This is a genomic window from Paenibacillus tyrphae (genome assembly GCF_000722545.1).
Classification (GTDB): Bacteria; Bacillota; Bacilli; order Paenibacillales; family NBRC-103111; genus Paenibacillus_G; species Paenibacillus_G tyrfis.
The window spans coordinates 1-57,671 of the sequence record NZ_JNVM01000008.1 but is presented as its reverse complement, the minus strand read 5'-3'; the positions used below and the strand labels follow the sequence as shown (position 1 = coordinate 57,671).

Sequence of the window (57,671 nt, the reverse complement as noted above, 5' to 3'; positions counted from 1 at the left end):
AAAAACAGGAGTCATACTGCTCAGCTTCACCTTAATCGCGATGTTGGCCGCTTGCAGCAGCGGTGCCGTTAAGCAAGGTAACAAGGGAGGCAGCTCTGCAAATCAGACGAAGACCGGACAGCAGGACGGTTCATCGACGGAGGGCAAGACATCGACCGAGAGCAAGACGCTGTCGGAGGATAAAACCTCCACCGCCGATAAAACGGCCGTCGGAGATAAAGGGACGAACGATGAGAAATCGCCAGCAGGAGGCACGGCAGCTACTGGCGCATCGCCCGGAGGTGGAGCGTCGTCTGGGGTTGTAGCGTCTTCGGATGCAAAAGCGCCGACGGAAAGCAAAGGAACGGCGGAGAGCAGGGCTTCCGCAGACAGCAAGTCTTCTCCGAGAGCAGCGGAGTCACAAGGTACTGCGGTTTCTCCGGGAGCGGCGCCGTCATCAGACAGAAACGCGGCGTCGGAACGCAAGCCATCGTCCGAATCCGGGCCGGTGAGGGGGAGCAAAGCTCCGGCGGAAGCGACGCCATCCGGAACAGATAAGTTGCCGGCAGGTTCCGCGCCTGCGACGTCGTCGTAAACAGGGGAATCTTGAACGAATAAAGGGCATGGACGCGGGGGCGCCGTTGGCTTTCCCGCGTTTGGCATGGAGGCAAGCATGAAATTACCCGCATTCTCCAAGAAAGACACGGTACTGGCTATGCTGTTCCTTGCGCCGAGCGTGGGCGGGTTTGCGCTTTTTTATGCGATCCCGTTTGCGATGGGGCTTGTTTATTCCTTTATGGACGGCACGATGGACGGAAATTTCGCGGGCCTCGCCAATTATCGGGAGCTGCTGGCCAGCGGTTCGTTTCGGAAGGCCGCGTGGAACACCGCTCTCTTTACATCCGTCAGCGTACCGTTGATGGTCGCTATTTCTTTAGGGCTGGCGCTGCTTTTGAACGAAAATGTGTTTTTTCGCCAATGGCTGCGAACCGCCTATATTTTACCGCTTGTCGTGCCGGTCGCCTCGATTGTGTTGATTTGGCAAATTGGTTTCGACTGGAACGGCGCGGTCAACGGGTGGCTGCACCGCTTCGGGATTCAGCGGATCGACTGGATGAAATCGGAATGGGCCATCGTCGTCATCACGGCGATTTATATATGGAAGAACATCGGGTACAACATGATTTTGTTTTTGGCGGGGGTTCAAGCGATTCCTGAGAGCTATTACGAAATTGCCCGTCTCGAAGGGGCGGGGCCGTTCACGAAGCTGCGGATTACCCTTGTCTATTTAATACCGACGATGTTTTTCGTCGTCCTGATGTCGATTATGAATTCGTTCAAAGTGTTCAGGGAATCGTACTTGTTGGCCGGAGGCTATCCGCACGACAGTATTTATATGCTTCAGCATTACATGAACAATATGTTTCTTTCGCTCGATATTCAGAAGCTGACGGCCGCCGCAAGCCTCATGGTCGGCTGCATTATGATCATCGCGCTTGGGTTGTTCAGGATGGAACGCGGTTTACGGAGGTTTATGGAATGAGGTTGGGGGAGAAGAAAGCGGCGTTGCTGCAAAAATGGCTGATGACTTTCGTGCTGCTCGTCTTTGCTCTGGTTATGCTGTTCCCGATCGGGATCACCTTTACGAATTCGCTCATGACGGAGCGCGAGATCGGCATAAACTACGATCTGCTCGGAAAGATGCTGAGCGCAGATTCTGGGAGACAACACGAATTTGTCAATTTAAAGCTCATCCCCGACTGGATATCGCTAGAGCAATTTGACAAAGTGCTGATCCAGTCTCCGAAGTTTTTGTTCCTGTTCTGGAACTCCGTGCTCATGGTCGTGCCGATCGTATTCGGACAAACGGCCGTGGCCGCCTTGGCGGCCTATGCTTTCGCCATGCTTCGGTTTCCCGGCAGGGACTCGTTGTTTCTTATTTATATTATGGCGATGCTGATGCCGTTTCAGGTGACGCTGGTACCTAACTATATTATGGCCGATAAGCTCGGCATCTTGAACAACGTCGCCGCCATTATTTTGCCGGGCGTGTTCGCGACCTACGGCGTATTTCTGCTGCGGCAGTTCATGCTGCACATTCCCGCTCCGCTGCTCGAAGCGGCCCGGCTGGACGGGGCGGGAGCCGGAACGATTTTCCTTACGATCGTTCTGCCGTTGGTGAAGCCGGGATTGGCGGCGCTGACGGTCTTGCTGTTCGTAGATTACTGGAATATGGTCGAGCAGCCGCTTATTTTTTTGGAGGACCCGCTCTGGCATCCGCTATCCGTTTATTTGGCAAGCATTCAGGAGGGAGCGCGGGGCGTAGGCTTTGCCGCTTCTTTGCTCTACATGAGCCCGGTTGTTCTGCTGTTTTTGTATGCGGAGTCTTATTTTATCAGAGGAATCCAGTCGTCCGGCATTAAAGGATAGGAGAGATGCATACGGTGGAGCCGCAAGGGATGGAGCTGGCGGAGGCTCGGAAAAAACGAAAAATGGTGGTGGTGTCGGGGGCATTCTTCGCTCTGCTGCTCGTACTCACGTTATTTAGCAATACTCTGCAGGCAATTACGCTGCCCAAGGTACGGACGGAAACGCCGGTTAAGGGAAAGCTGGTTCATAGCATCGAAGCGAACGGTATGCTTAAGCCGGTGGAGGAAGTTGAACTAAAGAACGAGACCGGCTGGAAGGTGAAGGCCATTCATGTGAAAGCGGGGGATGCCGTCGTCAAGGACCAACTGCTGATTACGTATGACAGCAAACCGGCGGATCGGCAAATTGCGGATGAGCAAACCGCCTTGAAGCAGCAAAAGCTGCAGCTGGAAGGGTTGTTCGAGAGCTTCGTCGAAGCGAACCGGACCGGGGATTCCACGGCGATTAACAAGGCCAAGCGGGATATTGAATCGAGGCAGCTCGACATCGATGTCCGCGAACGCAAGATTCAAGCACTGCAAGAAGACTTGGCAGGCCAGCGTCAGATTGTGGCTCCGTTTGACGGAATCGTTACGAGCGTCCGCGCGACCGAAGGGCTTCCTTCCCTGCCGGGACAGCCGGTGATCCGCGTGTCCAACGCGAGCCTGGGTTACGGAATGTCCGTGCCGGTGGCGGCCGACCTCGCATCGCTTCTGTCCGTCGGGGAAAAGATCGAGGTGGAGGTGAAAGACCAGACGGTCCAAGTGATGGAAGGCCGGATCGACGAAATCGTCGATACACAAATGGAACTGGCAGGCGGCTTGGGGGAGAAGCAGGACGCCCCTCCGGTATCGAAAACGGTACGTATTACCGTTCTGGGCGAAGGCTTGAAAGGCGGGGAGCGGGCGGCCGTCCGGCTGCAAAAATCGGTGTCGGCGGACGAGCAGCTTTTGATTTCGAATGAGGCCGTCCACAAGGATCAAGAAGGGAAATTCGTTTATGTGATCGAAGAGCGAAAAGGCCCGCTAGGCAACGGCTTTTATGTGCGCAAGAGCTATATTCGGGCCGCCGATGCGAACGCAAACCAGACCGCCGTCCGGGAAGGCATTTTCCCAATCGATCAAATCATTGTCGAAAGCGGCGAGCCTTTGCAGGCGGGGAACCGGGTACGGCTGTAATAACCATTGGAAACAAGCACTGCGGTAGTTGCTGCCGGGTGCTTGTTTTTTTGTGATGAAACTTACATTCCGTTCCTAAAACTAACATTTTACTGGGGAGCGGCCGATAAAAGGTAGAGTTCGTTTTTTGGGGCAGCTTATCGATAACGCCGTATAGAGGAGGAGAGGGCATGGAAACTTCCGAGCGCTTCAAATTCAACAGCAGGCTGCCGTTCGATCCCGGACTTTTGAAGCAAGAGTATTTCATCGATATCGACGACCAGACGCTCTTATGCTTAAGTCAATATCAGGAATGCTGGAATACGGGCGAGTACGTATATCGTATTCTGACTACCGAAGAAATTCGGGAAATGCTGGACTTTTTACAGGACTTGGCGTGCCATCGGAGCATCTGTCCGCTGCTTACGGACGATCAGTCCAATTACATCGGCTTGTATACCGACGGCCCGCTGCGGGATAAAGTATGCTACTTGGATCACGAGGAGACCGATTTGTCGCCGGGATTCCGCCATATGGAACGGTTCGTCGCGAAAAGCTTGCAAACTCCCGGAGCGGAGTGGGATCGGCTTGAGCGGGATTACCCTGTCGTATCCGACCGGGACGAGCAGCATGAGCACAGCGTGCTTGATCTAAAGGTCGTTCAAGAGATCGATCAACTCCTCTTGCAAGAAGAGCTTGACGAGGATGACATGCAGCAGCTTATTTTTTCCAAATTGACGATCATGCCTTATGCGGAATCGGAACAGATTTGCCGCTATCTGACTTCGGATGACATGTTTATCCAGGAAAAAGCCGTTATCCTGCTAAGAAAAAGAAACTACACGGCGGCGGCCCGTTCTTTGTTCGAGGTTGCCAAAAACGGGATGCATAACGGAAGGATGGCAGCGATCTTCGCATTGAAGCAATTCCGTACGGAGGAAAGCAAACGGCTGCTGAAAGAATTGGAAGCGCTGCTGCCGAAACCTTATTTTACATAGGAGTGAGAGAAGTGGAACACGCGCATACCGAAGGAGAACACCGTTTTCCTTCGCCTGAGCAGGATTTTGAAATTTATAAAACGGCCCGAAGCGACGGGGATTTCCAGCATGCTTTATACCATCTGGCCTGTGCCTTGTCGACCAATCCGGCTAACGCCGAATGGCTCGATTCCCTTAATGAGTGGATTGATGCGGGAGAGGACCTGCTGCCTTTTGTACCGGTAGAGGAAAACAATTATTTCGCCGTCATGGCGGTAAGGGCTTACATTTACGCCAGAATGAACAAGTTTAACGAAGCTTTCGGCCTCTTGGGGCAGGTGATCAGTGTAAAGCCCGAGGTCCCTTATCTGGTGTGGGTAAGCGAATGGGAATCGCGAATCGCCGTTGTTGATCATATCGAAGCAGATACGATCATTGGTTTCGCCAGCGTAGTGATGAGATCTCTTGATCTGCTGGAAGGAAACGCACGGCACAAGGCGCTTGCCGCTTTAGTGTCCGTGCTCCGAAAGATGTGCGAGGCGCATCCTAAAGCTTATATGTTGTTCTGGCTGCTGTCCTCGATGTACCGGAGACAGGAGGATGTACTGGCCGCATTTGCAGCAGCCAAAACGGCCTACAAGCTGAATAAATGCTGGAATACGGCTATTGGGATGGCGCTTTGCTTCAAAGCCCAGGGCAACATCCGCAAAGCGGCCGGCTTTTACAAGAAAGCAGGCAGGCTCGACCCCGGGAAAGAGGCGGGCTATCTGGATCTGGGCGATCTGTATCTGGAAAACGGCTTATACAAAAAAGCTCTGAAAGCTTACAACAAGGCCGCGGATATCCGGCCCGATCACGAATGGGCGATCCCGTCCATCCTTTATTGCGAATATATGATTAAAAAAGACCCTGAGCGTTTGGGGAAAATCGAAGCTTACTATAAAACAAACGCTTCGAACGGCAGAGCGAGAGAGCTGTTTAAACCGTTATTGCCGGGCTCCGAGCTTCCTTTTGTCGATTACATCCCGGAGCCGCAGGAAGCCTCCATCAACGTGCTGCGTCAAGTGGCGGAACAAAACCCGGATCTGGAAAGCGGCGGGACGATCAGCCTGACGATTAACCATCTGGAGGCGCCGAGCGCGATCCGTGCGATGGAGCTCTACTTGAACAAATTCGGCAAAAGCGCTAATCCCCCCAAGCTGAATTTGACCATCGACAACGTTCCGAAGCCGGACCCAAGGCAGCCGATTGCCGAGAATGGCGCCATGCTATGGAGTTATGAAGGGCCCATCGCACAGCCGGCTATGCCCAAACCGTCGGGCCAAGCGGTCGATGCCGTACGCCGATTGGCGATGACTTCGTACCAAATTGAGGATTGGTACCGTATCGCCGGCGAAATGGCGCAAAGTCTCACCCCTGCGCACCTGCCGGACTTATTCGCCGTTCTGACTCATCCGCCGGAGCCGCCCGAATTGGTATCAAGCTGGCGCTGGCTTCAGCGTATTCAATACGCGGCGGTATTCCTTATGGCACGCCTTAGTCCGTCCAAGCCTTCCGAACCCTTGCTGTCTCTATGCTACGGTCAGTCGGACTGGCCGGTCAATGCGGCGGTGGCTGTATTGGCTTATGAAGCGCAAGGCGATCCCGAGCTGGAAAAAGCGGTATCCGAACTGTTTCTCCAGCTTATGGAGCGGATTCCGAAAGAAGGGTACTGCTTCTTTACTTATGCGCTGATTTGCAGCTGGCTGCGGCTTTCGTCCATTGATGTTAATCTTAGGGAACAGCTGGAGCAATGGAAGAACGATCTGGAACAGCGGGAATAGGCTGATTGCCCATGCACGACCGATTCGGGAGGATCGGTCTTTTTTTCATCCGGAAAAACGAACCGAAATCCTCGGTTATTTGTCTTATTGGCGGTAACGACGCGATAGGGGGTGAGCAAGAGTTGACCGACCGGGAATTATTCGATACGTACCGCAGGGACGTGTACTATTTGTGCCACTATATGCTGCACAACGCCGCCGATGCGGAGGACATCTGCCAGGAGGTATTCCTGAAGGCGTTCCAGACGGATCGGCAAGGTGTCGAACGGATCAAGCCATGGCTGCTGCGGATCGCCGTGAATATGTGCAAAAGCCATCTGGACCGCAGAAAGCGGGGCGTGCTGAAGGAGCTGAAGCATTTTCTGCTTGAGCGCAGACGCGATACGGAAGCGGCGGACGAAGCGCTGGAACGGAAGGAAAACGAGCTGGAGACGGAGCGGTGGCTCCGGGCATTGCCGGTTAAGAATCGGACGGTAATGACATTGCGGTATATTCACGAGCTAAGCTTGCAGGAAATTGCAGAGACGCTGGATATCCCGCCGGGCACGGTAAAATCTAGATTGAACCGAGGGCTGCGGCAGATGAGAAGAGATCTGGGAAAGAGCAATCCAAATTTGAAAGGAGCGGAATGTCTTGAATAAGCTGACGGAAGAGCAATTGCTGGAGCTGGCGCGCAAGGAACGTCCCAAGCTTCCGGATTTTGAAGCGATGTGGGAAAAAATTCAAACGAATACGAATCTGCAAAATGCTTCCGCAGCGCCGAGAAGCAGAAGCTTGGCCCGCAGCCGAAAACGTCTCATTCCGTTAGCCATTGCGGTATCCTCGGTCATCGTGGCCGCACCGGTCGTTGCGGGCGTATCGATGGGTTGGCCCGTGTTGTTTGACCGGCTGGGCTTTACGACGGCAATGGAATCCGGCTTGGGCAATCCGCTGGACATCACGGTAACGTCGGCAGGTGCGTCTTTGGCTCTCCATGGCGTTGTTACGGACGACCAGCGGCTGGATGTTATGTTTACTTTCGACGTTCCGTCATTACCGGACTATGACGCCGTCGAGTTCGAGCACCAGAAGTTAACGAATCCCCAAGGCGAAGCTATGCCTTTGAATGCCTTGATCCGCAAGGATACCTTGCCGAACCGAATGATCGGGCTGCTGGAAACGGACAATGGACTGGGAAATAAGCGGGAACAGCTCAAGCTGTCGCTGAAAAATCTTGTTTTTTATAAATACAAAGATACGGAGCTTGAGGCAAGTCCGATGTCGTTAAAGGATGGCGAGCATGTGGACAGCCGCACCCGTTTCGGAACGCTGCAGATCGTTTCGGCTGCAAAGGAAAACGACGTACTGACGCTGCGTTATGAAATTCCGATTAACGGACCGGAGGATGGAAAGCTGAATCCGAGGCTGTTCCTTAAAGTGGGGGAGAAACGGGTAGATTCGAGTTATTCCGCTATATTGCCGACGGAGAAATCGGGGATTCAACTCCGGCAGGATATCTTCCGTTTGTCGGATTCCGAGCTGAAGAGCGCCAAACTGTATTTCACCTACTTGGACACGATACAAACGATCGCGGGGACGTGGGATACGTCGTTTGAAGCAGATGGCAGGAAGGCGAGCCAGGTGATGTTCCGCAAGCCGCTTGATCCGGCGGCGGTTGCTAACGATTCGATTATGGATTTGAAGGAGCTTGTCGTGACGCCGTTGGAAGTCCGTCTGATGTACGACGATAAGCTGAAAACCAAATCCCCTGATCTGGAATCGGTATTTTACGATACCAATCAGCTCGTGCTAAATGGTAAAACAATTGACGGCGGGAGCTTGTCCACGGAAAAAAGCGGCTGGTATCTCCGCTTCCAGCTGCCGGAATGGTCCAAGGATTGGTCCCAGGCGACGATGAAGCTGCTGCTGTCCGATGCCCGTATCACGAGACGTTCTAAGGCGTGGCATCCGCTGGAGACTCCGTCCGACACGAAGCGGACGATCGACACGAAGCTGGACCAGTTTCCGGTCACGTTTACGTATTACAAGGAGGGCGAGGATCTGGTCGTCGAATCGTATTCGACCGATCCGGACTTTATGGACGTTTCGCAAACGTCCGTGAAGCGGGATGGAGACATCGTTTATCCTAAGATGAATCCTACACCCCCCGGCGGTAACGGAACGAGCAAGAAAGTGGACCGGTACCCCGGACTGCTGTCCAAACCCGGTAAACTGGAGCTGAATCCGGGCTTCTATGTGTTCAAGGACGGCAGCCGCAAGGTGGAATTGACGATTAATTAAAATGAAATGCGGGGAATTGTCCCGCCAGATCAGGCTTTTGTAACGGCTGCTTCGAAATCATCGGGGCAGCCATTGCCGTACTCATGCTGAAGCAGACCCATATGAATAATGTCGTGCCATGCGCCTTCTCTGAACAAGCTTTGCCGGGAGATTCCTTCCCTTCGGAAGCCTAGTTTTTCATAAAGCTTGATCGCTCTCTCGTTGAAGGAAAATACTCTTAACGAGACCCGGTATAGGTTCAGCTCCAGGAATGCATAGTCAAGCAGCAGCTTCAAGGCCTCGGTTCCGTAGCCTTTCCCCCAGTAAGCTTTGTTGCCGATATCGATGATGCATTCGGCATTCCGGTTTTTGGTATCGAGCTGGATTAATGATGTAATCCCGAACGGTGTTTCCGAAGTTTTGTCGACCAGAATGTAGCTTTTGGAGGAGGGGGAGCCCAAGATGACTTGATGCACGAACTGCCGCGTCTCTTCGAGATCGTAAATATCGAGCCAAGGACTGGTGGAACGCATAACCTCCAGATCGTTTCTCCACGCATGATACAGCTCCGCATCGTTCGCCGTAGCTTTTCTAAAGACAATTCTGTCGGATTCGAACAACATGGCAAGCACTCCTTTAGGGCAGGATGGATAGTAAAATCTAAATCCGGTCAATCGGGCAGAGCATTTCTTTCAACGAGAAGAGGAAGACGGTCAATTGATCCTCGACAAGGGTTGTTTCCGCTCCAAGTTGGAACGTATCCAGCATCAAGCCGTCCATAAACGAAACAAAATATAAGGCGACCGCTTCCGGAGATAGTCGTGGCCGGAATTCTCCCCGCTCCGTCCCTTTGATGACGACCGACTCGATAGCCTCCTTAATTCGCAAGTAACGCTGCGCGATGTACGGGAAGCTTTCTTTATTCCGTCTGTATCCGGAGGACAGAAAAAACTCCGCCTTGGCCAGCAGCAGCGTTTGCCCGACTGTCTTCAGGCTGTGCGGTTGACGGTTGACCCAGTCGGTTAGCTGAGGCCAGAGCGGTGAGGAATCGGCCATTTCGAAGAAGAGGATATCCTGCCGATCGTCAAACTGCAGCACTTCGATAAACGCATGCTCGATATTGTCGAAGTAGGAATACAGCGCGCCTCTGGATATTCCGGCTTCGTTCATAATCGATTGCATCGTTGCTTGCGTATAGCCCTCCTGGATAAACACGCGCCTTGCCGCTTGCAGCAGCTCATGCTTTTTGTCCTTCTTGTATTGTTCGCTTACTTTGGGAGACAACAGGATCAGCTCCTCCTGATAATAAAAAAGACATCAGTGTCGTTTTTGTCCGCAAGGCTATTATAAACGACACGCCTGTCGTTTTTCAAGTTGTTAGTGGGCAAAAGTGGAAGTTTTTTATTTACATACATACAGTATGTATGTTAAGATGTGGGTATCTTAACTATCTTAATCCCAAAGGAGATCGATCACGATGAAAACAAACAGCTTCTACCCGGTTATTTTGACGGAGCAGGTTGCGGTGAGCGCGGCTTTTTACAAAACTCATTTCGGCTTTGAAGCGGTATACGAAGCCGACTGGTACGTGAGCTTGAAAATGTCCCAGGGCAGCGTTTCCTACGAATTGGCGATTTTGGACGCTTCGCATCATACGATACCAGTAGCCTACCGCAGACCGGTGCAGGGCTTAATTCTTAATTTTGAAGTGGACGATGTCGATGCGGAATACCGGAAGCTCATTATCGAGGAGAAGCTGCCCTTGGAGCTTGAGCTTCGGGACGAAGAGTTCGGACAGCGGCATTTCATAACGTGCGATCCTAACGGCGTCTTAATTGACGTGATCAAAATAATCCCTCCTTCGGAAGCGGAAAGCGCGCAATATGCCGAGAACGTGTGGGCGGATGGCGAAGAAGGCGGGAAAGCATGAGAATTAAGGGTGTTGGCGAACCGGGGGGCAGCCGGACAGAAAGGGAGTATATTATCTTGTGAAAAAAAATAAAGAAGAAACCGATGAAACGATTCGCAAGCTGATCGCAATTGCCAGAAGGTATTTTACGGAAAAAGGGTACGCGGACTCGGCCTTGGAAGAGATCGTAAGCGAGGCCAAGCTGACGCGGGGGGCGCTTTATCACCATTTTGGAAATAAAAAGGGACTGTTTCATGTCGTGCTGGAATCCGTGCAGAAGGAAGTTGCGGAGCAGGTCGAAGCGGAGGCGTCCCAAAGCGACGATGTGTGGGAGCAGCTGCTGTTCGGGTGCCGCGCCTTCGTTAAGGCTGCGGTTGAACCCCGAAGCCGGCGGATTCTGCTGATCGATGGCCCTGCCGTGTTAGGCTGGGACGTCTGGCGCAAAATGGATCAGCAGCATTCGATGCGGCTGCTAAGCGAGCAGCTTCAAATCATGAAGCGGCAGGGGTGCTTCCGGCCCGCATCGATCGAAGCTATGACGCATTTTTTGTCTGGCGCACTGAACGAATCGGCGCTGTGGATTGCACAGATGCCGGATCAGCGGCAAGCGCTGGAGGAGTCAATGACGGTCATTGCCTTATTGGTGGAAGGGCTCAAAAAATAAGCAAATAGACCGTTCCGGCAAAGGAAACGGTCTATTTTTTGTGACGAACAGGCTGTCTCAGTTCTTTTTCGCTTTGTTCTCTGCGGTTCTTGTAAGCAGCATGTCCACAAAGAGGTCGATCTGTTCCGTGATGGCAATCGGATCGTACCGGTAAAACGTATCATAGTCATTCATGAACAACGTATTGTTCTTAACCGCATTCAGACCTTGCCACACCGACGAAGCCTGCAGCTGCTTCAAAGCTTCGCCTTTTTTCTCCGGGTCGTAGGTCGTCAGAAACATGTAGTCGGCCGCATATTTAGGCAGCACCTCCATCGACAGCTGCACGGAGCCGATATTGCCTTTAATTTCCGAACGGGCCAAGTCCGGCATCTTCAGCCCCAGTGCGTTATATACCGTTTGGCCGCCCCGTCCGGCATTGTCCCCAAATATCCATAGGGTGCCTTTATCGGTCAACTCGTAAAGCCCGACGATGGCGTTTGGATCGATGACCCCTTTCAATTTCTCGCGGCCTTGCGCCGCCTTTTGATCGAATGCCTTGATAAATTGCTCTGCTTTTTGCGGTTCGCCGACAATATCGCCGAACAGTTTCACCGTTTCGTAAATGTTGGATGTCGTGCCGTAAGGGATATGTAGGGTAGGAGCGATTTTGGACAACTCTTCATAGTTTTTGTCATACATAACGACGATCAGGTCAGGAGCAAGCTCCAGCGTTTTCTCCACATTCACCGGTGTGCCTACGTCGACGGCTCCTGTGAGAAGCTTCTTCAGAAACGGATTGTCGAAGGTGGTAGGTTCGACGCCGACCACATTGGCGCCTACGGATAGCAACTCGCCGCCGTAAAAATCCGTGATGATCCGTTTAGGTTTTGCCGGGATGTTGATATTGCCTTTGACCGTGGAAAAGCTGCGGGTTGCGGCAGCGGGAGCTTCCTTGGACGGCTCCTTGGCAGCCTGCTTGGCCGGGGCGGGATCGCCGGCGGTCGTTGCCGTACCGCTGCAAGCGGAGAGCAGCGTAACGAGAAACAAATAAATGAGGCCTGCGGCCCAAAGCGGTTTGTTCTTAAACATTATTTCCCTCCGTAGATTCTATAAAGTGAAAATGAGAATCATTATCGGTAAAGATCATATCAAAAATGATTCTCAATCGTCAATAGAAATCGGAGAGTCTGTCTGTCTCGTTGAACGGACCGACGTCCTGTAGAATGGCAGTAAAAAGGCAGCCCGCTTCCCCGGGGAGACGGACTGCAATAAGGTACCGGCCTTCAATTTCAATTCATCGTCATGCCGCCCGTGACATTAAGCGCGGAACGGATCGTCGCTGATGCCGGCCTGAAGAACGATTTTGGCATATTCCTGCGCACTGAACAACGAATGATCCTTATAATTGCCGCATTCCAAGGCTGAGACGGCAGGCACCGTTTCCGTTGCGACGACCTTCTTCAGCACGTTCGTCAAAGCGGCGGCAATGTCCGCCGGCTTATGCTCATCCCAGATGATCATATAAAATCCGGTTCGGCAGCCCATCGGAGAGATGTCGATGACGCCTGTCAATTCGTCGCGCAAATAGGTGGCAAGCAAATACTCCAGCGTATGTACGGCGGCCGTAGGCAGAGCTTCTTGATTCGGCTGCAGGAAGCGCAGGTCATATTTCTGAATGGTGCTTCCTTTTCCGTTCTTATCCGTGCCGGCCAGACGGACGTACGGCGCTTTGACGAGCGTATGATCCAATTCGAAGCTTTCGACTTTAGCCATGGGTATTCTTCCTTTCGCTGCATTTGTTATTCAAAGTATCACAATCGGAATTATAAGTAAATAGGCCGGCTACAAAATTAAATACGGTGTCAGCCCAAGCGAGCCTGCGATCCGTTTCTTCGATGTGGTATGAAATAACCGCCAAATGGTAATATAAAACGGGGAAAGCAGTCATTGCGGTCTGACAAGCTTTGACTGTTGTGAGCGATATTATACGTACGGAGGGGATAGAACATGTTAGCTTCCATTCAACAAGCGGACGGCGGGTATACGGCCCGTTTCGAGCGTCATCTGAAGCATTCCGTCGATCAAGTATGGTCGGTTCTTACTGAGAACGATCGGCTTGCCGAGTGGTTTCCCCAGCTTCGGATCGATGAGCTGTGCGAAGGCGGGTTGATCAAGTTCGACATGCAGGACGGAACCTTCAAAGAGCTTACGATTACCGATCTTGCCATGCATTCGATACTCGGCTACACCTGGGGCGAGGACCGCGTTCGCTTTGAGCTGTACCCGGAGCCGGAAGGCTGCCTGCTGGTTCTCGTCGAGCAGCTTCATAAGATCACCGGCCATACCTCCAAGGATCTGGCCGGCTGGCACGTATGTCTGGATGTTATCGACGCGCTTTTGTCAGGCCGGGCAACCGGGTTCCGGAAAGAGGAGTGGAAAACATGGCACGAGCAGTACGTCCGGATCTTGACGCCACTAGGAAGTGCCGACGAATAGAGAGAGAGGATTTCATGCGTTATACGTTTAAACGGCTGCTCACAGGGGAGCCTTAATCCAGCTCCTCATCCATCGACGTGGTTCCCCTGCATAGCTCCGGGAACGAACGGGCGACTTGCTTGCAATCCTCATAGCCCAGATTGCCGGAATGCGCCGCCAAGATCGGATACTCGTCCTCGTTCATGTCTTCTCTCATATCCAAAATATAATGATTCCCGCAGCCGTCCATCCCGATAGAGACGGAGCCGGCCATGTATTCGGGAAATTCGTACGCTAAGTTGTATTCTCTCAATTCCTTCGTGCCGAAAAATTGAAAATAGCGCTCTCCGGTTTGAAATTCCCCGCCGTTCGAATAGCGCAAAAAGTCCAGATAGCTGTCCGGCAGCTTCTTCTGCGGCAGGTCCCACAATGACGGATCAAAAGGCTTGTATTGCGCATGAAGCGGATGATTCGCAGGAAAAGGATTCGTCTGCCGCTCCGCAATCTCAGCGATTTCTTGCGGCGACAGCTTCTCGTTCCACGTCTTGACTAAGCGATCAAGCTCCTCTTCAGTCGCTCCCTCCCGCATAAGATATGGCATATCAAAAACGCTGCTCCACATAGACAATTTCCCCCAATAGTACGCTGCTCCCGATTATGTCAGCCTATTATATAGTACAACGAAGCCGGGCATCAACTCGTTGAACGCTAATGGGGGATCAAAGGCATACACCGGCACTGGGACATTATTTTGCCGCCGCCCCAGGAGTCGTCAGCAGCTTGCCGATTTGCTGCGAAAAGCCGTCGTACATCGCGACTTCCGTATTGTTGAGGAACAGCAGCTCGCGGATTTGGCGCTTTTTCAAAAAAGGAACGAGCGGCTGTTCGAACTGACGCGGATCGATGACGTAAATTTCCTTATAGTGCGGCAGCAAAAAAGGAATCAGCGCGTTGCCGTACGAATCTTTGACGACGGCGACCCGGCGGCCGCTCTCGGCTTCGGTCTTAATGAGGCCCCAAGGCCGGTCGCCGCTCAGAAAGATCCGGTATTTGTTCTTTTTGGCCGCATGGCTCTTGTCCAGCAGCTCCATCCGCAGCGGAGCGGCGTAATGCACCGCATATTCGTGCTTGACGAACGGCTTGTACAGCACAAGGGTATCTGGAACCTTCTGAAGCTGGGTGCTCAGGGTCGCGGAATATAAGGAGCCCAGAAAGCCCGTTACGTTCTCCGTTTCATAGCGGGCCAGCGGCACGGGCGGGACGCCTTGCGCATTCATGAAAGCCTCGTAAGCGTAGTAGGCGCCGGTCGCGGTCCAGTGATGATCCGTACGGAAATACAGAGGCTCCTGCTTATGGGCGTTCAGGGAGGACCATGCGTCAATCGTCTTCACTTGCGGATGAAGCCGCTTGTAGACATCCTCGATCGTTTGGCGCTGGGAGTCCGACAACGATTTCAGCGAAGCTCCGGACACCCATTCCGCTGCGGTTGGCGCGATAAGCACGAAGGTGGCTGCTTCGCCGCCCTGCGCAAGCGAGAATTCGTCGCGGAAACGGTTTACGGTATCGGCATAGGCTTGTCCGGCGGCAGGATCGCAGGTAAACAGATTCACCGCTTTGCTGCCAATGACCAGCACTTTTCCGATGACGCGTCCCTTCTCCTTAGAGGCGGAGGCCTCTTGAGATGCGCCTTCGACGGCACGCGGGGCCTCGGGAACCGTTGTCCGGGGGGCTGCTTCAATCGAAGAAGCGGAGGCGGTCCGCTCCTGGGCAGGGGCAGCGTTCGCCCCGCCGGTATTGTTTGCTTGGGACGCGATCAGGACGGCATGCTCCCCGCCTGACAAGCCGCGCCAAGAGGCAACCTTTTGGCCGGCGCTGACCAGGGAGTCGCGATAAGCGACGTGGTCCGCCCAGTAATTTTCCAGTTGGCGGAAATACGTACCGGACTTCAATTCGCCAAGCGACCAGCGGGGGAGCGAAGCCAAGGCCCGGTTTTCCGTCTCCGAGACGGCATGGCCCAAGCCGAACGCATAGAGCGAGGAAACCGTCCCTGCGCATAAGAAAGCGAGAAATAATCCGATTTGCAGCCAATGTCCGAAACGCATGGCAAGCCTCCGATCAGAACCGAAAGTAGAAGAAGGGGGAATACGTTTTCCCGACCAACAGCAAAGCGGACACTGTCAATATCGCCAAGCAGGCGAGAGGGACCAAGGTATTCGCATACAGACCGCGCGCGAAGCCAGGGCGCATATGTGCCGCAAGCCTCCGGTGAAGGACGGCCGGAAGCGGCGTAGCGGCGATGACGGCGATCGGCAGCAGGAACAAATGATTTTGCAAATGAAAAGCCAATTCCGCGTTCGCCAACGGAGCCGATGCGAATCCGAGCATGACCCGCAAGTAAACCAACCCCCGGCTTATGGACTCGAAGTAAAAAAACACCCACCCGATCAGGACGACAGCCAGAAAATAAATATGGGACGCAAGGTTGGGAAGCAGCGACAGGATGCGGAAAAGAAAGCTTCGCTCCATCGCGATGAAAACGCCGAAATAGACGCCCCACAGCACATAGTTCCAGCTGGCACCGTGCCATAGTCCGGTCAGAAACCACACGGCAAACAGGTTGAACGCCGGATTTCGGCGATTGCCCCCGAGCGGAATGTAGACGTAATCCCGGAAAAAACGGCCGACGGAGATGTTCCAGCGCCTCCAGAACTCGCTTGCGCTGCGGGAGACGTAAGGGTAATTGAAATTTTCCTTGAAATGGAAGCCGAACATCCGGCCGAGGCCGATCGCCATATCCGAATACCCGGAGAAATCGAAATAGATTTGCAGTGCGAACAGAACGATGCCGAACCATGCGCCCAGCAGCGAAAGCTTGCCGAGATCCCCGTCCAGGAACACGGTGGAAATATCGGCAAGCGTATTGGCCAGCACGACTTTTTTGCCCAAGCCGACGACGAAGCGTGCGATTCCGGTGCTGAACCCTTCCAGCGTAATCCGGCGGCGGCTTAGCTGCTCTTGAACGTCTGCGTAACGAATAATCGGACCGGCGACCAGTTGGGGAAACAGTGAAATATACAGCAGGAGCTTCGAATAGGAGCGCAGCGCCGGGGCATCCCCCCGATACACATCGACCAGATAAGAGATGAGGTGAAAGGTGAAGAAGGAGATGCCGATAGGAAGACCGGGATCGCGGAACGGTACGGGAAAAGGCAGGACATGCTGAAGCGTCTGCACAAGAAAACCGGTATATTTGAAATAAACGAGCACGCCGACTTGAAAAACAAGCGCTGCGACCATCGCGGTCTTCGCCATACGGCGGCCGCGGCCCCGTTCGATGAGAAGTCCTCCCATCCAACCGACAGCCACATTCAGCAGCAGAACCCCAATCCAGAGCGGCTCTCCCCAAGCGTAAAACAGCAAAGAAAATGCGAGAAGCACGGCATTTTTGGCCTTGTCCGGGGAGCAGAAATAGAGCAGAAGCACCAGGGGAAGAAAGGCAAAAAGAAAGACGAAGCTGGAAAAGACCACGGCAGGACATCCTCCTCGGATACGGTAACGGTAACAGTCTTTTCCTATATTGCTCCGAAATTCCATTCGTCATGCACTGAAAGAACCGGGTACGCACGGGATAGACGCCCTGACTGCAGACGTTTATTCTTTGTCTACGGGTTGGTATATCTGGTCATCGTACCGGTCGAAATGCAACTGCCCGTTCGTGCTTCTTACGGCATAACAGATGTCTTCGATGGCGAGGCCTCTCGATTGGGCTTGCGAAACAAGCCATTCTTCACTGATATGGTTTTGATGCAGATTGTCGGAAATGATCTGCCCGTCCATAATGAGCTCAACTGGAAACGACTGCTTGTTCATCTGCAGATTCATATCTTTGCGCGTCACGGGAAGGTATTCCGGTTTGCGCAGCACGGTGATCTTCCCGTTCAGCTCGAGCACGGCATATTGGACTTCTTCGATATTAAAAATATTTTTTTCCCTGAGCTCCTGATTTAAGGTGTCCATCGTCATTTTCAGCTTGCGCATATTGCTTTCCAGAATTTTGCCGTCTTCCATTATGACGGTCGGTTGACCGGAGACCCATTTGCGAATCGTCCGGCTCTTCAGCGCCAGAAACATCAGCAAATAGGCAATGCCGCTGAACGTGACGATGGCGATCAGCACCTGCCATCCGTTCATGGACGTATTAAAAGATAAATTCGCGGTCATAGCGCCCAAGGTAATCGTTACGACAAAATCATGATACGTCATCCGGGAAATCGTCGATTTTCCAAGAATGCGGGTAATGATCATCATGACGATGAAAGCCCCGGTAGACCTCAGTAAGGTATCGACAATATGTGCCATGCCCTGTCTCCTTATCTGCAATGCTAATGATCCTCAACTGCTCCATAGTATCGCCATCGTCGGGTGGGTTAATTCCAGAATAGGGAAGATGTGTAAGGGTGGTGCCGGGATCATCGGAAGCTTAGAACGTTTTATTTTGTCATACTGGCGTAACATAGCGAATTTAAGGTGAAGGAGGCTGATGCGATTAGCCGATTGTCGAAGGAGGCATGTTCATGAAGAAGAAAATCATCATTTGGAGCGTGGCGGCTGCCATGGCCGTCAGCATCTTGGCGGGGTGCGAGAGAGAAGAGGAGCAAGAGCGCATAAGCTCAACCTCTGCAAGCACGGTAGAGCGTAAGGACTTTACTTTTGACATCAATCCCGCAACGTTCGATCTTACGATTGAACAGGACGGCGTACGCGAACAGGCGGCGGCTCCCATGCCCGAGTCCAAGGTGACGGAGCTGAAGCGGGAGGCGGACAAGGTGGAATGGACTTACCCCGAGCGGAAGATGAAGGTCGCTCTCGAAAAGAAACCGGGCTATCTGGACATCACGCTTCAATCGACGGGGGCGGAGCGGTTCCAGTGGCCCAAGGTGAGCGCGGACAGCTATATTCTTCCATTATGGGAAGGCAAATTCGTTCCCGGCCGCGATGCGAACTGGAAGACATTTCTGCAGGACGAGACGATGACTTGGAGCGAGTCGTTCTCGATGAATTTTTTTGCGCTGAACAAGAAGCATTATTCCTTCGTGTACATCTTGAAGCAACCGTTTAATCATGAGGTGCACTTTGATACGAAGGACGACATTCAATTTCAGCTCGACCACGAATTTCCTTCCGTGAATCCGGATCGAACGTATGGCTTCCGCCTGTATGTTGCGGACAGCGACCCTGTACAAATCGCCGGACTGTACAAAAGCGTGCTGGAAGAGAAGTCCGCCATCGTCACGCTTGCGCAGAAAGCGAAGGCGAATCCGGAAATCGAAAAGCTGTATGGCGCGCCTCACATTTATTTGTGGAATAACGATCTGCTTACGCCGGAAGAGATCAACTGGCCCCAATGGAGAGCCGGTTTGAAAAGTCCGCTGTACCCTTGGGTTTCAAAGCTGCTAGCGCAATATACGGAGGATGGATCGAAGGAGTTCGATACCGTATTCAAGCAGGTGTCCGCTCAGGATCACGTCGAGAAATACCAGAAGTCGGTTATCGTTCGCGCGCTCAATCAAGTGCTGAAAATGAAGGAGCTTTACAACGCCGACGTATTTCAGCCGTCGGATGCGGTGGCCCGGCAGCTCATTCAGCAGGGCGTTGCGGCTCTAAGCGAGCAAAAGCTGTACCAGCTCAACAAAATGCTGTTAAAAAGCGTACTGCTGGACGCAGTTGGGCCCATCGAGGATTGGGGAAAAGCGAATTCGACCGATATCGTGCGCGAGATGTCGCAGCTTGGTATCAAGAAGGCATGGATCGGTCTGCCGAACTGGATTAACGGCCTGATGAACCCGAAGTTTGTGGAGCAGGCGGACCAAGCCGGTTACCTCGTCGCTCCGTATGATTCGTACCATTCCATCCACGACAAGGAAAATCGAGATTGGAATACCGCTTATTTTGGCGACGGACCGCTGTACGAGCAAGCGACGATTACGAACAAGAAGGGCGAGAAGGTCAAGGGCTTTCTGGGAAGAGGGCGCAAGCTGAATCCGACGTTGGCGCTTCCGCTTGTCAAGCAGCGCGTCCAAAGCATTATGCAGGACGGAATTTCGTACCGCTCCTGGTTCGTCGACGCCGATGCGACAGGTGAGATCTACGACGATTACTCGCCCGGGCATCCGACGACGCAAGAGCAGGACATGAAAGCCAGACTGGAGCGAATGGCCTATATCGCAAACGAGAAAAAAATGGTCGTCGGCTCGGAAACGGGGAACGATTTTGCCAGCGGGGTGATCGCCTTTGCCCACGGTCTGGAGACGCCGGTGATCAAGTGGGGCGATCCGGACATGCGGGTCAACAAGTCCAGCGAATACTACGTGGGCGGCTACTATTCGACGCAGGGCGGCATTCCGGAAAGGTACCGCAAACAGGTTCCGGTGAAGGAGCTGTATAAGCGCATTTATATCGACCCGGCTTACTCGCTGCCGCTCTACAAGCTGGTCTATAATGATTCGGTCATAACGACGCATCACTGGGAATGGGGCAGCTTCAAAATCAAGGATGCGGTCGTGGAGCGAATGATGACGGAGTTTCTGTATAACGTTCCGCCGCTGTACCATCTCGATCAGCAGCAATGGGCGAAGGATAAGCAAACGATTGCCGCTTATTTGAAGGAATGGGCACCGTTTCATCAGCAGGCCGTCACCCGTCCGATGACCGGCTTCCGCATTCTTACACCGGACCGGCTCGTGCAAAGCACAGCGTTCGGCAGCGACTTGAAGGTGATTGCCAACTATTCCGCCGCCGATTACCGGGATGAGCAGGGAACCGTAATCAAGCCGCGAACCGTCGTAATCTACGAAGGAGGGCACGGCAAGGCCATTGATCTGTCTGCTATAATGAAAGCGAGCTAGAGAATGGCGGCAAGTCGTTCCTTAGCGTACAAGGAGGCTGCAAGACATGAACGTATTGCTGGCGGACGATGAGCCGTTGATGCTGCAGATTTTAAGAACTTATTTCTCGAAGGAAGGGTTCGGCACGCTTCTGGCGCAGGACGGGGAAGAGGCGCTGGAGCTGTTTTATAACCATAAAGTGGATTTGGCGGTTCTCGATTGGATGATGCCGAAGAAGAGCGGGGTCGAGGTGTGCAAGGAAATCAAGCAATACAGCCAAACGAAGGTGCTGCTGCTCACGGCCAAGGGCGAGCAGGAAGACGAGTTCGTCGCTTTGAAATCGGGAGCGGACGATTACGTGCGCAAGCCGTTCGATCCGCGAATCCTGCTCATCCGGGCGCGAAAGCTGCTGCAGCTCACATCGAAGGTCAGGATCGGCGATTTGACCGTCGATCTGGAAGGTCATAAGATTTACCGGAGCGGGCAGGATGTGCAGGCGACGAATAAGGAGTTTCAGATGATGAAATTTTTGCTTGCCAACCAAGGACAGATCGTCACCCGCAAAATGCTGCTGGATCATGCATGGGGATTCGACTATTTCGGCGAGGAGCGCACGGTCGATACGCACATCCGCAGACTCCGCGAAAAGATCGGCGAGCATCGGATCAAGACCTACCGGGGGCTGGGCTACTGCCTTGAGCATGCCGATGAGTAAATTGAGCAGAAAGCTGATTCTGCGCATCGCGCTTGTCATATGCGCCGTATGCGCGCTTTCCATGGCTGCGAATACGTTCCTCCTGCCGGACTATTTTCTGTATCAGAAAAAGCTCAAGCTCGGCGAGCTGACCTCGCAGCTTGCCGTGATGGAATATCACGAGCTGGTGCCGCAGATCGAGCATCTGGAAGCGGAGCATCAAGTCACCATCGTATATGCTTCCTTGTCGGATACGACCGAAGGAGTGAACAGCTGGCTGAAGGAACGGTTGAATCGCAAGGGAATCACGCTTAGCAAGTTTTGGCTGACCGAGGAGAGCATGGCGAAGCTGCGCGAAGGCGGGAGGGTAAACAAAATCTATAACCAAAGCAAGCTGAAATCGAGCTACTTGGTTAATTTCTTCCCGGTTGGCGGCAATGTGTTTGCCGTCGGCGAGTCCATCTCGCACTCGTCGGATACGATCGGGATCGTCAACCGGTTCAATGCGTATCTATGGATCGGAGCGTTAATTCTCTTGATTCTGCTGTGCGCGTTATATGCGGCCCGGATCGTGAAGCCGTTGGCCCAGCTGAATGAAACGGCCGAGGCGATTTCGAATCTGTCGTTTACGAAGGCGGACATCAAGACGGGCGACGAAATCGAGTCGCTCGCGCACAGCATCAACCGGATGAGCGATAAACTGGAAGATGCGCACCGGGCGCTGGAGGCGAAAAATGCGAACCTGCGGAGATTCATTGCCGATATTTCCCATGAGCTGAAAACGCCGCTGTCGTTAATTCAGGTCTATGCGTCCGGGATGAAGGACGGCTTGGACGACGGAACCTACGCCGATGTGATCCGGAAGCAGAGCGAGGAAATGGCCGCGATGGTCGATAGGCTGCTGGAGCTGTCCCGATTGCAGACCGAACCGTACCGGTTCGAGCCGGTCGATTTCCGGCAGCTGCTCGCGGAGACGCTCGACGCCTACCGGCCGGCATTCCGGCAGCAAGGGCTGACGCTTGAAGTCGACGACCGTCTGCAGACGGAAGCGTGGGTATCGGCCGACCGGCAGAAGCTCGAATCCGTTCTGCATAATTTTGTGACCAATGCGATGAAATATACGACCGGCGAGCGGGTTGGCATCACGGTGGAAGCGAAGGCGAACTCCGTTTCGTTTCGGATTGCGAACGGCACGGAGATCGCCGAGGAAGCCGAATGGGCGTCGGTCTGGGAGCCGTTCTACGTGATGGAAAGCTCCCGGAGCAAGAAGTTTAGCGGCACCGGCTTGGGGCTGTCCATTGCCAGAACCATTTTGCAGAACCATCAGGCTTCCTTCGGCGCTCACGTGAGGGAAGGGATCGTCGAATTTGATTTCTCCTTACCGCTGCTCCGCGGAGGAAAAGAATCCGTCTTGCGTTAACAATAATCCGTTTGCAGGCGGTGAGCCATGCCGATTGCCATTGATAATGAATATCAATGGAGGGAGAGGCGTATGGAACCTAAACGCGTGATTTTTTTATCGTTAATGATTTGTTATGTCGGCTTTGGCATCATCAACCCCGTGCTGGCTCCGTTGATTCGCGAGATGGGGCTGGAGGAACGGCATGCCGGCTGGATCGTATCGGCTTCCGCGCTCGTCATGCTGTTCGTGGCGCCCGTATGGGGGCGGCAAAGCGACCGGTTCGGCCGAAAGCCGGTCATGATGATCGGACTGCTAGGCTTCGCGTTCAGTTTGTCGCTTTTCGCCTTGCTTGCCTGGCTGGGCATGCAGGGTACCATTCCGCTGACGCTGCTGTTCGTCATGCTGCTGATCTCACGGATGCTGTTCGGCCTGTTCGTTCCCGCGCTCACGTCATCCGGACAGGCGCTGATGGCCGACCTGACTTCCTTAAGCGAACGGTCGGCAGGCATGGCGATGATTGGAGCGGCGAGTGGGATCGGGTTTCTGATCGGACCGGCGATGGGTGCGGCGTTATCCGGCATTCATCTCGTGTTTCCGATCGGCGTAGCTGCGATGCTGTCGCTATTGACGGTGCTGCTGGTGTACAAGCGAATTCCTCGTCTGACACCGAAGACAGGCATCGGGCGCAGCAGCATCAGCCTGCGGAAACCGGGCATGCGGCCGTATTTGACGACCGCCTTGTGCCTCATGAGCGTCATGGTCATGCTGCAGGTGACGGCAGGCTTTTATGTGCAGGACAAGTTCGGGCTGGATGCCAAGGATACCGCCATGTGGGTAGGCATCGGCCTGTTGAGTATCGGTTTGGCGATGGCGCTGGTCCAGATGGCGATTCTTCGAAAACGTTCGTTCCCGCCGCGGGCGCTGCTTCGCATCGGGCTGCCCATCTTCGCGGTTGGATTACTCCTGCTGGTTTCCATTGATCATCTGGCCGGATTCGTGCTTTCGTTCGTGCTGCTCGGGATCGGGGGCGGATTCGCGATACCGGGGTATACCGCTGGGGTATCCATGGCTGCCGGAGAAGAGCGGCAGGGAGCGGCCGCCGGATTGACCGCCGCGGCAACCGGACTTGGAGCGTTGGCCGCGCCCATCGCCGGAACGGAGCTGTACCGGATTCAGCCGGAAGTGCCTTACTGGATCGCAATCCTTGTTATCGTGGCGCTGACGGCTTACGTCTGGAGCTCGCATCGCGGACTGCTGGGGACGATGAATCATAGCAAAACGTGAAGACAAATCTAAATCAACCGGACGAATCAACCGTTCGGTTGATTTGCTTTTTAACCGCTCCTTTTAAGATAGAAGTAAGGAGTGAGGAATATGCAGGAAACCATGAAACCGATTCTCGAAGTCAACGGTCTATCCAAGCGCTTCAAGGCACATCAAGCGTTAAAAGGAATATCATTTGCCGTGTACCCGGGGGAAATTCTTTGTTTTCTCGGTCCGAACGGCGCAGGCAAAAGCACGACGATCCATATTCTTTCGACGGCGTTGCAAGCGGACGCGGGCGAAATTCGTTTTCGCGGAACACCGGTAGCGCAGGAGACGAACGGCTTGAAGCGCAGTATCGGAATCGTGCCGCAGGATTTGGCGATTTACGAGGAAATCTCGGCCGAGCAGAACGTGCGCTTCTTCGCTTCGCTGTATGGATTGAAGGGAAAGGAGCTGCAGGAGCGGACGGAAGAAGCGCTTGCCTTCGTCGGCTTGTCCGACCGCAAAGACGACAAGCCGAAGACGTTCTCCGGCGGGATGAAGCGCCGGTTGAACATCGCCTGTGCGATCGCTCATCAACCGGAAGTGATTATCATGGACGAGCCGACGGTCGGCATCGATCCGCAATCGCGCAACCACATTCTGGATTCGATCCGTCAGCTACGCGAGCAGGGCGCGACGATTTTATACACGACGCATTATATGGAGGAGGTTGAGGAAATCTCCACTCGCATTATTATTATCGATCATGGCGAAATCATCGCCTCCGGAACCAAGGAAGAGCTGAAGGACCGGTTGGCCGGCGAGAAGCTGTATGAAATTGTCGTCGACAGGACCGAAGGCTTGAATCCGGATGAACTGTACGGGATCAGCGGGGTGAAGCAGGTGCGGGCAGTCGACAACTTGCTGCGCATCATGACGGTAAGCGGGATCGACAATCTGGATCAGATCATCGTCCATCTGATGCAAAGCGGCATCAAAATCCAACACTTGACGAGTTCTGCGGCGAGCCTGGAGTCCGTGTTCCTTCAAATTACCGGACGCAAGCTGCGGGATTAAAGGGGGCGGGGAGATGTATTCGTTTTACGTTATTTTGAAACGGGACTTCATCAATCTGGCGCTCAACCCGGTTCTTTTGTTGACCAATACGGTATTTCCGCTGCTGCTTGTGCTGGTCCTCGGTTATTTAAGCAACGGCGTATACAGCGGCGAAGCCATGAATGGCTACGATTATTACGGCGTGACGATCATGGTGTACACGGCTGTGAACGTATCGATGACGGCTGCGAACAGCTTTTTGGAACGGACCCTCAAGTCGAGCAATCTGCGTACTTTGTACTCGCCGATCCCGCGTGCCTTCGTCTACCTCTCGAAAATTACAGCGACGGTTCTGTTTTGCGGCCTATCTATGCTCATCACGTTGGCCGTGCTGAACTGGGGAATGGGCATTCATCTGGGCGGTGTGGACATTGGGTATGTGGCCGCACTGCTGCTTTTGCTGATGCTCATGTCGGCCGCGCTCGGCGTTTGGTTGTGCTGTTTGTTTAAAAGCGAAGAGGCTTCGAACAAATTATTAAGTATGATCAACAATGTGCTTGCTCTTCTCGGTGGCTTATTTTTCCAGTTGGACGGACTCGGCGAAACGGTAGCGAAGGTGTCCTACTTCTCCCCGGTCAAATGGGTATCGGAAGCGATATTCCGTATCATCTACGATCATGATCCCGCATTGTTTGCGACTGCCGCCGTGGTGATGCTGGGTGCAACCGCGCTGCTGCTGCTTGGCTGTAAACTGACATTCAAGACGGAGGATTACGTATGAGAACGATCGTCGATCTTTATATGAACAACTTTCGTCGGATGTGGAGCCGCAAAGGCATCCTGCTGCTCGTTCTGGCGTTTTCGCTGCTGGCCTTGTCGCTGGCCGTCTATTTTACCGCGAAGTTCGAGGTGCGGGGGCATTTGGCTTGGATCGGAAACGGATCGTCAGAAGTCGTTAAGCCGCAAGGCTTCCAAGTGACCGAGCTGAAGGAGGCTCCCCGCAAGTCGGCTTTGGTACGCGGGCAGTATGACGCCATCGTCTTCGATGAGGGGAACGGACAGTACCGGATCGAGACGCTCAAAAACGAGGAATTTCGGCAGCTTGTGCTGCAAGCTATCCAGCATCCGGAGCAAGTGCGGCCGGACCCGTCGAAGCGGGGTGTCGGTACGAATGTCGCCGGCTTCCTCCTGATGTTTCTGATGCTGGAAGGGCTGCTGTTTATGAATTTGTTCACGGAGGACAAGGAAAACGGCACGTTCAAGCGGGTGATCGTATCGTCCGTCGGGATCGGGCGGTATATGGCCGCGCAGGCCCTCTTTACTTTCTCGTTTGTGTATGTGCCGACCTATGCGACGATTGCCGTGATCAAGCTGGCGTTCGGGGTAGACATCGGGTTCTCGCTGGCCGCATACGCCGGACTCTTAGCCGTACCGGTAGCTCTCGGAACTGCCTTTGCCTGGTTTCTTCTGGCCTGCATCGAAAAGCTGGATAACGCCATGCCGCTGGCGTCGACGATCATTTTGCTCACCTCGCTGTTATCGGGGAGCTTCGGCAGCAGAACGGCGGAGTATGGGTTCATGTATTGGATCACCGGCCTGCTTCCGCAAAAACGCTTCCTTGAGCTGGTCAGCGGTCTTGAGCGGAACGAGGGGATATTCGCTTATGCGGGTCAGCTCGGGTACGTGCTCGCCTTGACGCTTATTCTGCTTCTGGCCGGACTCGCGGTCGTCCGGCGCCGTGTTCGCGAAGGCTGCTACTAAATACCCGGTCATTTATGTTATGATAATTTCGCGGAGCGATGCGATGCTCCGACATGATTGCCAGTCAGAACAGGTGGTGCGCCATGATCTCTAACCAAAGGCTGCTAACCGCCCGATTGCGGCCTCCCTCGCCCCGGAGAAACTTCGTGCCGCGCGCAGCGCTGGACGCCAAACTGGAGCGTTTGACAGAGGCGAAAGTAACTTTAATTCAAGGAGCGGCCGGGAGCGGTAAAACGTCGCTCCTTTCCGCGTTTCTAAATAAACGGCCGGAGCTTCCGGCCCGCTGGGTCTCGCTGAACGCCGATAACAACGAGGTAGAACTGTTCTGGTATTACGTTCTGGAGGCGCTCAAGCCGGACTTGGGAGAGGCCGGTGAATCGCTGTTAACGCTGTTCGTCTCGAAGCCTCACGGTCAAGATATCGAAAGCTTCCTCGTGCTGCTTGTGAATCAGTTGGAGAACCATGGAGGAACGCTGGTGCTTGTCCTGGACGATTTTGAAGTGATCGACAGCACCGGGGTTCTCGCTTCGGTACAATTTTTTCTCCGTTACGCGCCGCAGAGCTTTCACCTTGTTCTCCTGAGCCGGAACGCGCCTTGGATGTACTTGGGCGATCTGCGGATGGCCGGAGAATGCCTCGATATCGGAGAAGAGGAGCTGCGGTTCTCGCCGGAGGAAACGAAGCGGTTTTTGCAGATGACCCTGCAAATGACCGTAGCCGAGGGGGATGCGGAGCGTCTGCATCGCGTAACGGAAGGATGGATCGGCGGCCTGCAGCTGACGGCGCTGGCGTTGGACGCGAATCGGCAGGCGGCCGTCGGTCAAGTACGCGCGGTGAACAAGTATGTCGTCGATTACTTGTCCAACGAAATCGTCAGCGGCCTGAAGGAGCAGGAAAAGCGGTTCCTTCTTCAGACCTCGAACCTCCGCTATTTCAATGCCGACATCTGCGACCGGCTGCTGGGAACGGGAGACTCCAAGGCTATGCTGCGGCAGCTTGCCGACCGGCACTTGTTTCTCGTCCCCATTGACGAGGAGGAGGGAATTTACCGGTACCATCATATGTTCGGGGAGTTTCTGCAGCGGCTTTGGCTGGAGGAGGATGGCTCGAATACCGCAGCCTGGCATGCCCGGGCATCCGCCGTATATGAAAACATCGGCGATGTCGAAGAGGGGATTCGTCACGCTTTGCTTGCCGGCCTAACGGACGAAGCGATTCGAATGATCGGTTTATTGGAAACGTCCGTACAAGTATGGGGGCATTTGCGCGAGCTTCCGATCGATGCGCTGCTGGAGCATCGGGACTTGCTGTTCCAGAGGCTCTTTTACCATCTATGCAATCTGGAGATGGAATGCTGCCGCGACATGATGAATCACATCAGGCGCATTTCCCGGGAGGATCGCCTCTGGTCGATCTTATCGATGGCCCGATTGTTCATAGAGGATGACAGCACGATGTCGAGATCGGACCCGCTGGATTGGATCGCGGAAATTGACGGGATGCATGTCAGCGATATCACCAAGGCTATTGCGTACATGACGGCCAGCATGATGTGTTCCTTCCGCGACAGGCATAAGGAAGCGTTAACCTGTCTCGACCAAGCGATTAAGCTCGAACGGAAGGCGCACAATCCGTACATTCACTTTTTTACGGTTACGCTCAAATGTCAACTGTTGGAAAAATGCGGAGAGCTGATTTTTGCGGAGCAGCTTTACCTCGAGATATTCCAAATGATGGAGAAACATGCGATCGTAGCGCCGCTAAAAGTGAATGCGCTCATCGGCATCGCCGGGATTTACTTGAAAACGATGCGGCTGAACGAAGCGGAGCAATCGCTGAGACAGGCGGAAGCCGAGTTGAAAATCGATTATTTGTCATTGGATTTGGCCATCGTCTATAACCGGATGGAGCTTGAGCTGCTGCGCGGCAACCGGGAGGCGGCCCTGCAGCTTCTGCTTAGGCTGGAAGCGATGGGCATTTACGAAAGCGTCCACTACGTACCGGCTATCCTGAATTACACGATCAAGCTCGACAAGATTCGGACGCATGCGCTGGAAGCGTTCGAGCAGGAAGCGGAACGTGGGGATCAGGCCGGGACGCTGCGCACGGAGGAGCAGCTTGTCTATGCGAAAGCTTTGGCTCATCGCGGCTTGCGGGAGAAGGCGCTGGCGCAAATCGATGCCGTTCTGTCCGGAGCAAGAAAACAGGCGGACTACTGGACAATTGTTGAAGCGGCGATGCTGAAGCTTGAAGTCATGGGCGCGGCGGGACGTGCCGATAAGCGACAGCAGCTTCAACTGGCCCGGGAGGCGATTCACTACGCCTCGTTGTACGGGATCAAGTCGCTTTTTGTACTGGAGGAGTCTGCCGTGCGGCCATATGCCGAGAAGCTGCTGCGTCAAGATCAGGCGTCCGAGCTGTCCCTTACCGAGAAACGCTTCTTACAGGAATTGTTTGCACTATGGGGAACCGAGGCCTCCGACGGCCAAGGCTTAACCGACAGGGAACGGGAAGTGCTTGAAGTGCTGGCAACGGGAGCGTCGAACAAGGAGATTGGCGAACGGCTGTGTATTTCGCTCGCAACCGTCAAAACGCACATCATCAACATTTACTCGAAGCTGGGGGTATCCGGACGGATTGAGGCGGTGGAGAAAGCGCGGCAGCTGGGGCTTCATTAGCGGAAAAAGTCAAAGACTCATACCGGCGCATGCCGGATATGAGTCTTTTGTTTGTAGGCCGTTGTGCGGCTAAACGGGCGAACCGCTTCTATTCTTCGTGGTTAAACTGCCACTGGATACCGAATTTATCGGTTAATTGGCCGTAGCATTTGCTCCAGAACGTTTCTTGCAGCTCCATGCCTACCTTGCCGCCTTCTTTAAGCTTATTGAAATGCGTTTTCATTTCATCGATGTTTTTGCTCATGACGGAAAGGCTGATGTTGTTTCCGGCGGTATAAGGCATACCCGGGAAAATGTCGGAAAACATCACGTCGCTCCCGTTAACGGTAATGCGGGCATGCATGACCAAATGCTTGGCTTCCTCCGGCAGCGTGTACTCCGGGTTAGGGGGCGCATCGCTGAAGGTCATGATTTGCGGTTTTTCCGTTCCGAAAGCCTCCGCATAAAATTCGACCGCTTCACGACAATTTCCGTTGAAGTTCAGATACACATTGATAGCCATTAATTTCGCTCCTTCGTTCGAATAGGATGGTCTGCAAGCACGGGCTATGTTCACGCTTTCGTCATTTAGCCTTGCCTCTACCAGTATACCTCGAACCGGAGCCATTTTAAACAACGTTATTCATGCCGTCAATCGGCCTATGGAAAATTTCAGGAGGACCCGAACATGACATTGACCTGCTCAATCATTACGAAATTGATGATCAAACGGAAAAATGGGGGAGGCTGGTAGGCCCGGTTACCTATGATTTTACTTACGCCTTTTGTTCCTCAACTTTGGGTTCAATTCATCGAATATAGGATTGAGGGATTTTCGCTGAGAAAATGTGCAGAAGTGGTTCCGTTATTTGGACAGCAAGGAATATGAGAATACAACGTCGAATAAGAAAAATAGGTTGGTCATTTCATCGTAAATCAGACGAATAGCAAACTTCGACGGTCGGCTTTTTCTTGTTGAATTCTAAATTTATCTGTGGTTTGAAAAAAATTTTACCTTAATGAGGTGCAATATGGAAATCGCGATGTTGCGTGACGTAATCGAAGATGACCTATCGATTTTTTTTGAACATCAGATGGATACGATTTCCAATTTCATGGCCGCTTTTACTGCTAAGGACCCGTCGGATAAGATCGCTTTTAAGGCACACTGGGAGAAGATTTTAAACAATGAGACGATTATAAAAAAGACGGTAATTTATAATGGAAATGTGGTAGGACATGTCCTAAGCTTTGAACAGTTTGGCGAACGAGAAGTTAGCTACTGGATTGGACGTGAATACTGGGGGAAAGGTATCGCGACGGAAGCACTCTCTCAATTTCTGGATAGTATAATCATTCGTCCCCTTTATGCTCGTGCGGCCAAGGATAACATTGCTTCCATTCGCGTATTGGAAAAGTGTGGCTTTGAGATAAAAGGAGAAGACAAGGGATACTCCAATTCACGAGCTGAGGAAGTTGAAGAATATATTCTGAAGTTGTCTCAATAGAAAGCCATTGTGGACACACTAACGAGACGTTAGCTCAGTTAACCGCCCTCCTCAGAAGGCGGTTAACTTTATGTCTTGTATCCATATTAAGGTTTAGGTATTTTTTGGGCTGAGGCATGGGGAGTGCAGCTTATCAAAATTTTTCAGGCTGAATTTAAAAGAACAGGGGTAATCGATTTCATGGAGGCCAATGTTGTTCGTTATTATCGTTTCGGTGAACCCGGCGAGGTGTTGCAAATCGAGAAGAAGCCCCCGCTTGTGCCGGGGCCGGGTGAAATCTCCGTCAAAATGCGGGCGCGGCCCATTAATCCATCGGATGTGATCCCGATTCGGGGAGCGTATTCTCACCGGATTACGTTGCCCGCGGTTCCGGGTTATGAAGGGATAGGAATTGTGGAAGCCGTAGGGCTGGGAGTTCCGAAGCAAATGTTGGGGAAGCGCGTACTCCCTCTGCAAGGCGACGGCACGTGGCAGGACTATGTGACGGCCCCGGCCAAATTTGCCGTTCCCGTACCGGAAGATATCGACGACGACACGGCTTGCCAGCTTTATATTAACCCGGTTACCGCTTGGTTGATCTGCCGCACAGCGCTCCGGTTAACGCACGGGGATGTGTTGGTTGTGAATGCGGCGGGTTCCGCTATCGGGAGAACGTTTGCCCAATTGTCGCCTATTTTCGGATACCGGATGATTGCTCTGACACGCAGCGACCGCCATACCTCCGAGCTGCGGCGTCTTGGGGCGGCCTATGTGTTTAACACCGCGGAAGACTCCGTCCGGGATCGAATTTTAGAAGCTACGGCAGGCCAAGGCGCCACGGCGGCCATCGACAGTATCGGTGGACCCGAAGGCGAAAAGCTGGTGCGCTGCGTGAAGACGGACGGAACGATCTTAAGCATCGGGCTGCTTTCAGGTATTCCGGCAGTATGGCATGAAGCGGTTCGGGGAACGCAGATCCGCGTCCTGCCGTTCTATCTCCGGCAATGGGTGCGGAATTCGTCGCAGGAGGAATGGGAGGCGGCTTTTGGGCAAGTGCTGCATCTCGTACAGGAGAAAAAGCTGGCGATGATGAAGATCGGAGCCAGATTTGAATTGACGGACGTCAAAAGCGCGATCCATGCCGCGGAGTCGGGCATCCACGGGAAAGTTCTATTGTTGAGCTAATAAAGCAGTCGCACCGGATGCGGCAGGAGATGAACGCGCAATGGAGAAAAAGATAAGAAAGAAGTTGGATTCGCTAGGAGGCAAGCAATGAACGCGATAGAGGATAAAACGACAGAAATCGTACGGGGCGTGTGCTCGTTGGACTGTCCGGATCAATGCGGCTTGCTACTGCATAAAGAAGCGGGGCGAATCGTGAAGGTGGAGGGAGATCCTTCGCATCCGATGACACAGGGCGCCATATGCAACAAAGTACGCCATATGGCCGAGCGCTTGTATGACCCGGCCCGTCTTCGCTATCCAATGAAACGAACGGGGAAGAAGGGAGACGGCGCGTTCGAACGTATCTCATGGGAGGAAGCAATCGAGACGATCGTCTCCAAGTGGAAGACGCTTATCGCGACGGAAGGGGCGGAAAGCATCCTGCCGTACAGCTTTTACGGGAATATGGGGAGAATCGGGACGGAGGGCATGGACCGGCGCTTCTTCCACCGCCTGGGCGCCAGCCGGCTTGAGCAAACGATATGCGAAGCCGCGGGAACGGAAGGGTACCGATATACGATGGGCGGCAGCTACGGAACGTCCCCGGAGGATACGGTCCACGCCAAGCTGATTGTGATGTGGGGCATTAATGCGGTAAGCACCAACCTGCACCAGATCGTGCTTGCGGAGAAGGCGCGCAAGACCGGCGCCCGTATCGTGGCGATCGACGTACATCGCAATCGGACGGCCAAATGGGCGGACTGGTTCATTCCGATTCGCCCGGGAACGGATGCCGCTCTTGCGCTTGGCCTGATGCATATTTTGTTCGAAGAGGGCATGACGGACGAAACGTTCTTACAAACGTATACGGTCGGACACGAAAAGCTCCGCCAGCATGTGAAGTCGTATGACCCGGAATTCGTGTCCTCCGTTACGGGCGTGCCCGTGGACGACATTTATGAGCTTGCCCGATTGTACGGCCGTACGACCCCGTCCTTCATTCGGATCGGCAACGGGATTCAGCACCATGACAACGGAGGGATGTGCGTTCGAACGATCGCCTGCCTTCCGGCGCTGACAGGTCAATGGATGCATCGCGGCGGCGGGGCGATCAAGGGCAACGGAAGCTATTTGGAATTCAACAAAGCGGCCCTGCAGCGTCCGCAATTGCGCAAGCAGCCGGCCCGCTCCGTCAATATGAATCTGCTTGGAAATGCGCTGTTGGAGCTCGATCCGCCGATCCGTTCGCTTTACGTGTACAATTCGAACCCGGCGGTCGTCGCTCCGCATGCTGGCAAAGTACGGCAAGGGTTGATGCGCGAAGATTTATTCACGGTGGTACACGACTTGTTTCTTACGGAGACCGCGCGGTACGCCGATCTGGTGCTTCCGGCAACGTCTTCCTTCGAAAACCATGATATTTACCGTTCTTACTGGCATCATTATGTCCAGATCCAACAGCCAGCCGTTGAGCCTTACGGCGAAAGCAAGTCCAATCCGGACGTCTTCCGGCTGCTGGCCCAAGGCATGGGTTTCGAGGAAGAAGCTTTGCGCGATTCGGACGAGGACATGATCCGGCAGGCGCTGAACAATCCGGCCAATCCGAATCTGGAGAGCATTACGTATGAGCGGCTTCTGGAGGAGCAGTACGCGAGAGCGAACGTCCGGCCGCTGTTTCCGGGCAAGCTGCCTACGCCGAGCGGAAAGATCGAGCTTTACTCCAGGGCGATGGAGCTAAAAGGCCTTCCGCCGCTGCCTACGTACACGCCGCTGCAGACAGACGAGGATGAGGCTTTGCGGTTTCAATTTATCCCGGCGCCCAATCACAATTTCTTAAACTCGACGTTCTCGCACAATGCAAAGCATGTCCGGCTGGAAGGCAGCGAGCCGAAGCTCTACATGCATACGGAAGACGCCGAGAGCTTGGGAATCCGGAGCGGCGAACGTGTCCGGGTCTGGAACTCGCGAGGCTCGTGCGAGCTGACCGCGGCGGTGGGCGACGACGTTGTTCGCGGTACCGTCGTCAGCCAGGGCTTATGGGCGGACGCGGAAGGAAGCAGCCGCCTGGTGAATGCTCTCACCCCGGACAGGCTGGCGGATATGGGCGGCGGGGCCGTCTTTTTCTCGGGACGGGTGCAGGTGAAAAAGCTGGAAAGTGTCAGCTAGTCGAGTAACACAGATATCCTTGGAGGAAGCCAGAGCGCTTCATCCGGGGATATTTTTTTAACTCCAATAGGCAAATGATAATTATTGCGATTAAAATAAATGTGCAGGGAAAGAAAGCCCGGTTTGCTTTTGAAACGGGCGAGAGCTTTCTGCTGAGTTTGTTTTGACCTTAGTCTTTGAACGATAACCCATTTTCCTGCAAAGCCATCCTAAGTTTGGGTAAAGATGCCGGTCCCATCCCATGAAATTTCAGGATCTCTTTCTCGCTATACTGTGAGAGCTGCTGTAAGGAAGTGATTCCATGGTGTTCCAATGCTCGTCTCGCCGGTGCCGAAAGAAGCGAAAGAAATCCGTTGTCAGGTTTGCGTTCTTGCTCACAGATCGGGCAGATCCCTTAAAGTGGAAGCGATGTAAAATAGATAGCTGTAAATAATTGTACGGAATTTGCGCTTGTGGTATGCTGACGCTAGCAAAAAAAACCAAATAGGGAGGACGATGGATGCCAGAACTGACTTCCGCACGGCCGCAGCGGTCTCGAGAAGCGTGAAGAGGCGGAGAATCAGCCGTTTGATCAAAAACAGGTGGCTCTATATCATGGCGATCCCCGGCATGCTCTACTTCCTTATTTTCAAATATGTACCGATGTGGGGGCTTCTGATCGCCTTTCAGGATTATCAGCCTACGCTGGGGTTGCTGCAAAGCAAGTGGGTGGGCCTGCGGCACTTCGAGCGTTTTTTTTCGATTCATCGTTCCTGCTGCTGTTTAAGAACACATTTCTTTTGGCTGTTTATCATTTATTGTTCTTTTTCCCGCTGCCGATTGTACTGGCCTTGTTGCTCAATGAAGTTCGTAAAGAGCTATTTAAGCGCGCCATTCAGACAATTGTGTATATCCCGCATTTTGTATCGTGGGTCGTCGTAGCAGGGATCACCTATATCTTCTTTACGACCGAAGGGGGCATCATGAACGAGGCGCTTGCAGCGCTGGGCTTCGAGAAGGTGAACTTCCTTATCTCTAACGAGTGGTTCCGCACGATAATCGTATCCCAGGTGATTTGGAAGGATACAGGTTGGGGGACGATCATTTTCCTGGCCGCATTGGCCGGAGTCGACCGGCAGTTGTATGAAGCGGCAACGATCGATGGCGCAGGACGGTTCCGTCAAGTATGGCATATCACGCTGCCGGCGATCCGAAGTGTAATTGTTGTGCTGCTTATTCTCAGGCTAGGCGATTTCCTCGATACCGGCTTCGAGCAAATTTTCCTGATACTGAACGCCATGAATAGCGAGGTTGGCGAAGTATTTGATACGTATGTATACAAAGCCGGTATTTTGCGGGGACAATTCAGCTACAGTACTGCAGTTGGTTTGTTTAAATCGATAGTCGGATTTGTTTTGGTAGTGGGAGCCAATCGCTTGGCCCAAAAATTCGGCGAAAGCGGGTTGTATTAAGAAGGAGACGGTACTTATGGTGGGTAAAAGCTGGAGCAGCCGCATCTTCGATGGCTTAAACGATTTGTTCCTTGTGCTTATTGCGCTCATCTCGCTGATTCCATTTCTCTACATCGTTTTGGTATCGTTTGCACAGCCGGTGGATGTGCTTGGGCGAGACTTCATTTTCATGCCGACGACGTTCTCTCTGGAGGGGTATCGGTATATTTTCTCAAGCCATATCATAGTCCATAGTCTGCTGGTGACCGTGGGCATTACTGCGGCTGGTACACTGATCAATCTTATCTTTACTTCACTGCTTGCTTATCCGCTTTCCAGGCGCGATTTCGACGGCAGAAAAATTTGCATGAAGTTGATCGTATTCACCATGCTTTTTCATGGGGGTATCCTGCCAACCTTCCTCGTGGTGAAATCGTTAGGCTTGCTTAACAACTACTGGTCCCTGCTGCTGCCGAGTGCCATCAGCGCGTTTAACCTGATTGTCGTGGTCAGCTTCTTTCGGGAGCTGCCTGCAGAGTTGGAGGAAGCAGCCAAAATGGATGGCTGTAATGATTTGGTGCTGTTGATTCGCATCGTATTACCTATATCTGGACCGGTGCTCGCTGCATTCGCATTGTTTTATGCCGTAAATCATTGGAACACATTTTTACATGCGATTCTGTACATCAATGATTCCCATATGTGGCCCATTCAAGTGTGGCTTAGACAAATCGTCATATTAGCGCAAGGAGAAATCGGAGACTCCGCGCAGTTTGAACAGAATTACATCGCTCCTCCTCCAACCATGATCAAAATGGCCGTGATCGTGATCTCTACGGTACCGATTTTGCTGGTCTATCCGTTTGTGCAGAAGCATTTTACTAAGGGGGTTCTTCTAGGGGCAATGAAAGGCTAATAAGAGACAAGCCGGTTCATGAACTAAATTTTAGAAGGAGGTTTCATCCACATTGAAAAGACTAAAAAAACGAAACAGACAGCGGGGGATTCATAAAACAGGAATAACTGCATTAGGAGTTCTGGTTGGGGCAACTGCGATCCTGTCAGGGTGCGGAGGCGAGAAAAGTCCGGCAGGAGCTTCTTCCAACGGTGAAACGGAGACGGTACAAGGACCGTTACAGCTCAATCTGATGACGTACATGTATGCAGAGCCGCCTAAACCAGACAGCGAGATTCAGAAGAAGATAGAAGCCTATACGAATACAAAGCTGGATATTTCCTGGGTGCCTAAATCTACCTACAACGACAAGGTAAACATAACGTTGGGTTCCGGTGAGCTGCCGAAAGCCATGCTTGTTCAAAATAATAAAGATTCGAACATACTAAGCTCGGTTCGAGCAGGCGTGTTCTGGGAGATTGGTCCCTACCTGAATCAATATCCGAATCTCTCCAAAATGAACAAGGCGGTCTTCGATAATATTAAGGTAGACGGTAAAATATACGGCTTATATCGTGAGCGTGATCTGGCGACATCCGGCATTATTTTCCGTACCGATTGGTTAAAGAATGTAGGACTCGGCGCACCTAAAACGATCCATGAGCTTTATGAGGTGTTGAAAGCCTTTACACGGAACGATCCGGATCGGAATGGCAAGCACGATACAGTTGGCTTAACCGATGAGAAAACGCTGGAAGGCTTCGCTACCATAGCATCCTATTTCGGAGCTCCTAATGGCTGGGAAGTGAAAGATGGCAAGATGAGCCCCGATTTCATGTCGCCTGAATATTTGGAAGCGATGAGATTCTATAGGAAGCTGTATGAAGAGAAGTTGATCAAGCAGGATTTCCCCGTGCTCAACAACCGACAGAAGAAGGACGACATCAACCAAGGCAAAGCAGGCGTCGTTATCTCCAACATGATTGATTCTGCCGGATATCAGGCTGCACTTGCGAAGACGTTCCCAGGAGCCGACGTCGATGTCATTAGCCGTATCCAAGGGCCGAAGGGCGAACGGACGCCTGGTGGACAAGGCTATAACAGTGTGTACATGTTTCCGAAATCCAGTGTAAAAACGGAAGCGGAGTTGAAACGGATCCTCGCTTTCTTCGATAAGCTGTCCGATCCTGCGATGCTCGATTTGCTTGGCTGGGGTCTGGAAGGAAGGCATTACCAAATGAAGGAGGGGAAGCCGGTATTTTTAGATCAAAAGCTGCATGACATGGAGATTGGCTCCGGCTATCTTCAGCTGCAAGTGGCCAAATACACGGCGAAAACCAAAGGGGTAGAGACGCCATTAATGGAGAAGTTCAGCAAGATGATGCAGGAGAATGAGTCTATAGCGGTGAACAACGCTGCGAATCCGTTGGTATCCGATACTTTAACGACGAAAGGCAGCGAGTTGAAGCAGATGATTGAGGATGCGCGAACCAAATTCATTACGGGGAAGCTGGATGAGGCGGGCTGGCAGAAGGTCATTGAGCAGTGGCGCAAAGCAGGTGGGGATAAGGTGATGGAAGAGTTCAGCGAGCAGTACACGAAGAACGCAAAATAACAGATTCGAGATAGGAAAAGAAGACCGGTACTCTGATCACAGGGTTACCGGTTTTTGGTTTGCAATCGCTCTGCGCTATTGCGGATCATCAGTTGAGTCGGAATCAAAACTTTCTTGCACATGCTTCTAACGTCTTCGATTCGCTCAATGATGGTTTGGACGGCAGTCTGACCCATATATTCGGTTGGGATATGCACGGTCGTTAAGGAAGGAGTCGTATAACGCGCCATGGAATGGTCATTAAACCCTACGATACTGACCATTCCGGGAACGGAGATGTTCTGTTCCTTAAGGAATTCCAAAGCGCCGATTGCATTAGGATCGTTGGCAATAAAAAAAGCTGAAGGCAGCGGACCTTCATGAAACGCGCGTTCCATCATTTTGTACCCGCTCTTTATGCCGTTTTCACCGATGTAGATTCTCGAGCTTTTGAATTCAGGGAACTTCGACATATATCTTAGGAATACTTGATCTCTTCGATCTTCAAACTCCAAATCGGGAGACTCAATGGAGCCGATATAACCAATGTCACGATGTCCAAGTCCTGTGAGATAATCCAGGGCGGAATGAATGGCTTTTTTCGTATCGAACCATACCGAGTCGAATTTGTTGTCATTCGGGCATCTGCCGATAACTAAAATTTTATCCGTATCAAGCGAGCGGGCGATCCCGGTAATCTCTTCATCCGTGTAGTTGCCTTGGATAATAGCCCCATGTATATGGCTAGCGGACATATTAGTAAAATTAAATACATTTATGCTATCAATTTCATACTGCAAACAGACTCTATCAATACCGCTCCGAATAGAAAAATGAAAGTCATTATCCAGATGGCTGTTAAAAATAAAAGACTTATAAACCAAAGCAAGCCGATAATGTTTTTTATTGTAACGTTCCACAATTGTTTTATAGCCCAATCTTCGGGCTACCTCCAATACTTTGTTTCGAGTCTTTTCCGAAACGTTAAAGGATTGGTCATTGTTTAGCACACGTGAGACGGTTGTGGTTGAAACATTGGCTTGCTGGGCAATATCTTTGATGGTAACCAAAGGATAAACCTCCAAAATCGTAGGTAAAATATTTATCAATAATTTAATGGTTAATAACATAATTATACGCTATAAAGCTTCTTTCTGTAAGAGTGAAAAAATTTTTCTTTTGTATCGCTAAATCGCAGCAGCGTTTTCGATATGCTCAAGAGTTTAAACTATGCTATGTCTAGAAGGATATATCAGGAGAGGGGCAAATAAGAAGTGATTGACAATAACTGGTTAACGAATTTAAACTAAAATGGTAAATATATCACTAAAATAATTCGAAAAAAGAGGTATGATTTTGGTGTAAATATTACTAAACGCTCATCCTAAAAAACAGGTGCAGTTAATACAATAAAGGGGGGACCATAATAATACGAGTAAAAGAAAGTTCTTTATGCTTTCCTATTCTGGGATAATCAGGGTGATTGATATGGAGCTTCGCCAGCTGGAGTATTTTCTTCAAATCTGCAAATCGGGAAGTCTTTCGAAAGCCAAAGAACATTTAGGAGTTACTCAGCCTACCTTAAGCCAGCAAATTCGAGTATTGGAAGATGAGTATAATATTCCATTGTTCAACCGGGTTAGTAGGGGCGTTGAGCTGACAGAAGCGGGAAAAATTCTCTTGAATAAGGGGAATGCCATTATGAATCTTCTCGAGGAAGCCCGAAATAAGATATTCGATCATGTAACGAAAGAAACACTTACCATTGGTTGTTGCCCTGCCGAAATGGAGTATCTAGCTCCTGCGTTCCTTACATTTCACCAAAAGCACCCGAACGCCCAGTTGAAAATTATCGAGGCAGAGGATGTAGAACTTAAACTTCTGGAGCATGGTGTTGACATTGGCATCACCTCAAAACCTATTTCAGATCGTTCCGTGGTTGCGACACATCTATATAGGCAAGAAATGGCACTATTGCTTCATGCCAGTCATCCTATGGCGAATAAAGCATCTATTCCTTTTCGAGCTTTGAAGCAGCTAAATTCGATCATGTTTCGAGGACAATACAAATCATTAATTGAAATGCATGGTTTCTCATGCGGCTTTACCTTGGAGTCGATGATCGAAACGACCTCTACCTCATTATTGATTCATTGGGTTCAACAAGGACATGGAGCAGCTCTTCTTCCGAACTCTTTGCTCAGAAATTTAAATGATAATTCCTTGCGCATTGTAAGGATCGAAGGTCAGGTTCCTTCATGGGATATATCCCTTGTGCATCTTAACTCCATGACGATGAGATCAACAGCACAAGCATTCATTCAAGAGATGAATCAATTTGTAAGAGTTGCTGAGACTGGATAAACGTAGGGGTGAATACAGGGAGACTATGAGCGAGGTGAGGTGTACACTTCAATGTTCAGGCAGTTAGAGTGCTTCATACAAATTTGCAAAGAAGGCAGCTTTACGAAAGCCGCGGAAGTATTATTAGTTTCTCAGCCAACGTTAAGTCAGCAAATCCGGTACTTGGAGAATGAGGTTGGAACCCCCTTGTTCGAGCGGTTGGGCAGAGGGGTAAAAGTTACACCTGCCGGGGAAATTCTTTATGATAAAGCCGTTTCGGTAATGAGACTGATTGAAGAATCGAAAAAAGAAACGCATGAGCTGCGTCATGCCCGGATCAATAAACTTTTAGTAGGTATCTCGCCTGTAAACTTCATTCATTTAGCGCCCAGCTTTTTGAAATTCCATGAACAGTATCCGGATGTCATCTTAAAGTTTGTGGAAGCAGAGGATACATCTGAACAATTAATGGATGGGAACATTCATATTGGCATTACGGATGAGCCCGAACCGAACAAAGATATTCATATGATGCATTTATATCATGAGGAACAAGCTTTGGTCGTGTATGCAGATCACCCGTGGGCAGACAGAAAGGTAATTTCTTTTCGGGAATTAGCAGATTTAGATTGTGCTTTATGGGCTAAAGACTTACACATCTTCAGACTTATTCAATCATTTAGCGACAAGCTCGCCAATACTAAGTTCGAGGCAACCTCTACAATCATACTGCTCTCTATGGTCTTACATAAAATGGGGGCAGCTATTTTACCTGTTTCTCTGATTGAAAGCTTTTCGTGTCAGGGGGTTACAATGATTCGTCTTATGGATCCAACCCCTACTATAGAGATTAAGCTTTTATATCCCAAGCATCAATTCAACAACCCTTTCGTTCAAGCGTTTATTCATGATCTACTAGAATTTACGAAAAAATTATAAAGCAAAAAAGAGCTGGCTCCTCCCATTCTGAGGAAACAGCTCCTTTTTCATACAGTGACTGTCTTTTTAGGAATAAGTCAGCTTATCCTCCGTGGCCGCCAAACATCGTTTGAGCATAAACAATGCCTGTACCGTAGGCCCCGCTGTGCTGCTTAGCAATTTCCAATACCGGCTCGTAGGTTTCTTGACGTGCCCAATCGCGTTGGTATTCAAGCAGAACGGATAGCCAGGTAACCGGGATTGCTCCTGCCTGTATCATGCGTTGAATGGACGTGTTGTGCGCTTCTGTAGTCGTACCGCCGGAAGCATCCGTTACAGTATATACTTCATATCCTTCTTTAAGGGCTGAAATGGTAGGAAATGCAAGGCAAACTTCCGTCCAAAGCGCAGCCATAATCAACTTCTTGCGCCCGGTTTGTTTCACAGCAGCAACGAAGTTCTCGTCTTCCCAAGAGTTCATGGATGTACGGTCAATCGGCTTATGATCAGGAAAAACCTCTTGAATATGCGGATGAAGCGGACCTGAGAACGACTCAGCCGCAACGGTTGTGAGAATAATAGGCGCATTGAAGACTTTGGCCGCTTTTGCAAGTCCAACCGTATTGTTAATGATGGTTTGGCGATCAGCGCTTTGCACGCCAAACAGCATTTGAGGCTGATGATCAATAAGAATAATAGCTGAGTTTTCAGCGGTAAGTAAATCGGTTTTGCCGTTAAACATACAAAAATCCCCACTTTCCATGAATAGGATTGCAGCAAATCCATATATTTGAAATCCGGCTGCATGTCATCAGTCTATTGAAATGCCAACGCGCGAACAATCTTCAATTTTCTATATAACCCATAGGGAAAAACTATATAGATCAAAAGTATGATGCAAATGTCGTATAAGTAATTCTTATGGCTGGTATAGAGAAAACCTTATTGATGGAAAGGAAAGCTGACTTATAGACTTGTGCATATAAGGTAACATTGAAGGAGGAAACAAGGGTTGTCGAATAAAACCATAGTCGTTGAAGCAAGTTTAGTCATTCATAATGCCCTTATCGTGACGATGGACGATGCTAAGCCTACAGCAACAGCTGTAGCCGTTAAGGGCGGCCAATTTCTGGCCGTTGGGGACGATGCCGAAATCATGCAATATGTGGGGACCTCCACGCAGGTTGTGAACGCAAATAGGCGAATGTTAATTCCGGGGTTGAACGATTCTCATATTCATCTGATTCGAGGCGGTCTCAATTATAATCTTGAGCTTCGGTGGGATGGGGTACCTTCCATAGCGGATGCCTTGCGGATGCTGAAAAAGCAGGTGGATCGTACTCCTGCGCCTCATTGGGTCCGTGTTGTCGGAGGTTGGACAGAGTTCCAATTCGCGGAACGCCGAATGCCGACTTTAGATGAAATCAATCGCATTGCTCCGGATACCCCCGTATTCATCCTCAATCTTTACCGCCAAGCCTTTTTGAACAAAGCAGCTCTGAGAGTCATCGGGTATACGAAGGATACGCCGAATCCGCCGGGCGGAGAAATTCAAAGGGACGGCCAAGGTCATCCCACAGGAATGCTCATTGCCAGACCTAATGCGACTATTTTGTATGCAACTCTGGCTAAGGGGCCAAAGCTTTCCTACGAAGATCAAATCAATTCAACCCGGCTGTTCATGAGGGAATTGAATCGCTTCGGCATCACAAGCGTGATCGATGCCGGAGGAGGCTTTCAGAACTATCCCGATGATTATCAGGTCTTTGAAGAGCTTGATAAGCGCGGAGAGATTACGGTGCGCACGGCGTATCATTTATTCACCCAGCATCCTAACAATGAGCTGGCTGATTTTAAGGCATGGACCGCTACAACGCAGCCTTACACGGGCAGCGCCTACTATCGTCATAACGGTGCAGGCGAAATGCTGGTTTACAGCGCTGCTGATTTTGAAGATTTCGTAGAACCCCGTCCGGAGCTTCCGGCTGTACTGGAAGACGAGCTTTTTGAAGTGACTCATCATCTTGTGCAGCATCGTTGGCCATTCCGTCTCCATGCAACCTATGGAGAATCCATCACACGCTTTCTCGACGTATTTGAACGTGTGAATAAAGAGGTGCCTTTCCAAGACTTGCGCTGGATTCTCGATCATGCCGAAACGATCCGTGAGCAGGATTTGGAGCGGGTCGTTGCCTTAGGCGGTTCGATTGCCGTACAAAACAGAATGGCTTTCCAGGGTGAGTATTTCGTCGACCAATACGGGACAGAAGCAGCGGAGAATGCTCCTCCAATCACCAAAATGATGAAATCCGGATTGCGCGTTGGTGTCGGAACAGATGCGACCCGAGTAGCCAGCTATAATCCTTGGGTGGCCTTATACTGGTTAGTGACGGGCAAGACGCTTGGCGGGCTAAGCTTGTACCCTGCTTCTAACCGTGTAGAGCGGCACCAAGCGCTTCGCATGTATACGACAGGGAATGCGTGGTTTTCACAGGAAGAAGATGTGAAGGGGCAAATCAAAGCAGGCCAATACGCTGATTTTACCATTCTTTCAGATAATTTCTTTACGGTCGCCGAAGAAGAGATTAAAAAAATCGAGTCCGTCTTTACGGTAGTTGGCGGCAAAATAGTCTACGGCGCACACGAATTTCAGCCTTTGTCGCCGCCAGCGCCGAAAGCAAGTCCTGACTGGTCTCCGCATAATTACTTCGGCGGCTATTACAATGGGGCAAATTATGGCGGTGGATCAGGAGCCCCATCGCCTCAACAGATTCGCCTTCATCGCGGGTGTAACCACCATCATGGCAGCGGCTTCTGTGACTTGGACTGCTTTGTTTTCTAAAGCGTGATTGCGAAAAAATTACAATCCGATCGAGAATTTGATATCTAAAGTCTGCCCGGATTGGGGCAGGCTTCTTTTTGCGCAGCGGGGGCTAGGATCTTCGGCTTCGGAGTTTGTGGCTGACAAGTTTATTCTACACAAAGAAATTCATTTATTGTATATTTAGGACAATAATGGAATTCCAATTTGGAGGTGAACAAGATGGCTCGTGTGTTGGTTGTGATTACTCCGGCTGAAGGTCACGTGAATCCGTCGCTGGGATTGGTCAAGCAGTTGACGGACAACGGCGAGGAAGTTGTCTATGTATGCACGGAGGAGTATCGTTCCAGAATTGAACAAACCGGAGCTGAGTTGCGGACCTATCCTTTTCCCGAAGACGCTTTTTCCCATGATCCGGTGTTAAAGCCAGCGGAGTACAAGCATCCTTACCAGTTCGTCTATATGATGGTTGGTGGGATTATTCGGAAGATCGTCCCGGAAGTTCTGCGGGTTACCGCGGATGAAACGTTCGATTATTTGATTTTCGACTCCTTGATGGGGTGGGGAGGCACGATCATTGCGGAAAAGCTGGGCATCCCTGCGGTATGCTCCATCGCTTCCTTTGCTTTCGTAGAGCCTTTGGGGACTGACCAAGACATGGATGAGAACCGTAAGGACGTCAAGGAGCTGTATGAGGCTACGATGAAGTTGACGCGGCAACTAGCTGATGAATTTCAAGTGCGTGCCCCGGCTATGGATGAAATTGCCAAACATGAGGGGCGATTAAAGCTCGTTTATACAAGCCGCTATTTTCAACCGCAAGCCGAAAAGCTGGACGATAGCTTTATTTTTGCCGGTCCTTCGATCGTGCCGCGTCAAGATGCTCCGTCTTTCCCGTTCGAACAGCTGCGTGCCCGACATCAACAGACGGTTTACATCGCAATGGGCACCATCTTGAATAAAGATTTGGATTTTTACAAGCTCTGTTTTGACGCATTTCAGGATTTACCGGCGACGTTCGTCTTATCTTCAGGCAAACATACGGATATGGAACCGTTGATGGATCGGATTCCCGCTAATTTTATAGTAAAACCGTACGTTCCGCAGCTGGAAATGCTGCAGCGTGCAGACGCCTTTATTACCCATGCAGGAATGAACAGCACAAGTGAGGCCCTGTATTACAATGTGCCTCTGGTGATGATTCCATTAACCTCGGATCAGCCTCTTGTGGCGAAGCGGGTGCAAGAGCTGGGAGCAGGCATTACTTTGGATAAAAATAACCTTACCCCTGCTGCTTTGAGAGCTGCTTTGGTAGAAGTGTTAAGCAATCCGGATTATAGGCAGCAGGCTCATGTGATCGGCGAATCGTTACGCCAGGCCGGCGGCTATAAGCGGGCTGCAGATGCTATAACGAATTATTTTGCCGCTATTAATAGATAAAAAGAGTTCTGGCATCTGCCGGTCCGTAGGCTCCCCCTTGCAGCCCTAGAGCAAGAAGAGGCTTTTCACCTGAATCGTTTCCTGTATAATGGAATGAAAGCAGTTACAATTGCTATGGGGGACATTCAGGAGGCGGGCCAATGCGTCGAAAAGGAATTCGGTTCAACAAACATAGCGTGATCGTCACGTGGCTCATTTCCTACATTTCGGTGCTGCTTGTTCCGATTATGATCAGCGCGATTCTATATGCCGCCGCTTGGCATGTGGTGGAATCGGAAATCAACCGCGCCAACGAATCGATGCTCCGGCAGATGGAGCAGGCGATTGACGGCAATCTGGCAGGGATCGAACGGTTAAGCCTCGAAATTGCGTTGAACCGGCGGGTGGCCGGATTTATTAATGCGCAGCAGCCGCTTACGGACAGCGACTACTACGATTTGATCAGTATCGCGGGCGACCTGCGGGTGTATCAAGTGGCCAACGATTTTATCGAGCAGATCTACATTTATTACAAAAACAGCGACACCGTATTGTCGGCACGGGATCACATCGACAGCCGGGCGCTGTACGGGAGATTGCGCGAGAAAGACGGGACGAGCTACGAGGAATGGAAGGCGTTCTTCGACAAGCGGTACATTCAGGAATACGTCCCCGTTACGATGCGTGGGGATGGCGAGCCGGTCAAGGCCGTCATGTACGCCAAGTCGATCACGCTCGACCATACGGATCAGCCGGGAGCGGTGATTGTGTTCGTCATCAAGGATTCGAAGCTATTGGACAATATCACGCCCGCCAATCAAGCTTCGATCGCTGTCGTGGACAAGCAGAACCGCTTGGTCGCCTCGACGGGCTTCGACCATAACCCGGCTGCACCGGTTTACGATCGTCTCGCGAACAAGCATGGCCTGTTGTACGAGACGCTTTCCGGCAAAGAGGTAGCCGTGTCCTACACGACGTCGGACAGCACGGGTTGGAAATACGTTTCGATGATTCCCGCCGAGCTGTTCGACGACAAGATGAAAACGATGAAGCTGCTCATCTATTCCAGCATCGGGCTAAGCCTCGTTATCGGCGGAATCGTGACGTTCTTGTTCTTGCGAAAAAATTACAATCCGATCAGCGTGCTGATTCGCAGCCTTTCCGTAAAATCGGGCATCTCCTTCGACGAAGGGTCGAACGAGTACGGGTACTTGGAGGAGGCGCTCAATACGACGTTTGCCGAGAAGGAGAAGATCGACCAGCGGCTTCACCGACACCGCGACGCCATCCGTTCCCATTTGTTCCAAAGTCTGCTGAAGGGCCGGCTGGAGCAAAACGTTCCAGTACACGAGTCGCTCGCCGCCCACGATATCCGGCTGACTTCGCCATACTTCGCCGTCCTTCTGTTTCACATCGATCATTACGGCAAGCTGGATTCGTCCGGTTATCCCGATCCCCGGATGGGCAGGCTGTTGCATTTTATTATCATGAACGTGGTGGAGGAAGTGGCGGGCAGCCGCCATCACGCTTTCACGACGGAAATGGACGATATGCTGGCATGCATCGTCAATTTCGGAGCGGAGCCCGATGAGGAGGAACTGCGGCGAATCGCAGCACAGGTCAAGTCGTTTTTGCTCGACCATTTCCATATCCGCCTCACGGCAGCGATCAGCGGTATCCATCAAGAACTGTACGGGATTCCGCGCGCCTATCAGGAGACACTGGAGGCGCTGGAATACCGTCTGGTGATGGGGAGCGGGGAAATTATCCGGTACGGCGATCTGCCCGGTTCGGATACGGCGCGTCCAGCCGGCAGCTACTACTACCCTTTGCATGTGGAGCAGCAGCTGATTAATTTCGTGAAGACAGGCGACCACGAGAAATCGAGTGCGATGATCGATGAAATTATCGGCATCAACGTCTCCGGCGCGCCCCTGTCCGTACCACTGGCCAAATGTCTCATGTTCGATATGATCGGCACGCTTCTGAAAACGATGGACGAGATCGGTGCGGGAGGCAAGCGGGATTTCCTTGAGCGGGTCAATCCGGTGGACCGGTTGACCGGCTGTGAAACGATCATGGAGATGCAGGTGCAGCTTCGCGAGGTGCTGGGCGAGGTATGCCGCTTGATCCAGAACGAGCGCAGCCAGGAGCAAAGCAATCTGCTGAGTCAGCAGATCCTCTCTTACATAAGGGATCGTTACAACGATGAAAACCTCAACATCTCGATGCTTGGCGAAGCGTTCGGGTTGACCCCGTCTTATTTGTCGAAGCAGTTCAAGGCACAGACGGGCAAGGCGCTGCTCGACGTGATCAGCATGACCCGGCTGGAGGAAGCGAAGCGGCTGCTTCCAGATGCGAAGCTGTCGGTTGCGGAAATCGCCAGAAAGGTCGGATACGCCGACATCAACACGTTCAACCGGATCTTCAAAAAATTCGAAGGCATTACGCCGGGAAAATATAGAGAGCTCTAATGTTGCTGTCCTGTCCAAGAAAAGCCGTTCAAGCATGCTTGCGCGGCTTTTTTCGGTTTTTGTATAAGGATTGCGGAAAAGCATGGCGCCATACTGCCGATTTTAACGGTGGAGTTTCGATTCTGAATATAGCTTCAAGATGCGCTTCGTAGCATAATGGCGCTAAGGTGCAGCAACCCGGAGTGCACACTTTCTTAACTCATAGGGGGATTCGCATGAAACAAAGCTCTGCCGGTAAATCGTTTCGCGCTGCGGCATGCGTCGTATTGGCTTCCAGTCTAATTGTCGCATGCACCAAACAGAGTAGCGGGGATGGCCAGAATGCGCCGAAAACGCCGGCGTCATCGTCGGAAGCTGGCCAGTACCCTATCCAAACGAAGGAAACGTTGACCTCGTGGGAGCAGATCAATACGAACCTGATCACCTTTGTGCCCAACCTGGCCGACTCGCCGTTCGGCAAACAGCTGGAGAAGGAAACCGGCGTGAAAGTCAAGTATACGCACCCGGTCGACGGACAGGCGAAGGAGCAGTTCAATCTGTTGATCGCGTCGAACAAATTACCGGACGTTATCGAATACGACTGGAATAGCTCCTATCCCGGAGGAGCGGAGAAGGCAATCGCCGATAAGGTCATCCTGCCGCTCAACGATTATATTGACAAGTATGCGCCCAATCTGAAAAAGCGGCTGCAGCAGGACAAAGAGCTTGACAAGATGGTGAAGACGGACAGCGGCAAATATTATGTATTTCCGATGATCCGTCCCGACAACGGGCTTGTATTCCGCGGGCCGATGATCCGCAAAGACTGGCTGGACGAATTGAAGCTGCAGGTGCCGACGACGATCGACGAATGGTACACCGTTTTGAAAGCGTTTAAAGAACAGAAGGGTGCGTCGGCTCCGTTCACTTCGCTGTACAGCAACGAGTTTAATATTCAAGATGCGTTTATCGGGGCCTACCGTACGGCGAACCGGTTCTACATCGACGACCAAGGCAAGGTAAAGTACGGACCGATTGATCCGCAATTTAAGGAAGTGCTTGCTCTTTTCCGGAAATGGTATGCGGAAGGGCTGATCGATAAGGATTTTGCCTTGAACACGGATTCGAAGACGCTGGACAACAAAATGTTGGGTGAAAATTCGGGAGCCACCGTCTCTCTGCTCAGCGGCGGTATGGGCCGTTGGATGGAAACCGGGAAGAAGAAAAATCCGAAATTCCAACTCGTTGCCGCCCCGTATCCGACCTTGAAAAAAGGGGAGCGGGCCTTCATCGGGCAGCGTGATTTCAAATACAATCCAGCCGGCAGCAAAGCGGTAACCGTCGATACGAAGCATCCCGAGCTGGCCGTCCAATGGCTGGACTACGCTTTCAGCGAGAAGGGCAGCCTGCTGTTCAACTTCGGGATTGAGGGCGAGAGCTATGCGATGAAGGACGGCGCACCGCAGTTCACCGACAAGATAACGAAAAACGAGAAATACAATCTCCAGCAAATGGTGTCTCAATATACGAAGCCGAACGGACCGTTTCCGGGAGATAGCCGGAAAAGCTTCAACACGTTCCCGGAGCAGGATGCAGCCATAAAAATATGGTCCGAAACCGATGCGGCCAAGCATGTGATGCCGCTGTTCATTACGCCGACGGTCGAGGAGAGCAAGGAAGTAGCCAAGCTGAATACGGCGATCGCGAGCTACAAGGAAGAAATGTTCGTGAAGTTTATTATGGGCAAGGAACCGATTGACAAGTTCGACGATTACGTGAAGCAGATTCAATCGATGGGAATCGATAAGGTGACGAAAATTTATCAGGAAGCGCTGGACCGTTACAATAAGCGATAAATCGGTCGCCTTCCTCACGGGAAGGGCTTGGAAGGGAGAGAGAACATGAGCGCCATGAACCCGGAAACGACGATCGCCGTTATCCCGAAGAAGCGCGCGCGCATCGGCCTGCTGGTCGATATCCGGAAAAATAAGCTGCTGTACGTCATGCTGCTTCCGGTGCTGCTCTTTTACGTGATATTCCACTATGCCCCGATGTATGGGGCCGTCATCGCGTTTAAAGATTTTTCGCCCCGGCTCGGCATAGGGGACAGTCCATGGATCGGCTTCGAGCATTTCGAGACGTTTTTCACCGGGGCTTATTTCTGGAGAACGATCAAAAATACGCTGCTGATCAGCTTCTACGAGCTGTTGTTCGGCTTTCCGGCGCCGATCGTGCTTGCCCTGCTGCTTAACGAAGTGAAACACACGATATTCAAGCGCACGGTGCAGACGGTCACCTATTTGCCGCACTTCATCTCGCTCGTTGTCATCTGCGGCATTGTGAAGGACTTTACAGCCAGCGACGGCGTTATTAACGATATCCTCGTCTATATGGGGGGAGAACGTCTGTCGCTGCTCCTTGAACCGGATATGTTCCGCTCGATTTACGTCTCGTCAGGGGTATGGCAGCATATCGGCTGGGGAACGATCATCTTTTTGGCCGCCTTGACCGGCATCGATCCCGAGCAGTACGAGGCCGCCAGAATGGACGGCGCCGGACGGTGGAAGCAGATGCTGCATGTCACGATTCCGGGCTTGATGCCGACGATCGTCATTTTGCTTATTTTGAACATCGGACGGCTGATGAATGTCGGATTCGAAAAGATCATTCTGCTGTACAATCCGAGCACGTACGAGACAGCCGATGTCATCTCGTCGTATGTATACCGGGTCGGCTTGCAGGATTTCAATTACAGCTTCAGCTCGGCGGTCGGGTTGTTCAACTCCGTCATCAATTTTATGCTCGTGATCTTTTCCAACTGGTTGAGCCGCAAGCTGAACAATACGAGCTTATGGTAGAAAGGAGGAACAGCCAATGCTGAACCGGCGCACCGTTTCGGAAAGATGCTTCGATGCCGGCAATGTCGTCTTTTTGACTTTGCTGATGGTGCTCACCATTTACCCGATCATGTACGTGGCCTTCGCTTCCGTCAGCGACGCCGCAAGCTTGATGGCGCACAAAGGCATGCTGTGGACGCCGCTCGGATTTTCGCTCGAGGCGTACGCGAGCGTGTTTAACAACCCGATGATTTTGAAGGGCTACGGGAATACGCTGTTCGTCGTCGTCGTCGGCCTTGCGTTCAATCTGTCGCTTACAGCCTTCGGGGCGTATGCCTTGTCGCGCAAAAGCTTGCGCTACCGCAAGCCGCTTATGCTGTTCATCGTCTTTACGATGTTCTTCAGCGGTGGACTGATTCCGTTTTATTTTACGGTCAAAGGCATCGGGCTTGCTGACTCGCTGTGGGCGCTTATTATTCCGCATGCGATCAATACGTTCAATCTGATCATCATGAAAACGTCGTTCGAGGCGATCCCCGACAGTCTGGAGGAATCGGCCAAGATCGACGGGGCGAACGATTTCGTCATCCTGTTCCGCATCATGCTGCCGCTGTCCATGCCCGTCATCGCGGTCATGATGCTATATTATGGCGTCAGTCACTGGAACTCCTGGTTCCATGCGATGATCTTCCTGCAGGACCGGTCGCTGTATCCGCTGCAGCTCGTGCTCCGCGAAATTTTGCTGCAGGGCGAAGCGAGCTCGATGGCCGTCGGCGCGACGGAGAGCGATGTGGCGATGCTGTCGGTTACGCTGAAATACGCGACGATTATCGTTGCGACGGTGCCGATTCTTCTCGTGTATCCGTTCCTGCAAAAGTACTTCGTGAAGGGCGCGCTGGTCGGCGCAATCAAAGGATAAGGAGCGGAACCCGCAGCATGAATGATAACGAAATGGAAAATGTCCGCCTGGATCTCAATTGGGAGCAGTTTATGGCCGATAACGATATGGAATGGGTCGTTAAGCCCGTTAGCTGGGACGAAGGGGCTTTTATCGGCAACGGGCTGATCGGCGCGATGATTTATGGGGAGGAGAATGCGAAGAAGCGGAATGTGCTGCGGTTCGTTGCGGGCCGAACGGACGTGACGGCGACCCGGACGGACCGTCCGGGCTTCCGTCCGCGCGTGCCGGTCGGCGAGCTCGACCTGGAGCTGGAAGGGATGATTTACCATCCGACTTCGATGCGGCTGGATTTGTGGAATGCCGAGCTGCGAGCCGTATTGACGACGACCCGCGGAGAGGTCCGGGTCCGAGCATTCGTCCACAGCGAAGCGGAGGTTATGGCCGTCGAGCTCGAGACGACGGAAGGGGAAGAAGGCGCGCGCTTGGCATGGTATGCGAATTCCGAGGTGGACCCGGTGCTTAAGTATGCCGATGGCATCAATACGAACCAGTACATTCCGGAGGAAGAGGTGGACAAAACGACGGGGAAGGACGGCATGTTCTTCTCCATCCAGCGGTTTGCCCCGGATGAAGGCTGTGTCGCGGCCTGGAAGGAAATGCGGGCGTCCGAAGGCCGCCGCCGCATCTGGTATGTCAGCATCGCCAACGGCCATGACGAAAAGGCGAAAGAGCAAGCTGCGGCTTCGGTGAGGAACGCTTCGGAGAGCGATTTCGGCACGTGGGTCGGCGCGCATCGCCGGTGGTGGCACCGGTATTACCGGCAAAGCTTCGTTTCGCTCCCGGACAGGCGGCTGGAAAGCTTTTACTGGATTCAGATGTATAAGCTGGCCTCGGCCACGCGGGCCGACCGCCCGCTGATCGACAATCAGGGACCGTGGCTTGCCCCGTCGCCTTGGCCGGGGATCTGGTTCAACATGAACGTGCAAATGAGCTATTCGCCGGTCTATACGGCGAACCGGCTGGAGATCGGGGAATCGCTCGTACGGACGCTCGACGCAAACAAGGAGCATTTGATCGGAAACGTGCCCGAGCCGTTCCGGCACGATTCGGCGGGATTGGGCCGAAGCAGCAGTTATGATCTGAAAAGCGAAGTGGACGACGAGGTCGGCAACCTCGCCTGGATCTGTCACAACGTTTGGCGGCATTACCGGTACGCTATGGATGACGAGATGCTGAGAAACGTGCTGTATCCGATCTTGCAAAGAAGCATGAATTACTATTTCCACCTGCTGGAAGAAGAGGAGGACGGCAGACTGCATCTGCCGCCGACCATTTCCCCCGAATACGGCTCGTTTATGCGGACGAGGGTACGCGACTGCCATTACGATCTGGCGCTCATCCGCTGGGGCTGCGAAACGCTGCTGGCCATAAGCGAGCGGCTGGGGGAAGCGGACCTATTGTGCTGGAAATGGCTGCACGTTCTCGACCGATTGGCGCCGCTGCCGGTGGACGAGACCGGCCTCATGATCGGCCGCGACACGCCGCTTGCGTACGGCCACCGGCATTTCAGCCACCTGCTCGCCGTCTTTCCGCTGCACCTGATCGGCTGCGACAGGGAGGAGGACCGGGAGCTGATCGCCACCTCGCTTCGCCATTGGATCGGCAAGGAGGGCGATTTGCGCGGCTTCAGTGTGACCGGCGCGGCATCGATCGCCGCTACGCTCGGCTGGGGGAATGAAGCGCTTCGCTTGCTGCAAGCGCTGCTGCTGATCGTCAAGCCGAATACGATGTACAAAGAAGCAGGGCCGGTCATCGAGACGCCGCTTGCGGGAGCGGAGGCGATTCATGACATGCTGCTGCAAAGCTGGGGAGGGACGATCCGCATCTTCCCGGCCGTCCCCGACGAATGGCGGGATGCGGCGTTTCACGATCTGCGCGCCGAAGGAGCTTTTCTCGTCAGCGCCGTGCGAAGAGACGGCATCACCCGGTTTATCCGCGTGAGAAGCTTGGTCGGGGAGCCGTGTATTGTCCGGACCGGGTGGACCGGCATCGTCCGGTGGCGGAAAGCCGGAACAGCCGCCGCTGAAGCGATGGTCGACTTGGGAGCGCAGGAAGGAGATATCGCCTTGGACTTGCAAAAGGGAGAGGAAGCGATTTTGTATCCGGACGGCGAGCTCCCGGATCTGCGCATACGGCCGGTATCTCCCTCCGGAAGACCCGTCCGCTATTTCGGCGGGCATAAGCCTTGGCGGCTTTACGACTTTCCGTTTTGAGAGGCCGGAAATTGAAGGTTTTAATGATCTTTTCAGCATTTTGATGATTTCTTTTGCCCCGTTTTTCTTTGTAAAATGAAACCGGAGTGCACTCTGCAATTAAAAAAAGAAGGAGCGATGAAATGATAAGACGAACAAAGCTATTTACGGTTTTTGCATGCGCTTGCTTGCTTCCTGCGCTTATTCCTGCCGCACCCGGTTATGCAGCGGATGCCAAGCTGCAGGTTCCGGCGTCTGCCGTAACGGCGAGTAAGGACGACGGCAATGTTTCGGCCAATACGGTAGACGGCAATCTGTCTACACGCTGGTCCGCCAGCGGCGACGGGGAATGGATCAAATTCGATCTAGGCGCCAACAAGAAGGTCAGCTATATGAAAATGGCCTTTCTAAACGGGGATACCAGAACTTCCAAGTTCGATATTCAAACCTCGACCGACAATGTGAGCTTTAAGACGGTAAAGGCGAATGCGGTTAGCAGCTTGAATGCAGGACTGCAAACCTTTGATTTTCCTGATGTCAACGCGGCCCGGTACGTAAAAATTATTGGGCACGGCAACTCGGTTAATGCCTGGAACAGCTACACCGAAGTAGAGATTTATGGGGAGGGTGCCGAAGGCGTGCCGGTTTCCACCTCTGCCGAGCTGACTGCGGCCATTGGCAAAGCGGTTGCGGGCACGACGATTGTGCTCGCCGACGGTACCTACACGCAGGATGCTCCCTTCGTCGTGAGCGGCAAGAACGGCACGGCGAACAGCCCGATTACGATCAAAGCGGCAAATCCGGGCCAGGCCGTCATTTCCGGCGGGGCATCGCTCAAAATTCAAAAATCGTCCTACGTTACGATTGAGGGCTTGAAGTTTACGAACACCGGCAACACGGCCCTCCTCTTGGACGGCTCCAACAATATTCGGGTGACCCGAAATCAATTCGCTTTGCCGGCAACCGGAAAAGACTTGATCTGGCTGCAGGTGAGCGGAGCGAACAGCCATCACAACCGGATCGACCATAATGATTTTGGTCCCAAGAACGACACGAGTCCGCTCATTGCCTACGAAGGCGACGGCAAGGGGAACATCTCGCAGTACGACGTGATCGAATACAACTACTTCCATGAGGTCGGCCCGTGGGTAGACAACGGCAAGGAAACGATACGTCTGGGGCTATCCAAAGTCTCGTTGTCCAACGGGTACAACACCATTCAATACAATTTGTTTGAGAACTGCGACGGTGAACCCGAAATCGTCTCCGTCAAAAGCAGCGGTAACACGGTCCGCTACAATACGTTCAAAACCTCGAAAGGGGGACTTACTTCGCGGCACGGCCATAACAACGAGTTTTACGGGAACTTCTTCCTTGGCGACGGCGTGAAAACGGAGCAATCGGGAATTCGGGTGTATGGCAATGACCATAAAATTTACAACAACTACTTCGAGAATCTTACCGGGACGGCCATCCATCTCGACAGCGGCAGCTTCGACGGCGGCACCGGCGGGTATCCGCCCAATCCGACGCTGGACCAATTGAGAGCGCATTGGAAAATTTATCGCGCCCAAGTCGTCAACAATACGATCGTAGGCAGCAAGGGGGGGATTGTTATCGGGTCCGGAAAGGCTTACGCTCCTCAAGACAGCGTCGTGGCGAACAACATCGTGAAAAATTCCACGGGCACGCTTTATAACGAAGCGGCCACCAGCAACACCGTATTCGAAGGCAACATCGGGTATGGCAGCACGCTGAGCAATAAATCGAGAACGGCTTCGGAGATTCGCAACGCCGACCCGTTATTTCAAACCGTGAACGGATTGCAAAAATTATCCTCCGCCAGTAAGGCGGCGATTGACGCCGCAGTTGGAACGTACAGCTATATCAAGGAGGATATGGATGGCGAAGCCCGCTCATCCGCTCATGATATCGGAGCGGACGAGTATTCCACGGCCTCGTCCTTCAAGAATCGTCCGCTGGAGAAGACCGACGTAGGGCCGGACGCGCCATAACTTTAATTTTATATTTGCCGCAAAAAAAAGGAAAAGTGCCATCCCCGCGAGGAGAGGCACTTTTTCTCATCCAGAGCCGCCTGATGGCAGCCTTACTTCGAGATGTAAAAGGCGTTATTTTCAAACTTTGTCGTCAAGCCTAAGTCCTCGACAGCCAATTTCCAGGTCATCGGGAAATAGGTCACATCATTTAAAACAAGCAGCGGATACGTTTCTGTCGAGTTGTCAAACCAGGCATCGTTTACAAATACGTTGAAATCGGGAAGCTTGGCGTACAGCTTTGCAGGCGGGGAGCCAAGGTCGGGATTCAGCTTGGCTGCTTTGTTGGCCGTCTTCCGGATCACAAATCCCGTCTCTTTATCCCACTTGGTTTCGAGTCCCAAAGCCTGCGTGTAGCTCCAAGTCATTGGGAAATAGGTAATGTCCTTGTAGGTAATGACCGGATACTGCGCAGAAGCATTGGAAACTTCCTGATTATTTACATAAACCTTAAAAGTGGGGACATTCACCTTGATCATGCCGTCTGGGACTTCTCCTTTTGCCGGGGAAGAGGGAGCCGCCTTCGGCGAGCTTGACTTGCTGCCGGAACCGTCGCTTGAGGTGCTTCCTCCATTGTGATAATGATATTCGCCGTCTTCAAGCCCCCATTTTGCACAATTGGTTCTGCACGTGTGTCCTCCATTTTTATCCGTTCTGCCGGGATGAGCGCTTGCGATCGATGTGATCGACGAGAACGAAAGACTGAACAGAACAATCCCTAACACCGCTTGGTTTAGTTTCATAAAATGACCCCCTACTATGTAGTTCTATCTTCTTATAATTCTACCATCATTAGGAAAATAGGACAATTGCATCAAGTCAATTTGATCCATGATGAAATAGATTAAATCAAGTGACGGGTTTTCACGCATCATTCAACAACAAACTGTGAAAAAGTTATCATTTGCATGAATGTGATACGATTTAGGAGAAATCAACTTTTTAACCAAAGGATGGTGGATGTGATGAAGCTGAATCATATCAATTTGACGGTCACGGACGTACCGGCCGCTCAACAGTTTTTGGAAACTTATTTCGGACTCAGGCCGATGGACACGAGCGGAGATGCGCGCGGCAGTTCATTCGCAGTGCTATTTGACGATAACGGAATGGTGATTACGTTAATGAAAGGAGCCGAGGTTCAGTACCCTAAGACGTTTCATATCGGCTTCATTCAGGAGAGCGAAGAGAAGGTGAATGAGATCAACCAACGCATGAAGGACGACGGATTCGATGTTAAGCCGCCGCAAAGATCGCATGGATGGACGTTCTATGTGAAAGCCCCGGGCGGTTTTACCGTTGAGGTCCTTGCTTAAGTGGAACTGCGATAAGGGAAAAGTTCGAGCCGGCCGGAGGCACAGTCCTTCAGCCGGTTCATTTTTTTGTCGAATAATGTTATAGAATATGTGTCTTTCGTTTCTTTTTGATGAAAACAGGACAATAGGCGGATAGTTTATCGATTTATCGTTAAGGCTGAGAAGACTCCCTCTTCGATAAGGGGGAGATGAATCAGCATCTCTTGTGCATGAATACGAACATACGTGCTATAATTATCATAAAATCACCAAAGGAGGTGAATCCCGCATGTTGCATCATAAAGC

General features: G+C 52.1%; 47 protein-coding genes and 2 pseudogenes (1 of these 49 running past the window's edge). 36 read left to right on the top strand and 13 right to left on the bottom strand.

The window, feature by feature from the left end:
- From ET33_RS10320 to ET33_RS10285, 8 genes are all read left to right on the top strand, one after another.
- Positions 1–574, top strand: partial view of a hypothetical protein gene (locus tag ET33_RS10320; RefSeq protein ID WP_036680330.1) — the 3' portion only. 5 nt of this gene lie to the left of the window's left edge; only the last 574 of its 579 coding nucleotides appear in the window; its start codon lies off the left edge, out of view; its stop codon occupies positions 572–574.
- Between the two features lie 78 nt (positions 575–652).
- Positions 653–1,522, top strand: coding sequence for a carbohydrate ABC transporter permease (locus tag ET33_RS10315; protein ID WP_036680328.1), 870 nt, complete (start codon positions 653–655; stop codon positions 1,520–1,522).
- Positions 1,519–2,409: a carbohydrate ABC transporter permease gene (locus ET33_RS10310; protein WP_036680326.1), complete on the top strand. Its 891-nt coding sequence runs from the start codon at positions 1,519–1,521 to the stop codon at positions 2,407–2,409. Before ET33_RS10315 ends, ET33_RS10310 begins: the two co-directional genes overlap by 4 nt.
- A gap of 14 nt (positions 2,410–2,423) precedes the next feature.
- A complete protein-coding gene (locus ET33_RS10305) occupies positions 2,424–3,566 on the top strand; it encodes an efflux RND transporter periplasmic adaptor subunit (protein ID WP_161783536.1) in 1,143 nt (380 codons plus the stop codon).
- A gap of 170 nt (positions 3,567–3,736) precedes the next feature.
- Positions 3,737–4,543 (top strand): hypothetical protein, encoded by an 807-nt coding sequence (locus ET33_RS10300; protein WP_036680323.1) that lies wholly within the window; start codon positions 3,737–3,739, stop codon positions 4,541–4,543.
- 11 nt (positions 4,544–4,554) lie between these two features.
- Positions 4,555–6,345 (top strand): tetratricopeptide repeat protein, encoded by a 1,791-nt coding sequence (locus ET33_RS10295; protein WP_036680321.1) that lies wholly within the window; start codon positions 4,555–4,557, stop codon positions 6,343–6,345.
- 122 nt (positions 6,346–6,467) lie between these two features.
- Entirely contained in the window at positions 6,468–6,986 is a 519-nt protein-coding gene (locus tag ET33_RS10290; protein WP_036680908.1) for an RNA polymerase sigma factor, read from the top strand.
- Entirely contained in the window at positions 6,979–8,625 is a 1,647-nt protein-coding gene (locus ET33_RS10285; RefSeq protein WP_036680318.1) for a DUF4179 domain-containing protein, read from the top strand. Before ET33_RS10290 ends, ET33_RS10285 begins: the two co-directional genes overlap by 8 nt.
- A 29-nt stretch (positions 8,626–8,654) precedes the next feature.
- On the opposite strand, the gene ET33_RS10280 is transcribed toward ET33_RS10285, so the two are convergent.
- Both ET33_RS10280 and ET33_RS10275 read right to left on the bottom strand, forming a co-directional pair.
- Positions 8,655–9,227, bottom strand: a complete 573-nt coding sequence (locus ET33_RS10280; protein ID WP_036680315.1) for a GNAT family N-acetyltransferase — start codon at positions 9,225–9,227, stop codon at positions 8,655–8,657.
- 37 nt (positions 9,228–9,264) lie between these two features.
- Positions 9,265–9,888, bottom strand: a complete 624-nt coding sequence (locus ET33_RS10275; RefSeq protein WP_036680312.1) for a TetR family transcriptional regulator — start codon at positions 9,886–9,888, stop codon at positions 9,265–9,267.
- A 193-nt stretch (positions 9,889–10,081) separates the two neighbouring features.
- Between ET33_RS10275 and ET33_RS10270 the strand changes: the two genes are divergently transcribed.
- Positions 10,082–10,534, top strand: a complete 453-nt coding sequence (locus tag ET33_RS10270; RefSeq protein WP_036680309.1) for a VOC family protein — start codon at positions 10,082–10,084, stop codon at positions 10,532–10,534.
- Between the two features lie 58 nt (positions 10,535–10,592).
- Entirely contained in the window at positions 10,593–11,177 is a 585-nt protein-coding gene (locus ET33_RS10265; protein WP_036680307.1) for a TetR/AcrR family transcriptional regulator, read from the top strand.
- Positions 11,178–11,234: 57 nt separating this feature from the next.
- On the opposite strand, the gene ET33_RS10260 is transcribed toward ET33_RS10265, so the two are convergent.
- Positions 11,235–12,248 (bottom strand): iron-hydroxamate ABC transporter substrate-binding protein, encoded by a 1,014-nt coding sequence (locus ET33_RS10260; protein WP_036680305.1) that lies wholly within the window; start codon positions 12,246–12,248, stop codon positions 11,235–11,237.
- Between the two features lie 228 nt (positions 12,249–12,476).
- Positions 12,477–12,932 carry an S-ribosylhomocysteine lyase gene (locus ET33_RS10255; protein WP_036680303.1) on the bottom strand — a complete coding sequence of 152 codons (456 nt, stop codon included), beginning with the start codon at positions 12,930–12,932 and terminating at the stop codon, positions 12,477–12,479.
- Between the two features lie 234 nt (positions 12,933–13,166).
- Here ET33_RS10255 and ET33_RS10250 point away from each other — a divergent pair, with 234 nt between their 5' ends.
- A complete protein-coding gene (locus tag ET33_RS10250; RefSeq protein ID WP_036680300.1) occupies positions 13,167–13,655 on the top strand; it encodes an SRPBCC family protein in 489 nt (162 codons plus the stop codon).
- A gap of 52 nt (positions 13,656–13,707) precedes the next feature.
- On the opposite strand, the gene ET33_RS10245 is transcribed toward ET33_RS10250, so the two are convergent.
- The 4 genes from ET33_RS10245 to ET33_RS10230 form a co-directional block, all read right to left on the bottom strand.
- Positions 13,708–14,256 carry an SMI1/KNR4 family protein gene (locus ET33_RS10245; protein ID WP_036680297.1) on the bottom strand — a complete coding sequence of 183 codons (549 nt, stop codon included), beginning with the start codon at positions 14,254–14,256 and terminating at the stop codon, positions 13,708–13,710.
- A gap of 124 nt (positions 14,257–14,380) precedes the next feature.
- A complete protein-coding gene (locus ET33_RS10240) occupies positions 14,381–15,736 on the bottom strand; it encodes a DHHW family protein (RefSeq protein ID WP_036680295.1) in 1,356 nt (451 codons plus the stop codon).
- Positions 15,737–15,749: 13 nt separating this feature from the next.
- Positions 15,750–17,162 (bottom strand): MBOAT family O-acyltransferase, encoded by a 1,413-nt coding sequence (locus ET33_RS10235; RefSeq protein ID WP_036680292.1) that lies wholly within the window; start codon positions 17,160–17,162, stop codon positions 15,750–15,752.
- A gap of 123 nt (positions 17,163–17,285) precedes the next feature.
- Positions 17,286–17,993, bottom strand: a complete 708-nt coding sequence (locus ET33_RS10230; protein WP_036680290.1) for a DUF421 domain-containing protein — start codon at positions 17,991–17,993, stop codon at positions 17,286–17,288.
- 209 nt (positions 17,994–18,202) lie between these two features.
- Here ET33_RS10230 and ET33_RS10225 point away from each other — a divergent pair, with 209 nt between their 5' ends.
- The 8 genes from ET33_RS10225 (at position 18,203) to ET33_RS10190 (ending at position 29,357) form a co-directional block, all read left to right on the top strand.
- The gene (locus ET33_RS10225; RefSeq protein ID WP_036680287.1) at positions 18,203–20,539 is read left to right on the top strand and encodes a glycoside hydrolase; all 2,337 of its coding nucleotides are present in this window, start codon (positions 18,203–18,205) and stop codon (positions 20,537–20,539) included.
- Between the two features lie 46 nt (positions 20,540–20,585).
- On the top strand, positions 20,586–21,233 hold the full coding sequence (locus tag ET33_RS10220; RefSeq protein ID WP_036680284.1) for a response regulator transcription factor: 648 nt from the start codon (positions 20,586–20,588) through the stop codon (positions 21,231–21,233).
- Complete coding sequence (locus ET33_RS10215) at positions 21,226–22,632, top strand: sensor histidine kinase (protein WP_051775257.1); 1,407 nt, start codon at positions 21,226–21,228, stop codon at positions 22,630–22,632. Before ET33_RS10220 ends, ET33_RS10215 begins: the two co-directional genes overlap by 8 nt.
- 72 nt (positions 22,633–22,704) lie before the next feature.
- A complete protein-coding gene (locus tag ET33_RS10210) occupies positions 22,705–23,898 on the top strand; it encodes an MFS transporter (protein ID WP_036680281.1) in 1,194 nt (397 codons plus the stop codon).
- 90 nt (positions 23,899–23,988) lie between these two features.
- Positions 23,989–24,939 carry an ABC transporter ATP-binding protein gene (locus tag ET33_RS10205; RefSeq protein ID WP_152570615.1) on the top strand — a complete coding sequence of 317 codons (951 nt, stop codon included), beginning with the start codon at positions 23,989–23,991 and terminating at the stop codon, positions 24,937–24,939.
- 13 nt (positions 24,940–24,952) lie between these two features.
- Positions 24,953–25,699, top strand: coding sequence for an ABC transporter permease (locus ET33_RS10200; RefSeq protein ID WP_036680278.1), 747 nt, complete (start codon positions 24,953–24,955; stop codon positions 25,697–25,699).
- Positions 25,696–26,679, top strand: a complete 984-nt coding sequence (locus ET33_RS10195; RefSeq protein ID WP_036680275.1) for an ABC transporter permease — start codon at positions 25,696–25,698, stop codon at positions 26,677–26,679. The genes ET33_RS10200 and ET33_RS10195 overlap by 4 nt, the downstream gene beginning before the upstream one ends.
- 83 nt (positions 26,680–26,762) lie before the next feature.
- On the top strand, positions 26,763–29,357 hold the full coding sequence (locus tag ET33_RS10190; RefSeq protein WP_161783535.1) for a LuxR C-terminal-related transcriptional regulator: 2,595 nt from the start codon (positions 26,763–26,765) through the stop codon (positions 29,355–29,357).
- Between the two features lie 88 nt (positions 29,358–29,445).
- Here ET33_RS10190 and ET33_RS10185 read toward each other — a convergent pair whose 3' ends face one another.
- The gene (locus tag ET33_RS10185; protein WP_036680271.1) at positions 29,446–29,859 is read right to left on the bottom strand and encodes a VOC family protein; all 414 of its coding nucleotides are present in this window, start codon (positions 29,857–29,859) and stop codon (positions 29,446–29,448) included.
- Between the two features lie 508 nt (positions 29,860–30,367).
- Between ET33_RS10185 and ET33_RS10180 the strand changes: the two genes are divergently transcribed.
- From ET33_RS10180 to ET33_RS10170, 3 genes are all read left to right on the top strand, one after another.
- Positions 30,368–30,844 (top strand): GNAT family N-acetyltransferase, encoded by a 477-nt coding sequence (locus ET33_RS10180; RefSeq protein WP_036680267.1) that lies wholly within the window; start codon positions 30,368–30,370, stop codon positions 30,842–30,844.
- A gap of 180 nt (positions 30,845–31,024) precedes the next feature.
- Complete coding sequence (locus tag ET33_RS10175) at positions 31,025–32,008, top strand: zinc-dependent alcohol dehydrogenase family protein (RefSeq protein ID WP_036680900.1); 984 nt, start codon at positions 31,025–31,027, stop codon at positions 32,006–32,008.
- 87 nt (positions 32,009–32,095) lie between these two features.
- Positions 32,096–34,153, top strand: a complete 2,058-nt coding sequence (locus ET33_RS10170; protein ID WP_036680264.1) for a molybdopterin-containing oxidoreductase family protein — start codon at positions 32,096–32,098, stop codon at positions 34,151–34,153.
- A 169-nt stretch (positions 34,154–34,322) separates the two neighbouring features.
- Here the strand turns inward: ET33_RS10170 and ET33_RS37365 are convergent.
- A pseudogene (locus ET33_RS37365) lies at positions 34,323–34,541 on the bottom strand (RNA polymerase alpha subunit C-terminal domain-containing protein); the annotation flags it as partial.
- A gap of 107 nt (positions 34,542–34,648) precedes the next feature.
- On the opposite strand from ET33_RS37365, the pseudogene ET33_RS10165 reads away from it, so the two are divergent.
- From ET33_RS10165 to ET33_RS10155, 3 genes and pseudogenes are all read left to right on the top strand, one after another.
- A pseudogene (locus tag ET33_RS10165) lies at positions 34,649–35,604 on the top strand (ABC transporter permease).
- A gap of 16 nt (positions 35,605–35,620) precedes the next feature.
- The gene (locus tag ET33_RS10160) at positions 35,621–36,499 is read left to right on the top strand and encodes a carbohydrate ABC transporter permease (RefSeq protein ID WP_036680261.1); all 879 of its coding nucleotides are present in this window, start codon (positions 35,621–35,623) and stop codon (positions 36,497–36,499) included.
- 52 nt (positions 36,500–36,551) lie between these two features.
- Positions 36,552–38,093, top strand: a complete 1,542-nt coding sequence (locus tag ET33_RS10155; protein WP_152570614.1) for an extracellular solute-binding protein — start codon at positions 36,552–36,554, stop codon at positions 38,091–38,093.
- Positions 38,094–38,137: 44 nt separating this feature from the next.
- Here ET33_RS10155 and ET33_RS10150 read toward each other — a convergent pair whose 3' ends face one another.
- Positions 38,138–39,142: a LacI family DNA-binding transcriptional regulator gene (locus tag ET33_RS10150; RefSeq protein WP_036680258.1), complete on the bottom strand. Its 1,005-nt coding sequence runs from the start codon at positions 39,140–39,142 to the stop codon at positions 38,138–38,140.
- Between the two features lie 418 nt (positions 39,143–39,560).
- Here ET33_RS10150 and ET33_RS10145 point away from each other — a divergent pair, with 418 nt between their 5' ends.
- Both ET33_RS10145 and ET33_RS10140 read left to right on the top strand, forming a co-directional pair.
- On the top strand, positions 39,561–40,436 hold the full coding sequence (locus ET33_RS10145) for a LysR family transcriptional regulator (protein WP_036680894.1): 876 nt from the start codon (positions 39,561–39,563) through the stop codon (positions 40,434–40,436).
- Between the two features lie 51 nt (positions 40,437–40,487).
- The gene (locus ET33_RS10140) at positions 40,488–41,354 is read left to right on the top strand and encodes a LysR family transcriptional regulator (protein ID WP_036680256.1); all 867 of its coding nucleotides are present in this window, start codon (positions 40,488–40,490) and stop codon (positions 41,352–41,354) included.
- A gap of 82 nt (positions 41,355–41,436) precedes the next feature.
- Here ET33_RS10140 and ET33_RS10135 read toward each other — a convergent pair whose 3' ends face one another.
- Complete coding sequence (locus ET33_RS10135; RefSeq protein ID WP_036680253.1) at positions 41,437–42,075, bottom strand: hydrolase; 639 nt, start codon at positions 42,073–42,075, stop codon at positions 41,437–41,439.
- Positions 42,076–42,408: 333 nt separating this feature from the next.
- On the opposite strand from ET33_RS10135, the gene ET33_RS10130 reads away from it, so the two are divergent.
- From ET33_RS10130 to ET33_RS10095, 8 genes are all read left to right on the top strand, one after another.
- Complete coding sequence (locus ET33_RS10130) at positions 42,409–44,175, top strand: amidohydrolase (protein WP_200879202.1); 1,767 nt, start codon at positions 42,409–42,411, stop codon at positions 44,173–44,175.
- A 201-nt stretch (positions 44,176–44,376) separates the two neighbouring features.
- Complete coding sequence (locus ET33_RS10125) at positions 44,377–45,594, top strand: macrolide family glycosyltransferase (RefSeq protein ID WP_036680246.1); 1,218 nt, start codon at positions 44,377–44,379, stop codon at positions 45,592–45,594.
- Positions 45,595–45,734: 140 nt separating this feature from the next.
- Positions 45,735–48,047 carry a helix-turn-helix domain-containing protein gene (locus ET33_RS10120; protein ID WP_036680244.1) on the top strand — a complete coding sequence of 771 codons (2,313 nt, stop codon included), beginning with the start codon at positions 45,735–45,737 and terminating at the stop codon, positions 48,045–48,047.
- A gap of 215 nt (positions 48,048–48,262) precedes the next feature.
- Positions 48,263–49,882 (top strand): extracellular solute-binding protein, encoded by a 1,620-nt coding sequence (locus tag ET33_RS10115; RefSeq protein WP_036680242.1) that lies wholly within the window; start codon positions 48,263–48,265, stop codon positions 49,880–49,882.
- Positions 49,883–49,927: 45 nt separating this feature from the next.
- Positions 49,928–50,884, top strand: a complete 957-nt coding sequence (locus ET33_RS10110) for an ABC transporter permease (protein WP_036680240.1) — start codon at positions 49,928–49,930, stop codon at positions 50,882–50,884.
- Between the two features lie 16 nt (positions 50,885–50,900).
- Positions 50,901–51,782 carry a carbohydrate ABC transporter permease gene (locus ET33_RS10105; protein ID WP_036680238.1) on the top strand — a complete coding sequence of 294 codons (882 nt, stop codon included), beginning with the start codon at positions 50,901–50,903 and terminating at the stop codon, positions 51,780–51,782.
- A 17-nt stretch (positions 51,783–51,799) separates the two neighbouring features.
- Positions 51,800–54,037 (top strand): glycosyl hydrolase family 95 catalytic domain-containing protein, encoded by a 2,238-nt coding sequence (locus ET33_RS10100; protein ID WP_036680231.1) that lies wholly within the window; start codon positions 51,800–51,802, stop codon positions 54,035–54,037.
- 122 nt (positions 54,038–54,159) lie between these two features.
- Positions 54,160–56,031 carry a chondroitinase-B domain-containing protein gene (locus tag ET33_RS10095; protein WP_036680228.1) on the top strand — a complete coding sequence of 624 codons (1,872 nt, stop codon included), beginning with the start codon at positions 54,160–54,162 and terminating at the stop codon, positions 56,029–56,031.
- A gap of 92 nt (positions 56,032–56,123) precedes the next feature.
- Here ET33_RS10095 and ET33_RS10090 read toward each other — a convergent pair whose 3' ends face one another.
- Positions 56,124–56,813: a YHYH domain-containing protein gene (locus ET33_RS10090; protein ID WP_036680219.1), complete on the bottom strand. Its 690-nt coding sequence runs from the start codon at positions 56,811–56,813 to the stop codon at positions 56,124–56,126.
- Between the two features lie 222 nt (positions 56,814–57,035).
- Between ET33_RS10090 and ET33_RS10085 the strand changes: the two genes are divergently transcribed.
- Positions 57,036–57,386 (top strand): VOC family protein, encoded by a 351-nt coding sequence (locus ET33_RS10085; protein ID WP_036680891.1) that lies wholly within the window; start codon positions 57,036–57,038, stop codon positions 57,384–57,386.
- The last annotated feature ends 285 nt before the right edge of the window (positions 57,387–57,671 follow it).

Bases quoted from the DNA above. Each gene is read 5' to 3' on its own strand.
- ET33_RS10315 (WP_036680328.1), top strand. From the start codon at position 653: ATGAAATTACCCGCATTCTCCAAGAAAGACACGGTACTGGCTATGCTG.
- ET33_RS10310 (WP_036680326.1), top strand. From the start codon at position 1,519: ATGAGGTTGGGGGAGAAGAAAGCGGCGTTGCTGCAAAAATGGCTGATG.
- ET33_RS10300 (WP_036680323.1), top strand. From the start codon at position 3,737: ATGGAAACTTCCGAGCGCTTCAAATTCAACAGCAGGCTGCCGTTCGAT.
- ET33_RS10280 (WP_036680315.1), bottom strand. From the start codon at position 9,227: ATGTTGTTCGAATCCGACAGAATTGTCTTTAGAAAAGCTACGGCGAAC.
- ET33_RS10270 (WP_036680309.1), top strand. From the start codon at position 10,082: ATGAAAACAAACAGCTTCTACCCGGTTATTTTGACGGAGCAGGTTGCG.
- ET33_RS10260 (WP_036680305.1), bottom strand. From the start codon at position 12,248: ATGTTTAAGAACAAACCGCTTTGGGCCGCAGGCCTCATTTATTTGTTT.
- ET33_RS10255 (WP_036680303.1), bottom strand. From the start codon at position 12,932: ATGGCTAAAGTCGAAAGCTTCGAATTGGATCATACGCTCGTCAAAGCG.
- ET33_RS10250 (WP_036680300.1), top strand. From the start codon at position 13,167: ATGTTAGCTTCCATTCAACAAGCGGACGGCGGGTATACGGCCCGTTTC.
- ET33_RS10245 (WP_036680297.1), bottom strand. From the start codon at position 14,256: ATGTGGAGCAGCGTTTTTGATATGCCATATCTTATGCGGGAGGGAGCG.
- ET33_RS10240 (WP_036680295.1), bottom strand. From the start codon at position 15,736: ATGCGTTTCGGACATTGGCTGCAAATCGGATTATTTCTCGCTTTCTTA.
- ET33_RS10230 (WP_036680290.1), bottom strand. From the start codon at position 17,993: ATGGCACATATTGTCGATACCTTACTGAGGTCTACCGGGGCTTTCATC.
- ET33_RS10225 (WP_036680287.1), top strand. From the start codon at position 18,203: ATGTTCATGAAGAAGAAAATCATCATTTGGAGCGTGGCGGCTGCCATG.
- ET33_RS10220 (WP_036680284.1), top strand. From the start codon at position 20,586: ATGAACGTATTGCTGGCGGACGATGAGCCGTTGATGCTGCAGATTTTA.
- ET33_RS10215 (WP_051775257.1), top strand. From the start codon at position 21,226: ATGAGTAAATTGAGCAGAAAGCTGATTCTGCGCATCGCGCTTGTCATA.
- ET33_RS10210 (WP_036680281.1), top strand. From the start codon at position 22,705: ATGGAACCTAAACGCGTGATTTTTTTATCGTTAATGATTTGTTATGTC.
- ET33_RS10205 (WP_152570615.1), top strand. From the start codon at position 23,989: ATGCAGGAAACCATGAAACCGATTCTCGAAGTCAACGGTCTATCCAAG.
- ET33_RS10200 (WP_036680278.1), top strand. From the start codon at position 24,953: ATGTATTCGTTTTACGTTATTTTGAAACGGGACTTCATCAATCTGGCG.
- ET33_RS10195 (WP_036680275.1), top strand. From the start codon at position 25,696: ATGAGAACGATCGTCGATCTTTATATGAACAACTTTCGTCGGATGTGG.
- ET33_RS10190 (WP_161783535.1), top strand. From the start codon at position 26,763: ATGATCTCTAACCAAAGGCTGCTAACCGCCCGATTGCGGCCTCCCTCG.
- ET33_RS10185 (WP_036680271.1), bottom strand. From the start codon at position 29,859: ATGGCTATCAATGTGTATCTGAACTTCAACGGAAATTGTCGTGAAGCG.
- ET33_RS10180 (WP_036680267.1), top strand. From the start codon at position 30,368: ATGGAAATCGCGATGTTGCGTGACGTAATCGAAGATGACCTATCGATT.
- ET33_RS10175 (WP_036680900.1), top strand. From the start codon at position 31,025: ATGGAGGCCAATGTTGTTCGTTATTATCGTTTCGGTGAACCCGGCGAG.
- ET33_RS10170 (WP_036680264.1), top strand. From the start codon at position 32,096: ATGAACGCGATAGAGGATAAAACGACAGAAATCGTACGGGGCGTGTGC.
- ET33_RS10160 (WP_036680261.1), top strand. From the start codon at position 35,621: ATGGTGGGTAAAAGCTGGAGCAGCCGCATCTTCGATGGCTTAAACGAT.
- ET33_RS10145 (WP_036680894.1), top strand. From the start codon at position 39,561: ATGGAGCTTCGCCAGCTGGAGTATTTTCTTCAAATCTGCAAATCGGGA.
- ET33_RS10140 (WP_036680256.1), top strand. From the start codon at position 40,488: ATGTTCAGGCAGTTAGAGTGCTTCATACAAATTTGCAAAGAAGGCAGC.
- ET33_RS10135 (WP_036680253.1), bottom strand. From the start codon at position 42,075: ATGTTTAACGGCAAAACCGATTTACTTACCGCTGAAAACTCAGCTATT.
- ET33_RS10130 (WP_200879202.1), top strand. From the start codon at position 42,409: ATGGACGATGCTAAGCCTACAGCAACAGCTGTAGCCGTTAAGGGCGGC.
- ET33_RS10125 (WP_036680246.1), top strand. From the start codon at position 44,377: ATGGCTCGTGTGTTGGTTGTGATTACTCCGGCTGAAGGTCACGTGAAT.
- ET33_RS10120 (WP_036680244.1), top strand. From the start codon at position 45,735: ATGCGTCGAAAAGGAATTCGGTTCAACAAACATAGCGTGATCGTCACG.
- ET33_RS10115 (WP_036680242.1), top strand. From the start codon at position 48,263: ATGAAACAAAGCTCTGCCGGTAAATCGTTTCGCGCTGCGGCATGCGTC.
- ET33_RS10110 (WP_036680240.1), top strand. From the start codon at position 49,928: ATGAGCGCCATGAACCCGGAAACGACGATCGCCGTTATCCCGAAGAAG.
- ET33_RS10105 (WP_036680238.1), top strand. From the start codon at position 50,901: ATGCTGAACCGGCGCACCGTTTCGGAAAGATGCTTCGATGCCGGCAAT.
- ET33_RS10100 (WP_036680231.1), top strand. From the start codon at position 51,800: ATGAATGATAACGAAATGGAAAATGTCCGCCTGGATCTCAATTGGGAG.
- ET33_RS10095 (WP_036680228.1), top strand. From the start codon at position 54,160: ATGATAAGACGAACAAAGCTATTTACGGTTTTTGCATGCGCTTGCTTG.
- ET33_RS10090 (WP_036680219.1), bottom strand. From the start codon at position 56,813: ATGAAACTAAACCAAGCGGTGTTAGGGATTGTTCTGTTCAGTCTTTCG.
- ET33_RS10085 (WP_036680891.1), top strand. From the start codon at position 57,036: ATGAAGCTGAATCATATCAATTTGACGGTCACGGACGTACCGGCCGCT.